Source organism: Pseudomonas sp. (genome assembly GCF_030684895.1).
GTDB lineage: Bacteria > Pseudomonadota > Gammaproteobacteria > Pseudomonadales > Pseudomonadaceae > Aquipseudomonas.
This window is the reverse complement of record NZ_JAUXXP010000013.1, coordinates 55,789-111,756: the sequence shown is the minus strand read 5'-3', so window position 1 is coordinate 111,756 and position 55,968 is coordinate 55,789. Positions and strand designations below refer to the sequence as shown.

The window sequence follows — 55,968 nt, the reverse complement described above, 5'->3', positions numbered from 1 at the left end:
AATCCAGATCGACACCGCCTGGTTGAGGCCGGCGATGGCCTTGTCATCCAGGCTGCAGTGCGGGCGATAGGCGCCTTCCACCAGAATCATCCAGCGGGTCAGGCCGGCGGCTGGGCAGCGGCTGTCGAGAAAGGCCAGCCAGGCGCGGCTGCTGAGGATATGGCTGTGGCTTTGCGGGTAACGCTCGCGGCACAGGCGTTTGAGGATGGCGTTGAGCTGCTGCAGCCAGGGGCCGGCGTCGACGCCGTCGTAGGGTTTGCTCAGGCGTTCGAGTTCGTTCAGCGCGGCTTGGCGCAGTGGGTCGAGGGTTGCTTCGGCCGACTGTCCGGCAGCTTTACGCGGCAGGCGTTTGAGCAGCTTGAAAGTGACCCACAAGAGCAGCGGCAGCAGCACCGCAAGCAGCCACCAGCCGGGTGCCGGCGGCCACCAGCTGATGGGCGCAGGGGCGATCAGTGGTTCGAGTTGCTCCAGCGGGTTCACAGGGCTTTCCTTGGCCGCTGGGCATTCAGGTGTTCGCGCAGCTGCTCGATCATTTCGCTTTGGGTGTTCAGGGCCAGCAACGGTACGCCGAGTTTCTGTGCCAGGCGCTGCCAGCGTGCCTGACGGGCATCGGCCAGGCTGCGGTAGGCCTGGCGCAGTTCGGCGTCCTGGGTATCCAGCTCCAGCTGCGCGCCGTGTTCGGTAAAACGCAGCAGGCCGGCATTTGGTAGGGCATGGTCGAGCGGGTCGGAGAGCGGCAGCAACAACAGGTCGGTATGCCGCGCCAACAGCAGCAACTGCTGTTCGCTGCTGTCGTTCAGCGTGCGCTCATCACACAGAATCACCACCAGGCTGCCAGGGCGCAGCACTTCGCGGGCGCGGCGCAGGGCCAGGCCGAAGCTGTCGCGGCTGCCCTGAGTGTCGTTGCTCAGGCCTTGGTTGGCTTTGGCTAGGCGGCTGAGCAATTGCAGCAGGCTCTGCTTGCTGCGCCGTGGTTTGATTTCGTGGTGTTCCAGGTCGCCGAATACCAGACCGCCGATACGGTCGTTATGGCCCAGGGCGGCCCAACCGATCAGGCTGGCGGCCTGTGCAGCGAGCACGGACTTGAACATCAGTCCGGAGCCGAAAAACAGCCGCTTGCTTTGCTCGACCATGATGTAGATCGGCCGCTCGCGTTCTTCATGGAACAGCTTGGTATGCGGTTCCTGAGTGCGCGCGGTGACGCGCCAGTCGATGGTGCGCACATCGTCGCCGGCCTGGTACACGCGCACCTGGTCGAAATCCACGCCGCGCCCGCGCAGTTTGGAGTGGTGCAGGCCAATCAGCGGGCTGCGCCGTGCCGGGGTGGAAAACAGCTGCACCTCACGCACACGGTGGCGCATCTCGATCAGTTCACCGAGGCTGACGCGAATGCCGGGTTGCGTGGGTTGCTCGTGCATGGTGGTTAGGCGACCGCCACGACGTCGAGAATGCGCTGTACCACGCGGTCTTGGTCGATGCCGGCGGCTTCTGCCTCGAACGACAGGATGATGCGGTGACGCAGCACGTCGAACAGCACCGCCTGGATATCTTCCGGGCTGACGAAATCGCGCCCGGCCAGCCAGGCGTGGGCGCGCGAGCAGCGGTCCAGGGCAATCGAGCCGCGCGGGCTGGCGCCGTAGGCAATCCACTCGGCCAGCTCCGGGTCGAACTTGGCCGGGGTGCGCGAGGCCATCACCAGCTGCACCAGGTATTCCTCCACCGCATCGGCCATATACAGCCCAAGGATTTCCTGGCGCGCAGCAAAGATCGCCTGTTGGCTGACCAACTGCTCGGGCTTGGTTTCACCGTTAAGCGCTTCACCACGGGCCTGGGCGAGGATCTTGCGCTCCACGCTGGCGTCGGGAAAACCGATCTTCACGTGCATCAGGAAGCGGTCGAGCTGGGCTTCGGGCAGCGGGTAGGTGCCTTCCTGCTCGATCGGGTTCTGTGTGGCCATCACCAGAAACAGCGGCGACAGGTGATAGGTGCTGCGGCCCACGCTGACCTGCCGCTCGGCCATGGCTTCGAGCAGCGCCGATTGCACCTTGGCCGGGGCGCGGTTGATTTCATCGGCCAGCACCAGGTTGTGGAAGATCGGCCCCTGCTGGAACACGAAGCTGCCGGTTTCCGGACGATAGATCTCGGTGCCGGTGATATCCGCCGGCAATAGGTCAGGGGTGAACTGAATGCGGTGGAACTCGGCTTCGATACCTTCGGCCAGCTCCTTGATCGCTTTGGTCTTGGCCAGGCCGGGAGCGCCTTCGACCAGCATGTGGCCGTCGGCGAGCAAGGCAATCAGCAGCCTTTCGATGAGTTTTTCCTGGCCGAGGATCTGACTTGAAAGAAAATGTCGCAGCGCGACAAGCGCTTCACGGTGTTCCATCGTTAAGCTCATCCGGCAAATGTGACCAGCGAGTCTTGAATCTCGCCAGAGTTAAGTGGCAGCCACTTTAATGCAATCGCTGCCTCCTAGACTAACGTTGAACAACAAGGTTGTGGCGAAGGTCATTACTCGCGACTGCCTTGACCGAGTCCCCTGACGAATAACAAGCCAAACGGAGCAAACCCATGGCGTTCTTTACGGCGGCCAGCAAAGCCGATTTTCAGCATCACCTGCAAACGGCGCTGGCGCAGCACGTCAGTGAACAGGCTCTGCCACAAGTAGCCCTGTTCGCCGAGCAATTCTTCGGCATCATCGCCCTCGAGGAGCTGACTCAGCGGCGCCTCTCTGATCTGGTCGGCTGCACCTTGTCGTCCTGGCGGGTGCTGGAGCGTTTTGAACCGGCCAAGCCCGAAGTGCGGGTATTCAACCCCGATTATGAAAAACATGGCTGGCAGTCCACCCACACTGCCGTAGAAATTCTGCACAGCGACATTCCATTCCTGGTCGACTCGGTGCGCATGGAACTGAACCGTCGCGGTTACAGCATCCACACCCTGCAGAACAGCGTGTTCAGCGTGCGCCGCAACAAGAGCGGTGAGCTGCAGGAAATCCTGCCCAAAGGTGCCCAGGGCAAGGATGTGCAGCAGGAAGCACTGATGTTCCTGGAGATTGACCGCTGCTCCAGCGTCGGTGAATTGAAGACCCTGGAAAAAGACCTGCACGACGTATTCAGTGATGTGCGCCTGAGCGTTGCCGACTTCCAGCCGATGAAAGCCAAGGCCAAGGAGCTGCTGGCCTGGCTGGACAAGGTCAAGCCAAGCCAGGCCGGACTCAAGGTCGAAGGCGCCGAGCTGGAAGAGATCAAGGTGTTTATGAGCTGGTTGCTCGACGATCACTTCACCTTCCTCGGCTATGAAGAATTCACCGTCGAGGACAGCGCCGGCGGCGGCAGCATGGTCTACGACGAGAAGTCCCTGCTGGGCATGTCCAAGCGCCTGCGCACGGGCCTCAAGAGCGATGATCTGCATATCGAACCAGAAGCGGTGGCCTACCTGCGCGAGCCGCAGCTGCTGTCCTTCGCCAAGGCCGCCGTACCGAGCCGCGTGCACCGTCCGGCCTACCCGGACCTGGTCTCGATCCGCGAGCTGGATGCCAAGGGCAAGGTGGTCAAGGAATGCCGCTTTATGGGCCTGTACACCTCCGCGGTGTATGCCGAGAGCGTGTGGAACATTCCGTTTATCCGCCGCAAGGTGGCGGTGATCAAGCAGCGTTCCGGTTTCGACAGCAGCGCACACCTGGGCAAAGAGCTGGCTCAAGTCCTGGAAGTGCTGCCGCGTGACGATCTGTTCCAGACCCCGGTGGATGAGCTGTTCAACACCACCATGGCCATCGTGCAGATTCAGGAGCGCAACAAGATCCGCGTGTTCCTGCGCCGCGATCCGTATGGCCGTTTCTGCTACTGCCTGGCCTATGTGCCGCGCGATGTGTACTCCACCGAAACCCGCATGAAGATCCAGCAGGTGCTGATGGAGCGTCTGCAGGCCACCGATTGCGAGTTCTGGACCTTCTTCTCCGAGTCGGTACTGGCGCGGGTGCAGTTCATCCTCAAGGTCGACCCGAAAAACCGCGTGCAGATCGACCCGCTGCGTCTGGAAAAAGAAGTCATTCAGGCCTGCCGTTCGTGGAAGGACGATTACACCAGCCTGATCGTCGAGAGCCTCGGCGAAGCCCAGGGCACCGAAGTGCTCAGCGAATTCCCCGGCGGCTTCCCGGCCGGTTACCGCGAGCGTTTCGCCCCGCACTCGGCGGTGGTGGACATGCAGCACCTGCTTAGCCTGAACAATGAACGTCAGCTGGTGATGAGCTTCTACCAGCCGCTGACCCAGGGCGAGCAACAGCTGCATTGCAAGCTGTACCATGCCGATACGCCGTTGCCGCTGTCGGACGTGCTGCCGATTCTGGAAAACCTCGGCCTGCGCGTACTGGGCGAGTTCCCTTACAAACTGCGCCGCGCCGATGGCCGCGAGTTCTGGATTCACGACTTTGCCTTCACCTATGCCGAAGGTCTGGATGTCGATATCCAGCAGCTTAACGACACCCTGCAGGGCGCCTTCGTCAATATCGTTGGCGGCGCAGCGGAGAACGACGGCTTCAACCGTCTGGTGCTGATGGCCGCCATGCCGTGGCGCGACGTGGCGCTGCTGCGTGCCTACGCCCGCTACCTCAAGCAGATTCGTCTGGGCTTCGACCTCAGCTATATCGCCAGCACCCTGGTCAACCACGCCGATATCGCCAAGGAGCTGGTGCGCCTGTTCAAAACGCGCTTCTACCTGGCGCGCAAGCTCACCGCCGATGACCTGGAAGACAAGCAGCAGAAGCTCGAGCAGGCGATTCTCGCCGCGCTGGACAACGTTGCGGTGCTCAACGAAGACCGCATCCTGCGCCGCTACCTGGACCTGATCAAAGCCACCCTGCGCACCAACTTCTACCAGACCGATGCCAGCGGTGCGCCGAAGAGCTACTTCAGCTTCAAACTCAACCCGCGGGCGATTCCGGATATTCCACGGCCGACGCCGAAGTTCGAAATCTTCGTTTACTCGCCGCGTGTTGAAGGCGTGCACCTGCGCTTTGGCGATGTAGCCCGTGGCGGCTTGCGTTGGTCGGATCGCGAAGAGGACTTCCGCACCGAGGTGCTGGGCCTGGTCAAGGCGCAGCAGGTGAAGAACGCGGTCATCGTGCCGATGGGCGCCAAGGGCGGCTTTATTCCACGGCGTATGCCGGTCGGCGGCAGCCGTGATGATGTGCTGGCCGAGGGCATTGCCTGCTACCGCATCTTTATTTCGGGCCTGTTGGACATCACCGACAACCTGAAAGACGGCGCCGTGGTGCCACCGCAGAACGTGGTGCGTCACGATGGCGACGATCCGTATCTGGTGGTGGCGGCCGACAAAGGCACCGCAACCTTCTCCGATATCGCCAACGGCATTGCTGCCGAATACGGCTTCTGGCTGGACGATGCCTTCGCCTCGGGCGGCTCGGCCGGTTACGACCACAAAGGCATGGGCATCACCGCCAAGGGCGGCTGGGTCTCGGTACAGCGCCACTTCCGTGAGCGCGGCATCGACGTGCAGAAGGACAACGTCACTGTTATCGGCATCGGCGATATGGCCGGCGACGTATTCGGTAACGGCCTGCTGCTGTCGGAAAGCCTGCAACTGGTCGCAGCCTTCAACCATATGCACATTTTTATCGACCCCAACCCGGATGCGGCCAAGAGCTTTGTTGAGCGTCAGCGCCTGTTCGATCTGCCGCGCTCCAGCTGGGCCGATTACGACGCCAAGCTGATCTCGGCCGGCGGCGGGATCTTCCTGCGCAGTGCCAAGAGCATCGCCATCAGCCCGCAGATGAAAGAGCGCTTCGACATCAGCGCCGACAAACTGGCACCCAATGAACTGCTCAATGCCTTGCTCAAGGCACCGGTGGATCTGCTGTGGAACGGCGGTATCGGCACCTACGTGAAATCCAGCAAGGAAAGCCACGCCGATGTCGGCGACAAGGCCAACGACCTGCTGCGCGTAGATGGCCGCGAACTGCGTGCCAAGGTGGTGGGTGAGGGCGGTAACCTCGGCATGACCCAGCTGGGCCGCGTCGAGTACGGTCTCAATGGTGGCAAGAGCAACACCGACTTTATCGACAACGCCGGTGGTGTGGACTGCTCCGACCACGAGGTAAACATCAAGATTCTGCTCGGCGAAATTGTCGGCGCGGGTGACATGACCGGCAAACAGCGTAACAAGCTGCTGGTGGAGATGACCGACGCGGTTGGCGGCCTGGTACTGGGCAACAACTACAAGCAGACCCAGGCGTTGTCGCTGGCCGAGCGCCGCGCCCGCGAGCGGGTCGGTGAGTACAAGCGTCTGATGAGTGCTCTGGAAGCGGCCGGCAAGCTGGACCGCGCCCTGGAGTTTCTGCCTACTGATGACGAGCTCAACGAGCGCGCCGCCAACGGCTTGGGTCTGACCCGTCCGGAGCTGTCGGTGCTGATCTCCTACAGCAAGATCGACCTCAAGGAATCGCTGCTCAAATCCCTGGTGCCGGATGACGAGTACCTGGCCCGCGAGATGGAAACCGCCTTCCCGCCGCTGCTGGCGAAGAAGTTCGGTGAGCCGATGCGTCGCCATCGCCTCAAACGCGAAATCGTCAGCACGCAAATTGCCAACGATCTGGTCAACCACATGGGCATCACCTTCGTGCAACGCCTGAAGGAGTCCACTGGCATGAGCGCGGCGAATGTCGCCGGCGCCTATGTGATCGTGCGTGACCTGTTCCGCCTGCCGCACTGGTGGAAACAGATCGAGGCGCTGGACTACCAAGTGCCTGCCGAGTTGCAACTGCAGTTGATGGACGAGCTGATGCGCTTGGGGCGCCGCGCTACCCGCTGGTTCCTGCGCAGCCGTCGTAACGAGCTGGACGCTGCCCGCGATGTGGCGCATTTCGCGCCGCGCATCGAAGCACTGGTTGGCCGGCTCGACGAACTGCTCGAAGGCCCTGCCCGTGAACAGTGGCTGGCGCGCTTCCAGGCGTATGTCGAAGCCGGTGTGCCGGAAGAGCTGGCGCGTGTTGTCGCCGGTACCAGCCATCTGTACACCCTGTTGCCGATCATCGAGGCGTCGGATGTGACCGGGCAGGAGCCGGATCGCGTAGCCGCCGCGTACTTTGCCATTGGCGGGTCGTTGGAGCTGTCCTGGTACCTGCAGCAGATCACCAGTCTGCCGGTGGAAAACAACTGGCAAGCGCTGGCCCGTGAAGCCTTCCGCGATGACCTGGATTGGCAGCAGCGCGCCATCACCGTGTCGGTACTGCAAATGGCCGAAGGCCCGGCAGATATCGAAGAGCGCGCCTCCGTATGGCTGGATCAGCACCGCCGTCTGGTGGACCGCTGGAAGGTCATGCTCGGCGAGCTGCGTGCGGCCACCAACACCGATTACGCCATGTACGCTGTGGCGAACCGCGAGTTGATGGACCTGGCGCAAAGCGCCTGATGTGACAGTGATGGCCCGGAGGTAATTCGGGCCATTGCCAACAGGTTGTCTGGCTGTAGGTTGGCGCTGAGCGCAGCGAAGCCCAACAGGTGATGGCATCACGTGTTGGGCTTCGTCGCTATGCGCCTCAACGGAACGCCGCCCGATCCAACCTACTCACTACGAAAAACGCCGCGATTCCCATTGGGATCGCGGCGTTTTTTATCTGCCCAGATTAACGGCATTTGGGTAGCCCGGATGCAATCCGGGAGCGGTTTCTATCATGACGAATCGTCCCGGATTACATCCGGGCTACTACTCAGTCGTCGAAATCCATCCAACCGCCCATCTCCTTCCAGCGATTGACGATGCCGCAGAACAGCTCGGCGGTCTTTTCGGTGTCGTAGCGGGCGGAGTGTGCTTCCTTGCCGTCGAAGTCGATGTCGGCGGCCTGGCAAGCTTTGGCCAATACGGTCTGGCCGTAAGCCAGGCCGGCCAAGGTGGCAGTGTCGAAGCTGGAGAACGGGTGGAACGGGTTGCGCTTGATGCCGGTACGGTTCACTGCGGCGTTGAGAAAGCCCAGGTCGAAACTGCTGTTGTGGCCGACCAGGATCGCCCGCTTGCAGCTATTGGCTTTTAGCGATTTGCGCAGGCCACGGAAAATTTCCGTCAGCGCGTGCTCTTCGGTGACGGCCATGCGCAGCGGGTGGTCGAGTTTGATACCGGTGAAGTCCAGCGCCGCCTGTTCGATATTCGCCCCCTCAAACGGCTCGATACGGAAGAACTGGGTGTGCTCGGGGTAAAGGAAGCCGCCTTCGTCCATGCCGATGGTGGTGGCGGCGATTTCCAGCAGGGCATCGGTGGCGCAGTTGAAGCCACCGGTTTCCACGTCCACGACTACCGGCAGGTAGCCACGAAAGCGCGCGGCCATCGGGTGGCGCGGGCCGGAATGGCTGTTGCTCTCGGCTTCGTCGTCGTACAGGTCTTCACTCACGCTTGGCGCTCCAGCAGACGCCAGCGCAGGGTTTCACCGGCGCGCAGCGGGATAACGGTTTGTTCGCCCAGCGGCAAGCTGGCCGGCGCGGTCCAGTCTTCACGCACCAGGGTGATGGTCTCGCTGTTGCGCGGCAGGCCGTAGAAGTCCGGGCCATTGAGGCTGGCAAAGGCTTCCAGCTTGTCCAGCGCATTACGCTGCTCGAAGGCCTCGGCATACAGTTCGATGGCTGCATAGGCGGTGTAGCAGCCGGCGCAGCCGCAGGCGGCTTCCTTGGCATGCTTGGCGTGCGGCGCCGAGTCGGTGCCGAGGAAGAACTTGGCGTTGCCACTGGTGGCTGCATCCAGCAGGGCATCCTGGTGGGTGTTGCGCTTGAGGATCGGCAGGCAATAGAAGTGCGGGCGAATACCGCCCACCAGCATGTGGTTGCGGTTGTACAGCAGGTGGTGGGCAGTGATGGTGGCGCCGACGTTGGCCGAAGCGCCTTGCACAAACTCCACCGCATCGCGAGTGGTGATGTGCTCGAACACCACTTTCAGGGTCGGGAAACGCTCGACCACACGACTCAGGTGCTCACCGATAAAGACCTTCTCGCGGTCGAATACATCGATTTCGCTGCGCGTCACTTCGCCGTGCACCAGCAGCGGCAGACCGACTTCGGCCATGGCTTCGAGCACGGGGAAAATCTTGTCGATGCTGGTCACACCAGAGTCGGAGTTGGTGGTCGCGCCGGCCGGGTAGAGCTTGGCTGCGTGCACAAACCCGGAGGCTTTGGCCGTACGCACATCTTCAGGCTGGGTCAGGTCGGTGAGGTACAGCACCATCAGCGGCTCGAAACGGCTACCGGCAGGGCGGGCACTGAGTATGCGCTGGCGATAGGCATCGGCTTCGCTGGCGTTGCGCACCGGCGGCACCAGGTTGGGCATGATGATGGCGCGGCCGAAGGTGCGGGCTACATCGGCGACGGTGTGGGGCAGAACGCCACCGTCGCGCAGGTGGATGTGCCAGTCGTCGGGACGCAGCAGGGTAAGGCGGTCAGTCATGGAAGCTTCCAGGCGGGCAAAACGTGGCGAGAATGCTACCGGAAAAGCCCCGTGGCAGCACGTTGAAAGCGGGCGCGGTGGGTAAAGCTGATTGAAGGCCGGGTTGTGCTGTGGCCCGACCTGTACAAGAGGCATAAAGGCTGCTCAAGTTTTTCGTTGTGGCACCGATAGACAGAGGGTAAGCCGTATTCCCTGGAGTCTGTCGTGCGACCCTATCCACTCGCGGTGCTTTGCCTGCTGGCAAGCCAGCCCGTCCTAGCCATCAGTTTCCAGACCCGTCTGGAGAAGATTGAGTGGCAGGTCGAAGGCGATCAGTTCGAGTGCCGTCTGTCGCAGCCCATCACCGACTTCGGTTCTGGGGTGTTTGTACGCCGTGCGGGCGAGCAGGTCACCTTCAGCCTGAAAGCCCGTGAGCGCTGGCTGAGTGCCGGCAATGCCACCTTGCTGGCGGCGGCGGCGCCCTGGCAGCCGGGGCGCGGTGATATCAACCTGGGCTCGGTCAACGTGGTGCCCGCCGAGGTGCTGTTCAACAGTTCCCAGGAGCAGGGCGCGCGCTTGCTCACCGGTCTGCTTGAGGGACGTAGCCCCTTGGTGCGGCACCGCACAGCCATGGGGGGGGAGAGCATCGAGGTGCGCTTGTTGCCGGCCAAGTTCCACAAGGCTTACAACCAATACCTGGATTGCACGGCCAAACTGCTGCCGGTGAATTTTGATCAGGTGCGCAAGAGCCAGGTCGGCTTTCCCGGTGGTGGTGTCGACCTCGAGCCGCTGGCCCAGGCCAAGCTGGATATCATCCTGAGCTTTCTCAAGGCCGACCCCAGCGTCAATCGCATCCAGCTCGATGGCCATGCCGACAATGGCGGCAATCGCCTGACCAACCGCGATCTGTCGCGCCGCCGTGCGTTGGCGGTGATGGAGTACCTCAAGGCCAACGGCATTCCTGCCGAGCAGATCACCATGCGCTTTCACGGCGAACGCTACCCGGTAGCGCCGAACAACAATGAAGCCAACCGGGCGAAGAATCGCCGGGTAACCATTCTCCTCGACCGGGTGCCGGAAGCGGCAGTGCCGCCTGCACCTGCTCCAGCGCCTGAAGCGACTGATCCTGCGGCCACCTCCTAGCGCCAGCTATTCGTCTGTTGTCCAACAATTATCCGTCGCTTGGTCGTCACAAGCTGTCGCGCCTCTGTAAATCAGGCGGCATGGGCAGTAGAATCGTCGGTTTTCCCGCACAACCCCGTGGAGTTGATGGCATGGCCGACGTAAACAAGGTAGTCCTGGCATATTCCGGTGGCCTGGACACTTCGGTGATTCTCAAGTGGCTGCAAGATACCTATAACTGCGAAGTGGTGACCTTCACCGCGGATCTCGGCCAGGGTGAGGAAGTCGAGCCGGCACGCGCCAAGGCGCAGGCCATGGGCGTCAAGGAAATCTATATCGACGATTTGCGCGAAGAGTTCGTGCGCGATTTCGTCTACCCGATGTTCCGCGCCAACACCGTCTACGAGGGTGAGTACCTGCTGGGTACTTCCATCGCCCGTCCGCTGATCGCCAAGCGCCTGATTGAAATCGCCAATGAAACCGGTGCTGACGCCATTTCCCATGGCGCTACCGGCAAGGGTAACGACCAGGTGCGTTTCGAGCTGGGTGCCTACGCGCTCAAACCTGGCGTAAAAGTCATTGCGCCGTGGCGTGAGTGGGACCTGCTGTCGCGCGAGAAGCTAATGGACTACGCCGAGAAGCACGCCATCCCGATCGAACGTCACGGCAAGAAGAAGTCACCGTACTCCATGGATGCCAACCTGCTGCACATCTCCTATGAAGGCGGCGTGCTGGAAGACACCTGGACCGAGCACGAAGAAGACATGTGGAAATGGACTGTCTCCCCCGAGGCAGCGCCAGACGCACCGACCTATATCGAGCTGACCTACCGCAAGGGCGACATCGTTGCCATCGACGGCAAGGACATGAGCCCGGCTACCGTGCTGGCCGAACTCAACCGCATCGGCGGCGAGAACGGCATCGGTCGTCTGGATATCGTCGAAAACCGTTTTGTCGGCATGAAGTCCCGTGGCTGCTACGAGACTCCCGGCGGCACCATCATGCTCAAGGGCCACCGCGCCATCGAGTCGATCACCCTGGACCGCGAAGTCGCTCACCTGAAAGACGAGCTGATGCCGAAATACGCCAGCCTGATCTACAACGGTTTCTGGTGGAGCCCTGAGCGTCTGATGCTGCAACAGATGATCGACGCCTCCCAGGCCAACGTGAATGGCGTGGTACGCATGAAGCTGTACAAAGGCAACGTGATTATCACCGGTCGTAAGTCTGATGATTCGCTGTTCGACGCCAATATCGCCACCTTCGAAGAAGATGGCGGCGCCTACAACCAGGCCGACGCTGGCGGCTTTATCAAGCTCAACGCTCTGCGCATGCGCATCGCGGCGGGAAAAGGGCGCAAGATGCTCTGATAGACTGGAGCACCTGAGCCACACCAAGCCCCGGCCATAAGCCGGGGTTTGCATTTATAAGCCCGCAAGATGGGCAACGATGAGGAGATACCTGATGAGACTGCTGCACACCATGCTGCGCGTCGGCGATATGGATAAATCCATCGCGTTCTACACCGAAGTCCTAGGCATGACCCTGCTACGCCGCAAAGACTACCCAGAAGGTCAATTCACCCTGGCCTTCGTCGGTTACGGCGATGAAGCGCATAACAGCGTGATCGAGCTGACCCATAACTGGGGCGTGGAAAGCTACGAGCTGGGCACCGGCTATGGCCATATCGCTCTGGAAGTGGCCGATGTGTACAAGGCCTGTGAAGACATTCGCACCCGCGGCGGCAAGATCACCCGCGAGCCAGGGCCGATGAAGCACGGCACCAGTATTCTGGCGTTTGTTGAAGACCCGGACGGCTACAAAATCGAGCTGTTATCGCCCTCGCGCGCCGACTGATAGCTGCTATCTTTGTAAGTAATGGCTTACAAGGCGAATGGCCAATCTACCCGGTCAGGCGAGGTGTTCCATGACCAGCGGAAACCATGCAAAGCGGCTGATTCGGGCCGTGCAGGAGTTGTCCATGGCAAGGGATATGGATGCTGTTGCCGAGGTGGTGCGCCACGCCGCACGTGAACTGGTGGGAGCCGATGGTGCCACCTTTGTTCTGCGTGATGGCGAGCAGTGTTTTTACCGTGATGAAGATGCCATCTGTCCGTTATGGAAAGGTCAGCGTTTTCCCCTGCAAGCCTGTATCAGCGGTTGGGCCATGCTCAACCGGCAGGCCACGGTGATCGAAGACATCTACCTGGATGATCGAATCCCCCACGCCGCCTATCGACCCACTTTCGTCAAAAGCCTGGTCATGGTGCCGATCCGCACCCTAGAGCCTATCGGCGCAATTGGCACCTACTGGGCCAGTCAGTACCGCGCCACGGCCGATCAGGTCGACATGCTGCAAGCCCTGGCCGATGCCACCTCTGTAGCCCTGGAGAATGTTCAGGTGTACGCCGAACTGGAGCAGCGGGTCGAGGAGCGTACGGCGCAACTGGCGCAGGCCAACCAGCTGCTGCAAGACGAGGTGGCCGAGCGCCTGCGCGCCGAGCAGTTGGTGCGGCAGATGTCGCTGACCGATGAACTGACCGGTTTGTACAACCGCCGCGGCTTCCTGCTGCTGGCTGAGCGCGAGCTGCAAGTTGCACGTAGGCGGCGGGGTCGCAGTCTGTTGCTGTATGTCGATTTGGACTACCTGAAGCTGGCCAACGACCGGTTCGGTCATGCAGCGGGTGATGGCATGCTGGTCGACGCAGCCGATTTGCTCAAATCGTTGTTTCGCACCACCGATGTGGTGGCGCGGATTGGCGGCGACGAATTTGTGGTGCTGGCCAGCCATTACAGCAGCAGTGAAGAAGTGCTGACACGGCTGGACAAGGCCTTGCGGACTTTCCATAAGCGCACCGGGCGACCGTTGTCGTTAAGCGTGGGTACGGCGGAGTCGTCATTGCAGGCCGATCAGAGCCTGGAGCAGTTGCTGACTCAGGCGGATGCTGCGATGTATGCCAACAAGTGTTCACGACGCAGCTTGCAGGCCGTTGGCTGAGCAACAAAAAAGCCCCGCATTGTTGCGGGGCTTTTATTGCTGGCGGCATTAGAGGTCGAAGTCGTATTCGGCCAATTGCTTGTGCAGGCGGCGCTCTTCGAGGAAGTTGTCGATGATGCGGCGCTTGGTCAGGTTGGTCTTGGCAACCTCCACCGGTGCTTCGGCTTCATCCGCTTCTTCGGCAACAAAATCTTCGTCGAGCTCAAGTTCTTCTTTATCAGTGCTCATAAATTCACTCCAGGCTACCAGGGCCATTCAGCTGCTGTGAAAACTACTGCGCTCGGCCATGCTGCGTTGGAAACAGGCTCACACTGCTCATTTACAGCTCGTAAACTCCGCGTGTTCGCCTGTTTCCGCCTTGCCTGACCTTCGCTCGCTACGTTTTCACGCAACCTGATTTGCGCACCTTATAGCGGCAAAACCTGGGCGGGTAAAAAAGATTTTTTCAATCAGCTTATTGAGCGGCTGAATAGCGGCTCAATCGTCGGAGGTTTTCTGTTTGTATTCGCACAGGTCTTCGATGCGGCAGCTGCCGCAGCGTGGCTTGCGCGCCTGGCACACATAGCGGCCGTGGAGGATCAGCCAGTGGTGTGAATCGAGAAGAAATTCCTTGGGCACGAACTTCATCAGCTTCTTTTCCACTTCCACGACATTCTTGCCCGGGGCGATACCGGTGCGGTTGCTGACGCGGAAGATATGCGTGTCCACCGCCATCGTGAGCTGGCGAAACGCGGTGTTGAGCACCACGTTAGCGGTCTTGCGCCCGACTCCTGGCAGCGCTTCGAGGTCTTCGCGGTTGTCCGGCACCTGGCTGCCATGCTTTTCGATAAGTATGCGGCAGGCCTCAATGACGTTTTTCGCCTTGCTGTTGTACAGGCCGATGGTCTTGATGTATTCGCTCAGCCCTTCGACGCCCAGGGCGTAGATCGCCTCGGGGGTATTGGCGACCGGGAACAGCTTGGCTGTGGCCTTGTTGACGCTGACGTCGGTGGCCTGGGCAGACAGGGTGACCGCGACTAAAAGCTCAAACGGCGTGCTGTAGGCCAGCTCGGTCTTCGGCTCGGGGTTGTCTTCATGCAAGCGGCGGAAGATTTCGTAGCGCTTGGCGGCGTTCACTCGATCACTCCGGTCACCCGCACGCGGCGGCTTTGCACCGGAACATCAACCTGCTGTGCTTTGGCTCGCTCGGCCAGCACCTCATCCACACGGTTTTTGCAGGCGATCAGCAGGCCCAGCACGATAAAGGCGCCGGGCGGCAGGATGGCCAGCAGGAAGCCCTTGTACTCGGGGATCAGCGTCAGCTGCCAGTTAGCGGCGATGGGGCCAAACAGCAGGTGCATATTGGCGAACACTGCACCGGTGCCGAGTAGCTCGCGCAAGGCGCCGATCATCACCAGTACCACGCCGAAGCCCAGGCCCATCATCAGGCCGTCGTAGGCGGCGCGGGCGGGGTCATTCTTCGCGGCAAAGCCATCGGCGCGGCCGAGGATCACGCAGTTGGTGGTGATCAGCGGAATAAAGATACCGAGAATCTGGTACAGCTCGTAGGTGAAGGCCTGCATCAGCAGTTCGATGCAGGTGGTCAGGGCGGCGATGATCATTACAAAGGCTGGCAGGCGCACAGCGGTGTTGACCACGCCGCGCACCAGCGACACGGCGGTATTGGAGCAGATCAGCACCACGGCGCTAGCCAGCGCCAAGCCGAGAGCGTTGACTGCCGAGTTGCTCACCCCCAGCAGCGGGCAGAGGCCGAGCAGTTGCACCAGGGCCGGGTTGTTTTTCCACAGGCCGTTAAGGGTGATTTCGCGGTAGCTGGGACTAGCCATTGGACTTCACCTGGGCTGCGAACAGCTGCTCTTGATTGGCATCGAAATACTGCAGGGCCTTGTGGACCGCCTTGACCACCGCGCGCGGGGTGATGGTGGCGCCGGCAAACTGGTCGAATTCGCCACGATCCTTCTTCACCGCCCAGCCAGTATCGCTTGGGTTGCTCAGTGACTTGCCGTTGAAACTGCGAATCCAGGCACTCTTGGCCAGTTCGATCTTGTCGCCCAGGCCCGGGGTTTCCCGGTGGCCAAGCACGCGCACACCGGCCAGGCGACCATCGGCCTGGATGCCGATCAGCAAATGGATCGCACCGCTGTAACCGTCCGGCGCGGTGGCACGCAGGATCACGGCGCTGGGTTTGCCGTCTTTCAGGGCGATATAGGCGGTCTGTGGCGATTTACTGCCAAGCAGCGGGTCGTGCAGCTGGAGACTGTTGTCCAGCAGGTGGTTGTCGTAGCTGCCCTGCGGCAGGATTTCGCTCAGCGCGCGTACTTGGGCTTCGCGCTCGGCATTGGCAATGCGCCCGGCCGTGGCTTGGTGCAGCACGGCAACCAGGCCTACGGTGGCAATGGCGAATAGCCCGAGTACCAGGCTGTTTTTCAGCATCGAGCGGCTAATTTCAGGCAGGGCCACGGTCACTCTCCCAACTTGAAGCCGCGCGTCGGCTTGCGGTGGCCGTAGGTGCGCGGCCGCGTGTAGTAGTCGATGGTCGGGGCGGCCAGGTTCATCAGCAGCACGGCGAACGCGACGCCGTCCGGGTAGCCGCCCCAGGCGCGAATCACGTAGACCAGCACGCCAACGCCGATGCCGAAAATCAGCCGGCCGAGGTTGCTGGTGGCGCCGCTGACCGGGTCAGTGACGATAAAGAAGGCACCGAGCATGGTCGCGCCGGTGAGCAGATGAAACAGCGGCGAGCCGTGAGAGTCCGAGCCTGAGCCATTCCAGAACAGCAGGCTCATCACCGCTAGGGCGGCGAGCATGCCGACCGGGGCATGCCAGGTGAACAGGCGCTTGTGCAGCAGGTATAAACCGCCGGCGAGAAAGGCCAGGTTGACCGCCTCGGTGGCGGCGCCGCCGAGGTAGCCGAATGCCGGGTTCTGCGCCCACAGCTCGTCGATGGTCAGGCTTTTATTGACCTTGAGCGCATCCAGCGCGGTGGCCTGGGCCCAGCCGTCGGGCAGGTTCGCGATGCCAAAAATCTGCTGCAGCCCTTCAAGCAGGCCGACCGTATGCGGGGCTGGCCAACTGGTCATCTCCACGGGGAAGGAAATCAGCACCACCACATAACCGAGCATGGCCGGGTTGAAGGGGTTCTGCCCGAGGCCGCCATATAGCTGCTTGCCGAACACCACGGCAAAGCCGGTGGCCACCAGGGTCAGCCACCAGGGCGAATAGGGCGGCAGCGCCAGGGCCAGCAGTACAGCGGTCACCAGTACGCTGTAGTCCTTGAGGAAGAACAGCACCGGGCGTTTGCGCAGGGCCAGGATAGCCGCTTCAAAACCCAGTGCGCAGGCGCTGGCCCACAGCAGGTTGATCAACGTGCCTGCGCCGAACAGCCAGGTCAGGGCGAGAATCCCCGGCACCGTAGCCAGCAGCACCTGCAGCATCACTTGCTGGGTGCGATTGCTGCCCTTGGCGTGGGGCGATGTGATACGGGGCAGGGCCATTGGCACTCCGGTTGTTGAGTTGGCTACGCAGGGCTGTTATCAGCTGCCAGCGTGCTCCTGTAATTGGCGTTCGGCATTGGCCAGGCGTTGACGTGCAGCCGTCAGGGCGTCTGCTGGGCTGTTGGCGTCACGTTCAAGCTTGCGCAGATCCGCACGGGCAAAGGCTACTTCAGTCTTTAGCGCACGGGTGGTTTCGTCGATTGGCTTCTTGTCGGTGCGAACCAACTCAGGTGCCGGCTTGCCGGATGCGTCCTCGGCCTGGTGCAGCGCCTGCTCGGCGGCTGCCAATGCCTCGCGCAGGCTGATAAGCGTTGCTTCATCGCTGCCGGCTTTTTCGGCCTTTTTCAATTCGGCGCGCTTCATCGCCAGTTCGATCTTGGCTTTTTTCAGCGGATCGGAGGCTTCTGCATCGGGCGCTTTTACGGGCGCGGCCGGTGCCTGGGCTTCCAGGCTGGTCAGCAGTTTTTCGGCGGTGTCCAGCTGGCCACGCATTTGTTGCAGTTCGCCTTGCTGCTCGTCGCTTGGGGTTTCGAGTTTTTCCAGCTTGCGCACCTGAGCGCGGAGCATGGCGGCGTCGATCTTGGCTTTTTTCAATGCGCCGTCGTCGGCAGCCGGTTTGGCGATTGGTGCTGGCGCCTGAGCTTCCAGGCTGGCCAGCAGTTTTTCTGCGGCGTCCAGTTGGCTGCGCAGTTGCTGCAGTTCGCTTTGTTGCTCGTCGCTTGGCGATTCGAGTTTTTCCAGCTTGCGCACCTGAGCGCGGAGCATGGCAGCGTCGATCTTGGCCTTTTTCAATACGCCATCGTCGGCAGTCGGTTTGACGGTTGGTGCTGGCGCCTGGGCTTCCAGGCTGGCCAGCAGTTTTTCGGCGGCTTCCAGCTGGCTGCGCAGTTGTTGCAGTTCGCTTTGCTGCTCATCGCTGGGTGCTTCAAGCTTCTCCAGTTTGCGAACTTGGGCGCGGAGCATGGCGGCGTCGATCTTGGCTTTTTTCAGTGCACCATCGTCGGCAACTGGGGTGGCCGCCGCCATGGCAGGCGGGTTGGCGGCCATGGCCATGTCGAGCGCTTGCTGGGCGATGGCTGCAGCGCTGCGCAGCTCGTCGACCTGGGCCTGCAACTCGGGGCTGGCGTGGGTGGCCAGCTGCTTTTCGGCTTTTTTCAGGGCGACCTGGGCCATGCTGGCTTCGATTTTGAGTTTCTTCTGCTCGTCACTCAGACCGGCCGGTTTGGCCGCTGCTGCATCGCTGCTGGCTGCAGCGGGTGCGGCTTGGGCCTGAGCGGCCTTGGCTTGCGCCGCTTTGGCGGCGCGGGCCTGGCGTTCGGCTTCTTTCTGTTCTTCGGCGCGGCGCAGGCGTTCCTGGCGCAGTTCGAAGCGCTGTTTCGACTGTTCGGCCTTGAGCTGCCTCTGCTCCAGCTCGCGAATCTCGCCTTTGGCTGCGCGGTAGTACTGCACCAGCGGAATGCTCGACGGGCAGACATAGGCGCAGGCGCCGCACTCGATGCAGTCGAACAGGTTGTGCGCCTTGAGCTGCTCATGCTCCTGGCCGATGGCGAAGAAGTGCAGTTGCTGCGGCAACAGGCTGGCCGGGCAGGCTTCGGCACACTCACCGCAACGAATGCACGGCATGGCTGGCGGTGGTGGCGGCAGCTCGGCGGTGGTCGAGGCCAGCAGGCAGTTGGTGGTCTTGATCACGGGTACGGCGAAGTCGGGCAGGGTAAAGCCCATCATCGGGCCGCCCATGATCAGGCGGTTCAACTTGCTGCGGTTCAGGCCAGCAAACTCCAGCAATTCACCTACCGGGGTGCCGAGCAGTACCTCGACGTTCATCGGTCGGGCCAGGGCCTCACCGGTCAGGGTGGTAATGCGTGAGATTAGCGGTTTGCCGTGCATCACCGCGTCATGGATGGCTACGCAGGTGCCAACGTTCTGGCAGAGCATACCGATATCCGCCGGCAGGCCACCGCTGGGCACTTCCACACCTGTGAGAATCTGGATCAGCTGTTTTTCGCCACCGGAGGGGTATTTGGTGGGGAATACCTTGAGCTGATAGCTGCGCTCGCTTAGCGCGCTGCGCACGGCAGCGATGGCTTCGGGTTTATTGTCTTCGATGCCGATCAGCACCTGATCCGGCTGGATCAGCTGCACCAGAATGTCGATGCCGCTGATCATCTCGTTGGCGCGTTCGCGCATCAGCAGGTCGTCGGCGCTGATATAGGGCTCGCACTCGGTGCCGTTGATGATCAGCGTGTGGATCTTCTGCGTTGGGCGCGCATTGAGTTTCACCGCCGTGGGGAAGCCCGCGCCGCCCAGACCGCTGATGCCTGCCTGGCGAATCAGCTCCAACAGGGCGCTGTTTTCCAGATGGCGATAGTCAGGCTGTGGCGTCAGCTCGATCCATTTATCCAGCCCATCGCTGTCGATGACGATGGCCGGGGCGAGCATGCCGGATACGTGCGGGTAAGGCTGCGGGCCGATAAAACTTACGGTGCCAGAGGTCGGCGCATGCACGGGCACGCTGACAAAACCATTGGCAGCGGCGATCAGCTGGCCCTTCAGCACGCGCTCACCCACGGCGACCACAGGTTCTGCGGGCGCGCCGATATGCTGGTTGAGTGGCAGCGTCAGGTGCTTGGGCAGCGGCGCCGGCTGGATCGGCGTGCGGTTGGACAGCTCCTTGCGCTCGGCTGGATGAATGCCGCCGGGGATATCCCAGATACGTTCCTGCGCACTCATGCCGCTTGCTCCCGGTCACTGGCAATCAATTGGCCGGGGGCCAAGGGTTTTTCCCATTTCCAGCTTTGCACGGTGCTGCCCACTTCGATCATGTCGATGCAGTCCACTGGACAGGGTTCGACACACAGGTCGCAGCCGGTGCACTCGCTGACGATCACCGTATGCATTTGCTTGGCCGCGCCGACGATGGCGTCCACCGGGCAGGCCTGGATGCACTTGGTGCAGCCAATGCACTCGGCTTCGCGGATGTAGGCAACCATCTGCGGTTTTTCGCCTTCTACGGCGTCCAGCGGCTCGGCTTCAACGTCGAGCAGGTCAGCTAGAGCCTGAATAGTGGCTTCGCCGCCGGGCGGACATTTGTTGATCTTGTCGCCGCCAGCAATTGCCTCGGCGTAGGGTTTGCAGCCGGGGTAGCCGCATTGGCCGCACTGGGTTTGCGGCAACAGGGCATTGATCTGCTCGGCAATCGGGTTGCCTTCGACTTTAAAGCGCACCGCTGCGAAACCAAGAATCGCACCGGCCACCAGGCACAGGGCGAGCAGTGCGAGCACCGCAATCAGCACCAGACTCATAGCTTGATCAGCCCGGTAAAGCCCATAAACGCCAGGGACATCAGTCCGGCGGTGATCATGCCGATGGCTGCGCCCTGGAAGGATTTCGGCACGTCGGCGATGGCGATGCGCTCACGCATGGCGGCGAACAATACCAGCACCAGGGAGAAACCGAGGCCGGCGGCAAAGCCGTTGGCGGTAGCGGTGATAAAGGTGAATTCGGCCTTGTTGGCGTTGAGCAGGGCCACGCCCAGAACGATGCAGTTGGTGGTGATCAGCGGCAGGAAGATGCCCAGCACGCGGTACAGCAGCGGGCTGGTCTTGTTCACCACCATTTCGGTGAACTGCACCACCACGGCAATCACCAGAATAAAGCTGATGGTGCGCAGGTATTCGATATCCAGCGGCTTCAACACGTACTGCTGCACCAGGTAGCTGCACATGGCGGCCAGGGTCAGCACGAAGGTGGTGGCCAGTGACAGGCCAATGGCCGTCTCGATCTTCTTCGAGACGCCCATAAAGGGACACAGGCCAAGGAACTGGACCAACACGAAGTTGTTGACCAGGATGGCGCTGACCATGATCAAGGCGAGTTCGGTCATTGCAGGTTCCGTGAATGGACGGGCAAAGGCCGCAGGAAAGGGGTGGCTATTATCGGTAAGCCGATCCTGCCATACAAGCCGGATCAGCCTTCCTGAGGTGCTGCCATAAGGCTAGCGCAGCCTGATAAGAGTGGCTGCGCTATTGGGTCGCAGGTTTACTTGACCCGCTGGCCTGGTTTGGCACCGCTGTCCGGACTGAGCAGGTAGATTTCCTCGCCGCCAGGGCCGGCCGCCAGGACCATGCCTTCGCTGATGCCGAACTTCATCTTACGCGCGGCCAGGTTGGCCACGTACAGGGTCAGGCGGCCTTCCAGTTTGCTCGGGTCCGGGTAGGCGCTCTTGATGCCGCTGAACACGTTGCGCTTGGCGTCACCGATATCCAGGGTCAGGCGCAGCAGCTTGTCGGCACCTTCAACGAACTCGCACTTCTCGATCAGGGCGATGCGCAAGTCGACCGCAGCAAAGGCGTCGAAGGCGATTTCGGCGGCCAATGGGTCTTTCGTCAGCTCGCCATTGCCAGTGAGTGCTGGAGCGGCTTCGCTGGCGGCTAGGTCTTCTTTGGAGGCTTCGATCATGGCGTCGATTTTCGCAGGCTCGATACGGGTCAGCAGAGCGGTAAACGGGTTCAGTTGGTGGTCGGCCAGCAGCGTCTGGTGATCGTCCCAGGTCAACGGCGCGACATTGAGGAAGGCCTCGGCGTCGCTGGCCAACTGCGGTAGGACTGGTTTCAGGAAGATCACCAACTGGCGGAACAGGTTTACGCCCAAGGCGCAGATGGCCTGCACTTCGTCCTGCTTGCCGTCCTGTTTGGCCAGGGACCAGGGTGCTTTGTCGGCGATCCAGGCGTTGGCGCGGTCGGCCAGGGCCATGATCTCGCGCATGGCGCGGGCGAAATCGCGGGCCTCGTAGGCTTCGGCGATGCTCGGTGCGGCAGCCTGGAAGGCTTCAGTTAGCTCGGGTGCGGCATTGCCAGCCACCAGCAGACCGTTGTTGCCTTTGTGGATAAAACCGGCGCAACGGCTGGCGATATTCACAACCTTGCCGACCAGGTCCGAGTTGACCTTCTGTACGAAGTCTTCCAGGTTCAGATCGAGGTCATCCACGCCACGGCCGAGCTTGGCCGCGTAGTAGTAGCGCAGGTATTCCGGGTTCAGGTGATCCAGGTAGGTGCGCGCCTTGATAAAGGTGCCGCGTGACTTGGACATCTTCTGCCCGTTTACCGTCAGGTAGCCGTGCACAGCTACTGCGGTCGGCTTGCGCAGGCCCGCACCTTCAAGCATGGCCGGCCAGAACAGGGCGTGGAAGTTAACGATATCCTTGCCGATAAAGTGGTACAGCTCGGCGGTCGAATCTTTGTTCCAGAACGCGTCGAAGTCCAACTCCGGGCGCTTGGCGCAAAGGTTCTTGAAGCTGGCCATATAGCCAATCGGCGCGTCCAGCCAGACGTAGAAGTACTTGCCTGGCTCGTCGGGGATTTCAAAGCCGAAGTAGGGCGCATCGCGGCTGATGTCCCATTCCTGCAGGCCGGAATCCAGCCATTCGGCGATCTTGTTGGCTACTGCGTCCTGCAATGCACCGCTGCGGGTCCAGCTTTTCAGCATGGCCTCGAAATCCGGCAGCTTGAAGAAGAAGTGCTTGGAGTCGCGCAGCTCGGGTACGGCGCCGGAGATGGCCGAGCGCGGGTTCTTCAGCTCGGTCGGCTCGTAGGTGGCACCGCATTTTTCGCAGTTGTCGCCGTACTGGTCTTCCGCCGCGCACTTGGGGCAGGTGCCTTTGATAAAACGGTCGGCGAGGAACATGCCCTTTTCGGGGTCGAAATACTGGGTTACCGAACGGGTGGCGATATGCCCGGCGTCGCGCAGCTTCAGGTAGATGGCTGCAGACAGCTCGCGGTTTTCGTCCGAGTGGGTCGAATGATAGTTGTCGAAATTGACCCCGAAGTCGGCGAAGTCGGCGGTGTGTTCGGCCTGCACATTGGCAATCAACTGTTCGGGGGTAATGCCTTCCTTCTCGGCGCGCAGCATGATCGCCGAGCCATGCGCGTCATCGGCGCAGACGTAGATGGCCTGGTTGCCGCGCAGCTTCTGGAAACGCACCCACATGTCGGTCTGGATGTACTCGAGCATATGGCCAAGGTGAATCGAACCGTTGGCGTAGGGCAGGGCGCTGGTAACGAGAATCTTACGGGCTTGGCTCATGGGATCGGCTGCACTGGTAACTCAGGGGAGCCGGCAACTATATAGGGGCGGCGGATATTTTTCATCCTTGCACAGGCCAATGCCTGCCGGTGCGCGCCTGTGGAGTTAGCCTGGGGTAAGATGCCTGCCTGCTTTACTCAGCCTTTCGGAGCCTTCCATGAGTGTCGTTACCCGCGCAGCGGTCGAAGCCGCCTTGTCCCAATACACCGACCCGCACCTGAATCAGGACCCGGTCAGCGCCGGTTGCCTGCGTGAAGTGGATATTCAGGGTGGGCAGGTCAGGGTGCGTCTGCAGTTGGGCTACGCGGCAGGGCTGTTCAAGAGTGGCTGGGCGCAAATGCTACAAATGGCCCTGGAAAACCTCGACGGTGTTGAGCGTGCACAGGTGCAGGTCGACTGCGTGATCGAAGCGCACAAGGCGCAGGATCAGGTGCCGGCGCTGGCCAATGTAAAGAACGTGATTGCCGTGGCATCCGGCAAGGGTGGGGTGGGCAAGTCCACCACGGCAGCCAATCTGGCGTTGGCGCTGGCGCGTGAAGGGGCCAAGGTCGGCATTCTCGATGCGGATATCTATGGGCCGAGCCAGGGCATCATGTTTGGTATACCGGAAGGTACAAGGCCGCAGGTGAAGGATCAGAAGTGGTTTGTGCCGCTCAAGGCCCATGGCGTTGAAGTGATGTCCATGGCCTTCCTCACCGATGAGAACACTCCGGTGGTGTGGCGCGGGCCGATGGTGTCCGGCGCGCTGCTGCAATTGATCACCCAGACCGCCTGGGATGACCTGGATTATCTGGTGGTCGATATGCCGCCGGGCACCGGCGACATCCAGCTGACCCTGGCGCAAAAGGTGCCGGTGGCTGGGGCGGTGATCGTCACCACGCCGCAGGATCTGGCGCTGCTGGATGCCAAGAAGGGTGTGGAGATGTTCCGCAAGGTGAACATTCCGGTGCTCGGTGTGGTGGAAAACATGGCCGTGCATATCTGTTCAAACTGCGGGCATGCCGAGCATCTGTTCGGTGAGGGCGGCGGTGAGAAGCTGGCGGCGCAGTTTGGCGTCGATTTGCTGGCCTCGCTGCCGCTGTCGATGGCTATCCGCATGCAGTCCGATGGCGGTAAGCCCACTACCATCGCCGATCCGGAAAGCCAGATCGCGATGATCTACCAGGAAACTGCACGCAACGTGGGTGCGCGTATCGCTCAGGGCGCAGCGCAGCAGGCGATGCCGAGCATTGTGATCAGCGAAGACTAAGTACTGATTGCCACGTGCGCTGTGCGTGGCATTTTCCACTTAGGAAAAATCAGCGCCCATAAAAAAGCCCCGCACTAGGCGGGGCTTTTTATCAAGCGAGGTTAGTGCAGGTTATACAACCTGAACTTCCTCAGCTTGCATGCCTTTCTGACCACGGGTAGCAACGAAAGTCACTGCCTGGCCTTCTTTCAGGCTTTTGAAGCCATCGCTCTGGATAGCTTTGAAGTGTACGAAGAGGTCGTCACCGGACTGTGGGGTGATGAAGCCGTAGCCTTTTTCATCGTTGAACCACTTGACGGTGCCATTCTGACGATTCGACATGTTATGTCTCCTAACAAATTTATTAACAGCCCTGGAAAAGCCCAGGCCGGGACTGAGTGCAACGAGTACTAGGAGTCGGACGATGTTTGGATCGAAATCTTAGGCATCAAGTAGCGATTCGCGGTGACACATGCAGCACAGTGGGGCAACCATACTCGCTTTTAACGCTAAGCGCGAATGCTCTGTGCATCTTTCTGTTATTTGGCGACAGACAGGCGGTTTAGCGTTTTGCGCCCTGCGCGGGCTTAAGAGCCTTTGAACCCTGCCGCCGGCCCCGGTAAGATGCGTGCACTTTTCACCCTTCGCTATAGCAGGACAGCCGCCATGAGCATCAAATCGGATAAGTGGATTCGCCGCATGGCTCAAGAGCACGGCATGATTGAGCCCTTTGTCGAGCGCCAGGTACGTGCCGAGGGCGCCCAGCCACTGATTTCCTATGGCGTTTCCAGCTACGGCTACGATGTGCGCTGCGCCGATGAGTTCAAGGTGTTCACCAACATCAATTCGGCGACCGTCGACCCGAAGAACTTCGATGAGAAGAGCTTTGTCGATGTGAAAAGCGATGTGTGCATCATCCCGCCGAACTCCTTCGCCCTGGCGCGCACCGTGGAGTTCTTCCGCATTCCTCGCGACGTGCTGACCATCTGCCTGGGTAAGAGCACCTACGCGCGTTGCGGCATTATCGTCAACGTCACCCCGCTGGAACCGGAGTGGGAAGGCCATGTGACCCTGGAATTCTCCAATACCACCACCTTGCCGGCGAAGATTTACGCCAACGAGGGTGTGGCGCAGATGCTGTTTTTGCAGTCCGATGAGGCCTGTGAGGTTTCCTACAAGGACCGCGGCGGCAAGTATCAGGGTCAGCTGGGTGTGACGCTGCCCAGGGCTTGATCGGTCGCTGTAATGAAAAAGCCGGGCATTGCCCGGCTTTTTCATGGGGTTTAGAAACTCAAGGGACCAGTGGCAGTTCGCGCTTGTGGCGAGTGGCGTCATAGGTGCGCACGATGATGGCGTAGGCCTCCTGGCGCACGGGTTGGCCGTGCAGGAATGCATCAATCTCTGCATAGCTGATGCCGTGGGCTTCTTCGTCCGGTTTGCCAGGGCGCAGCTCTTCGAGGTCGGCGGTGGGCACCTTGAACACCAGGTTTTCTGGTGCGCCGAGGTGTTTGGCGATGGCCCGCACCTGACCCTTGACCAAGCCGGACAGCGGGGTGAGGTCGCAGGCACCGTCGCCGAACTTGGTGAAAAAGCCCATCACCGCTTCGGCAGCGTGGTCAGTGCCGATTACCAGGCCGTTGTTGGCGTTGGCGATGGCGAACTGGGCGACCATGCGGATGCGCGCTTTGATATTGCCGGTGACGAAGTCGCGACGGGCGTCGCTGAGCTTTTGCAGATGAGTCACCTGCTCGCCGAGCCCCGTCACGCTGCCAGCAATATTCACCGTGTCTTCTTCATCGGCGCGAATAAATTTCAGCGAATCCTGCGCGTCCTGCTCATCGTGCTGAGCGCCGTGTGGCAGGCGTACGGCGATAAAGCGATAGGCCGTATCGCCTGTCTCTGCACGCAACTCTTCCACGGAAAGCTGGGCCAGGCGGCCGGCGGTCAGCGAATCGACTCCGCCACTGATACCCAGTACCAGCACCTTGAGGCCGGAGTTCTTCAGGCACTGTTTGATAAAGGTCTTGCGCTGGTCGATCTGCGCGACCAGCGCGGCGGTATCGGTGAAAGGTGGTACCACGTCGAGGGCGGCGGCGATTTCGGCTTGGCGATTGCTCATTTCAAAGTCCTCACTGGGCGTCGCGGACGCGAAAAACATGTTTCAAGTAGCTGACGAAGTTGTCGTCGCGGCATTGGGTCTTGCCCGGCGTATCGGAGATCTTGGCGACCGGCTGGCCATTGCAAGCAGTCATCTTGATCACGATGTTCATCGGTTCAACACCAGGAATGTCGCAAGTCAGGTTGGTGCCGATGCCGAAGCTTACGTTGATCCGCCCGCAAAGTGCACGGTAGAGCTGTAGCGATTTCTCCAGGGTGAGGCCATCGGAGAACACCAGGGTTTTGCTCTTAGGGTCGATGCCGAGCTTCTCGTAGTGGGCGATGGCTTTCTCTGCCCACTGCAGCGGGTCGCCGGAGTCGTGGCGCAGGCCGTCAAACAGCTTGGCGAAGTACAGGTCGAAGTCGGCCAGGAAAGCATCCATGGTGATGCAGTCGGTCAAGACGATACCGAGCAGGCCTCGGTATTCGCGCACCCAGCAGTCCAGCGCGGCGCTCTGGCTGTCGATCAGGCGCGGACCGAGTTGCTGGTGGGCCATCAACCATTCGTGGGCCATGGTACCGATTGGCTTGAGGTCGAACTCGCGGGCCAGGTGCACGTTGCTGGTGCCGACGAAGCGCCCAGGAAAGTCGCGCTGGAGGATGTGCACCACTTGCTCCTGCACCCGGTAGGAGAAGCGCCGGCGAGTACCGAAGTCAGCGATCTGGAAGCCTTCCAGCTCGGAGGCCGAAGCCTCGCCCTTGAGCCAGTCGAGTTTCTGGTACAGGCGTTCGCTGGCTTGCTCCAGCACCACCTCGCGGTAGCGGTAGCGGTTGCGCACCTCACTAACGATGGCCAGCAGCGGGATCTCGTAGAGGATCACGTGCAGCCAGGGGCCGCGCAGGCGAATGCATAGCTGGCCGTCCTCGATACTGGTATGCACGTAGCGCAGGTTGAAGCGGAACAGGCTGAGAAAGCGGATGAAGTCCGGCTTGATGAACGGGATGCGTTCGAGGAAAGCCAGTTGGTCGGCACTCATGCTCAGGTCGGCCAGGCGCTCAATCTGGTAGCGGATCTCTGCCAGGTAAGGCGTCAGGTCCTCGGCATTGCGGCAGCGGAATTCCCACTCCACCTCGGCGTTGGGGTAGTTGTGCAGCACCGCCTGCATCATGGTCAGTTTGTAGAAGTCGGTATCCAGCAGGTTCTGCACGATACGCTCGGCAAATACGCTTTCACCCATGATCAGATCCTCTTGTCCGTGTTGAGGGCCGCGTCCAGCTCATCCAGGCTGGCGTACAGCTCGATGCCCGCCGCGCGCATCTCGCTGCAGGCGTTTTGCGCGGTTGCTTCGGCAATGGCGCGGCAGGCCGGCAGGTATACGCCGACACTGAAGCCCGCGTGGCGCAGTTGTAGGGCAGTGGTCTTCACGCAGTAGTCGAGGGCCAGGCCGCCGACCAGTACGCGCTGCACGCCATTGTGCCGGAGAAATTCGATGGCGCCCGTGCTGCGTTTCTCGGCCAGGTCGTGGTAACAGGCGCCGTAGGGGTGCAGGTCCGGCTCCACGCCTTTCCACACGAAGTAGTCGTAGTCCAGCGGCTGTGGCAATTCATCCAGCAGCTCGAACCCGGGTGTGCCCGGCACGCAGTGGCTGACCCAGCTGAGATCGGCGTTGGCCAGGGGCAGCGGCTTGAGCATCTCTGCATGGCTCGGCGCAATCCAGGCTGCTTGTGGGCTGTGCGCATCCTTGCTGCCCAGGCGCAGGTGGACGCGGCTGGCCAGCTCATTCAGGGCTGGCGCGATCTGCTCGCCACCGGCCACCGGCAGCTCATTCGGACACAGCGGGGTGAAACCCTTCTGTGCATCGACGTCGAAGCTGGCGATCTTCATCCTGACACTCCTTTTCGCTGGGTTGCGTGGCTACATATTCCATCTGATGTAATATGTGGTCAAGCGCTTTTCTGCGAAACAAGTGAAATTCGCCTAGTTATTGGTCAAGATGAAATAAGTCGAAGGAACTGGAGGGGTGATGGGTTCTGCAGAAGTGCTGGCCAGCGTAGACATCGTCGCGCTGCGCTTGAGCGAGGCGGGCGAGCTGGAGCTGCTGTTGATTCGCCGTGCGCAGGCGCCGTTTGCCGGGCAGTGGGCGTTGCCCGGTGTGCTGGTCAATGGCCGCTGTGCCGACCTCAACCTGGATGCCGCAGCAACCCGTGCGTTGCAGGAAAAAGCGCGGGTGCAGCCGCAGCACCTGGAGCAGGTGGCAACGGTGGGCAATGCGCTGCGTGACCCGCGTGGTTGGTCACTGAGCACCTTTTATCTGGCCCTGTTGCCTGCCGGTGTCGAGTTACCGGGCGAGGACCTGTGTTTTACCAGTCTGGCGCAAGTGCTCGACGAGCGCTTTCCACTGTCATTCGACCATGTGCAGTTGGTGGCGCAAGCGCTGGAGCGGCTAGCCGGCAAATCGGTGTACACCTCACTGCCGCTCTATCTGTTGGCTCCGCACTTCACCGTGACCGAGGCGTTGGCAGCGTTCCAGGCTTGTCTGGGTCAGGCGGTACAGCACACCACCTTGCGCGGACGCCTGGAAAAGATGAAGCAGCAGGGCTGGATCAGTGATACCGGCGAGAAGAACTATCCGAAGATGGGGCGGCCACAATATTTATTGGCACACCAGCCCCAGGCGCCTGGAATCTTCACCTTTGATCGCAGTTTGTTGAGTTAAATCGCAGGCAAAGAAATGCCTAGAGCAGTTTTTAGCGTCGTGAAACGATGGCCAGGAGGGTGGCTGCCATGGATGGCAGGCATAAAAGAAAGGGCGCTAAAAAGCGCCCTAAAACGATGATGATCTATGGAGTAAGTCCATTTACTCAGAGCGGTCGCCGTTGAATTGGTTCAGTGGCGGCCGACGAACGGTCGTTCAGTCGTGGCTCCGCTTCAGTTCGCCGGCATCAGCAGCAGGCGCTTGGTGCCATACACCTTGTCGAGGTTCTGCGATTGGAAGGGGAAGCTCATATAGCTGCCCTTGAGCCAGGCATCGATGCCGTCGGCATAGTGTTTGCTGGCAGGGTTGCCGGACTGCCCGGAACTGTTGAGGCCGATCAACGGTTCTTCGCGGCCGAAGTCGACGACGATGCGCATTGCTGGAATCAGCCAGGTGTCGAAGTTTTCGCCCCAGTTGTAAGCCGCCACATTCAGCGTGCTGTGATCGCCGCCCGCCGGGTAGGGGCCGCGATCCAGATAGCCCTTGATGGCGTTGATGCTGGTGCGTTGGCTGGCGCTCATGTATTGCGCCAGCTGGCTGGTTTCGGTGGTCCAGTTATAGGTGTGCAGCTTGCCCCACTGCCAGGCGCTACGCTCGGGGCCCAGTTTGTTTTCCAGTAGGGTGACGGCGCCTGCAAGGCTGCGCGCGAGGATGGTGGGTTTATCTTCACGCTGCGCCGTGCGGGTGTCGTTCCAGAACGGGCTGTCGTCACGGCCCAGCAAATGGTCGGCCTGGGCGGAGTAGGAGCTGTTGGCGGTTTCCACCAGCGCTTTCCAGGCAGGGGTGCTGTCCGGGCCGAGTTCGTCGAGGAAGGTTTCACGCGCGCTCTGGTAGAGGAAGGCGCTGTACAGCGCAGCGTCCGCCGAGCTGGCGGCCATTTTGCCGTCGAACTTCATCAGCCGGCTGTGCGCTTCGCGGGCCTTGCTGCGTTCTGCTGCCGGCAGGGCGTCGATGGCAGTTTGCAGGCCTTCAGCCATGCCCGGTGCGCTGAACATGTTCTGCAGCTTGGCGACAAAAGCTGAAGTCTGGTCGTACTGCATGGCGATCATACTCTGGGTGTCATGCCTGCCCGTTGCTGCCAGTGCGGCGATGCGTTCGGCGCGCTCGGGGTAGAACCAGGAGTTGGACAGCTGCATGCCGTAGCCACGCGGTACGGTGCGGTGGTTGGCGGTGCCGAGCCAGCCTTCTGGCGGGTCTTGGTCATAGGGATGCAGCATCGGGTCGGCGAAACCGTCCCAGTCGTACTGGCTGTCCCAGCCGGGGGAGGGCATCAGGCCCAGTCCCGCGCGGCGGTTGGGGAAGCGTCCGGTGACTTGCCAGCCAATATGCTGCGCATCAGCAAACACGATGTTCAGCGGCATGGCGCGCACTTCGCGGGTGGCCTCAAAGGCCTGCTCGACCGACTGGGCACGTGACAGGTCGAAGAAGGCATCCAGGGTCTTGTCTGCTTCGAATTGGGTGGTTTTCAGCGCCAGACCATAGCCGCTGCTCAGTTGCATGGGTTGCAGCATGTGTTTGCGCTCGCCCAGTACTGAGTTCAATAGCGGGCCGTGGCGGGTTTCAAAAATGGTTTCGCGGATGGGACGCTGACCCTTGATAAAGAAGGTTTCCTGGCGCTCCAGTGTGGGCAGCCATTTGCCGTCGGCCAGGTAGTGCAGGCGGCCGCCTTGGCGTCTGACCTGCTCGAGGAACAGATCCTGGTTGTCACCCATGACCATGGTCATACCCCAGCCCAGTTTGCCGTTGAAACCGGCCACCACCGCCGGGACGCCGGCAATCGACACGCCAGCGGCCTGGTATTTGGGTGAGCGGATCTGCACGAAATTCCACACCGATGGCATCGACAGCGGCAGGTGGGTGTCGTTGGCCAGCAGGCTTTTGCCACTGCGCGTGCGCTGTGGGGCAAAGGCCCAATTGTTGGAGGCGGCAACGCCGAGCATATGCGCATCAGCAAACTGGCTGACGGCTGCGCTGACGTTGCTCAGGCCAGCCAGCTGGCCCTTGAGGTCGAGGCCTTTGAGTTTGGCAGCTTCTTCAACAGGCAAGGGTTCGTCGGGGTAGGTTGGCAGTAGCCAGGCCAGCTGCTCGCTGCCGACTTTTTGTGCGAGCACCAGAGAGGCGATTTCTTCCTGCAGATTGACCGCCAGGCCGAAGTTCAGCAGGCAGAACACCAGCACCGAGTCTTCGGCCTTCCAGTACGCCGGGCGATAGCCTGACTCGGCCAGGTCCATCGGCAGCTTGTCGCGGTAGCGGAACAGGTAGGCGTTGACCCCGCGGGCATACACCTCGAAGAAGCGTTTGATCCGTGGCGAGGCGTTGCTGTAGAGCACCTCGGCGCTTTTCTTCAGATTGACCGCACGCATAAAGCGGTCCATTTCCAGCACGCCGGGGCCGGCCATTTCGGCCAGTCGGCCCTCGGCCATCAGGCGCAGGCCGACCATCTGGCTGAGGCGGTCGCTGGCATGTACATAGCCCAGGGCGAACAGCGCGTCATGGAAGGTGGTGGTTTCGATCAGCGGCATGCCCAGGGGGTTGCGACGGATCACCACGCTTTGTGCCAGGCCCTTGACCCGGACAATGCCCTGGTCCTGGGGCACGCTGTCGCTGTAACGGTTGTTGAGAAACGACTGGCAGCCCGTGAGCGCGACGACGGCCGTAAGAACGGCGGCGAGGCTGAGGTGGGCCATGGGGCGTAACGCGCGCGCTAGCATGCAGCAGGCTCCTTGCGGGTGGAAAACGGGCGGTTGGGTGTGCGCTTTCCGCCTGGAGCGTAGGTGCGCAGCTACGGACGTACTACGTTAGCCAGCCGCCACGCGCCTGACAAGGCGCTGTGCGAGCGAGTCAGGCGCTTTGGCGCAGGGGCGGCAGAGCTTCATCGAGTAGCCAGCGGGCAGCGGCGCGAGCGGCTGCCTTGTGCTGCAGCTCGAGCTCGCTGAAGTGCTGCTCATGCTGGCGGCGCACGCTTCTCTCCAGGGCCTTCCACTCGGCGTGGGTTGGCACCTGGGCGGTTGCCGCGAATAGCAGGTGAAACACCTCACAGCGCCGATCCTGGCTGAGGCTGCTGTCGTAGTTATCCAGCAGCACCTTGATCCGAATGGCGCCCTCGATCAATGGCAGCTGACCCTCGAGCAAACTGCTGGCGAGGATATGCAGATCGCCACCAATGCGTTTGCGCTGTGTGTTGAGCGCCTCGGCTTGGGCTTTTTCCTGGGTCCAGACGCGTCGCCACAGCTGCAGGGCGTACAGCGCCAGTGCGGCAATCAATACGGCGCTGCCGATCAGGACGAGCAGAGTGAGGTTGTTCATTACAGGCTTACGCGCCGTGGCATTTTTTGAATTTTTTCTCGCTGCCGCACGGGCACGGGTCGTTGCGGCCAACGTCTTTTAGGGCGTTGCGCGCAGGTTCCTGGTGGCCGTGGTTGCAGTTTGGACCATGCACGTGGCCGTGATCATGGCTGTGGTCGTGGTCATGATTGCAATCAGGGCCGTGGACGTGTTCTTGCTGGGTCATGCGAGTTACTCCGGGATGTAATCGCCGGGAATTATCTCGCCATTGCGCGACATGTGCACGCTCTGTCCGAACAACCAGCCGGTTTTCACCGCACCTTGCAGGCGATAGGGGATGGGTTGGTCGGGTTTTTCCAGGGCTTTGACGATCTGGCGTAAATGTCGCCAGAGGTTGGTGCGCACCGGTATGGAGAAATTATGGTGGCCGTGCGCCGGTACAGAAAACGAAACATTGGATTCGCCTTCAGCCAGCTTGACCTGGTTCAGGTACACCAAGTAATCCATCCCGCGCACCGGCAGGCTGAAGTTATTGGGGTTATCAATGCGAAAGCGCAGCGTGAAATGCTGTTCCAGCAATTTGGCTTTAACCACGTCGACTTTAACGAGACGCACTTCGGGCGATTTAAGATCGCCTGAAGAGGAGCAACCGCCAAGGCCCGACAGGAGGCCAAAAAACATCAATAGGCTGAGAATTCTTATCGTTTGCGCCTGATAAAACATTGCATACTCCGAATGACGCATCAGTGTAACAAGCAAGTGCTTGGCTGCCACCTGTTGTGACGGTAAAAAAACCTGCGCCATACTGAGCAACGAATAGGACAGGAGTATGACCATGGCTCGCTACGAAATTGCCTTCAGCGCGCAACTGGTTCCGGGTGCGCAGCTGGAGTTGGTAAAAGCCAATCTGGGCAAGTTGTTCCAGGCGGATGAGCAGCGTCTTGCGTTGCTGTTCTCGGGGCGGCGCATTGTCATCAAAAGCAACCTGGATGCAGCGGGTGCGGAAAAATACCGCTCAACTCTGGAGCGCGCTGGGGCTGTGGCTGAAGTGGCCTGCCTGGACGATGAGATCGAAGAAATCGAGTTGGCCGCGCCGCCAGCTGTGACCACCGCGCCCCTTGCGGCCTCGGCAGCGACACCTGTTTCGGTGGCTGCCAGTAGCCAGCCGACGGGGCGTCTGGAAATAGCACCGCGTGATGAATATATGGCGGCGTTTGCGGAAGTCGATGCGCCAGATTTTGGCATTGCGCCATTGGGCGACGATGTACAGGATGGCAAACCGCAGGTACAGGCCCCAGTCCTTGACTTGTCACAGTTCAGCCTGGCGCCACCCGGCAGCGACATGGGCGAGGCGAAAAAAGCCCCGGCCGGGCCGCCACCGGATATCTCCCATTTGAAATTGCAGGATTAGCCTGCAGCGCGCAGAAAGCACGTTGCCGGTGCTTTCTGCGCGTTCAATCCGCCTCAGCAATCAGCAATCAGCAATAGCTGGCACAGCACTTCTTGAACTTCAGCCCGCTGGCGCAAGGGCAGGGGTCATTGCGACCAAGTTTCAACTCGACAGTCGGGTCAATGAAATACCAGCTGTCGTTATTTCGTACGAATGCCGAGCGTTCGCGGTGGCTGTGTGTGCCGCCTTCATCACGCCAATGTGCGGTGAAGGTGACGTAGGCGTGTTGCGGTTCGCCCTCGATCAGCTGTGCCTGCTCGACCTCAAGCCCAAGCCAGGTGCTGCCCAGGCTCCAGGTTTGAATGGCCTCCTGGGCGAGGCCGGCTTGTTGGGCCGGTAGTGTGCTGTGCACCAGGTAATCAATCAGTCCCAAGGCGTAGGCGCTGTAGCGTGAGCGCATCAAGCTTTCGGCGCTGGGTGCCGGAGTACCTGCGTGATAACGGCCGCAGCAGAGTGTCAGCAGTTGCCCGCTGCCGCAGGGGCAGGTTGTGCTGCTCATGGGCTTACCACCAGTACTTCCCAAAATTCTCCGGGTTGGCCCAGAACTTGGCGTTCAGCCAGTCAGGTACTTGCTTGTAGTCGAGCAAGTCGTAAGTGAACAGGTTGAGTGTCTGTTCATCGCGCTGGAAGCATTCGCTGGCCTGCAGGGCCAGGGCAAAGAAGTCGGTTTCTTTCCAGTCACAGGCCTGCAGATCGACCAGCACAGCCATACGGCTGGCATTCAGGTTGCGAATGCCGCCGAGCAGCTCTAGTCCCGTGCGTTTTGGCAGGTGCTCAAGGCAATCGACGATCAACGCCAGATCAAAACGTTGCGCGGCCACTTCGCAGGGAAGTGCGCCTGCATCCGCGTGAACCAAGTGGCAGCTTGGATGGGCCTGGATAAAAGCATCAATCGCAGGTAGTTTTCGGCTACCGACGAGCAACAGGCGTTCTGGGGTGTAGCGTGCCAATAGGGCGGCAAGGGCTTGCTGGGGTGTGCGGGTGGATGGGGTTGCAGACATAACGGCTCCTCGCTCAAGTGCGCAAAGACTAACGTGCAGCAGCAGTGCGGCCTAGTGCGGATCGTGCTAGTAATGCGTTTGCATATTCTCTGGCTTATTTTGCGACTGGCGTCTTTACTTCGTCAGTATCGGTTTTTGCCGATTTACCAATAGGAGACGTATATATGAGCATCACCAGGAAAGCATTACCCCTGATTGTCGCGAGTACCTTTTTGACCGGTTGTGCCGGGCTGCAGAAAACGGATTGGCCAACCTGTGCCGCGATCGGCGGTGTGGGCGGTGCTGCTCTGGGCGCTATTGAAAGCTCTACATGGGCCGGTGGCGGTGCAGTAGTTGGCGCAGGTATGGCCGCAGCGTATTGCTGGGTGCATGGTGCCAGCGATGAGCAGGTTGTTGTGGTTGAAGACGTGGTAGTTGAAGAAGTTGTGGTGTCTGAACCAGCCGAAGCTGTACGCGTAGAGCTGGACGTCAAGTTCGACTTCGACAAGGCTCAGGTCAAACCAGAAAGCTACGGCGATATCAAAAACTTGGCTGACTTCCTGACTCAATACCCACAAACCACCACCGTAGTTGAAGGTCATACCGACTCCGTGGGTAGCGACGCTTACAACCAGACCCTGTCCGAGCGCCGTGCTAAAGCGGTACGTGATGTACTGGTTAACCAGTACGGCGTAGGCAGTAATCGCGTTAACGCTGTGGGCTATGGCGAATCTCGTCCGGTTGCGGACAACGCCAGTGCTGACGGCCGTGCCGTCAACCGCCGCGTAGAAGCAGAAGTAGAAGCTCGTCCTTGATCGTCTGATCCCAGACTTTCTGAAGAAAACAAGCCAGACCCTCCGGGGTCTGGCTTGTGCAGCTTGAAGGGTAGGTCTTTACTCCTTAGTTACCGGCAGTAGCCGGCATTACAGGAGATTTCTACCATGAGAGTTAGATCCATGATGGGGGTAGCCCCCATTCTCTTGGTCAGCAGTGTTCTTTCAGGTTGCGTCACAACTTCCAGTACGGGAGATGCGCCGCTCAACCAAGGGAACTGGCCCCTGTGCAGTGCAATTGGCGGTCTGACCGGTGCTGGTCTGGGCGCAATCGAAAGTTCTACGTGGGCAGCAGGTGGAGCCGTGGCCGGTGCGGTCATTGGTACGCTGATTTGCTACGCCCAGGATGGTGATGAAGACGGTGACGGTGTTTTTGATCGTCGTGACCGTTGCCCTGGAACCCCTCCTAATACGCCGGTGCACCACAACGGCTGTCCAATAAAAGAATATGCCAGCACGCCTGCCCAAGCAGAGCCTGACTCCGTCGACGTTGCGGATTCGGTGCGGGTAGAGCTGGATGTGAAGTTTGATTTCAATAAATCCGATGTTAAAGCTGACAGCCAGGCGGATATCAAGAGCCTCGCCGACTTTATGAAGCAGTACCCACAAACCACTACGACCGTTGAAGGGCATACCGATGCCATAGGCAGTGATGCCTATAACCAGGGGCTGTCTGAACGGCGTGCCAATGCGGTGCGTGATGTGCTGGTCAATCAGCATGGCATCGACAGCGGCAGGGTCTCCTCTGTCGGATATGGCGAGTCGCGTCCGGTCGCCGATAATGACAGCGAATCTGGGCGGGCAATCAACCGCCGGGTGGAGGCAGAGGTCGAAGCGCGACCCTAACTGATGTGATGCGCTGGCAGGCCGTTGCGAACCCACCTGCCGGGTTCGCAACGGCCTGCCAGCGAGAGAGTCGTTTCAACCCAGTAAAAGCTTTGAAGGCACTCAGCCTCCATGGTTTTTACTGGTCTTCTGGCAGCACACTCCCAAAGCAGATAAGGTGCAGCGAAATAAAAAACTGCCGGGGGCGGATATGAAGACATTTCTGACGTTGGGTAAGGTGCTGACAGCATTGTTCTGGGGCGTCGTACTGGCCAATCTGCTGCAACCCTTTGCACAACCCTTCGCGCTGCTGTTGAACGGCGCCGGGGTTTTTATTCTGCTGATTCATGGGCTTGAACTGTGGTTTTTTGACAAGCGTATCGCCGCTTGCCCCAAGCCGGCGCAAGAGCGTATGCAAGTCATGTTATTTGGGGTTTTTCAGTTGTTTGGGTTGCCAACTGAGCAAGCTGCTGCGGCCGCCGAAGCCGAGCCTGAGCAGGCGCTGCCGATGGAGGCCGAAAATGCGTAAGCTGCTCGCTCTTGCTGCGCTGTTCAGCCCGCTGGCATTGGCCCAGGCGGTGATTGAAGTCGATTCCCATGCGGTTATGCGTCTGCCGAGCAATACCAGCGTGTTGTTGTTGGACCGTCTAGAGATTGCTGATCACGGCACCTTGTTGATTCCCCCAGGCTTGACCGAAATTCGCGTGGCGCAGCTAACCCTGGGTCGCGACGCACGTCTGGCGATTGCCCCCAGTGATCAGGTGCTGCGTCTTGAAGTGGAAACCGCCGAGATTGCCAGTGGCGCACAGATCAGTGCGCGTGGCGCTCAGGGCCGTGCTGAAAAACCGGCATTGCCAGGGCGTAACCTGAGCCTGCGCTTGCAAGCCGTGTCCCTGGAAAATCTGGTGCTGGATGCCCGTGGCGGTACCGGTGCGCCTGGTTATGCCGGCCTTGCCGGTGCCGATGGCAAGCCAGGTGGCTGCACCTGGGGTGAAGCCAGTCGCGGTCATGATGGTTTGAATGGTGGTGACGGCCAGCCGGGTGCTGCTGGCTCGCAGGTGCGCCTGGAAGTCCCGCAAGGTTTCCCGGTTGAGCAGTTACAGGTGCGTCTGGATGGTGGCAACGGCGGTCAGCCGGGCGCGCCTGGTGCCGGCGGCCAAGGCGGTGTGAGCAAGGGGTGCTGGTTGTACAGCACCGATGGTGCTCGCGACGGCAAGCCAGGGCAGGCAGGGCGCGCCGGTGAGCCAGGCCCAGCAGGCGCGCTGAATATCGTGCAGTTCTAATGCCGTTGTGTGGTGCTAACCGCTGCCCTTAGGCCGCGGTTGCTTGACCGCGCTTAGAACGAGGGGCGGATGCCGGCGATTGCCACCACCAGTAACCCCAGCAATAAGTTGATGCCGACCAGCCGGCGAATACGCCCAAGCACGGCGCCGCCAGTCGGCCAATCCTCTGCCGCCACGGCACGGCGCAGTTCAGGCAGTTGCAGTGCCTGAATCCGCAGAAACAGCGCCAGCATGGCGATATACAGCCCCATCATGATGTGCACGTAGCGTGGCGCGGTATCGAAGCCGCTAAAGCGCAGGTGCAGCATGCCCACGCCGGTGAGCGGCAGCACAATCACCGCCGCCCATACCCAGTAGAAAAAACGTGGGAAGACTTCCAGCCAGAGTTTCAGGCGGGACGGGGCTTCCAATGCGGCGACGGCTGCCGGGCGCAGGATCATCCACGCGAAGAACATACCGCCCACCCAGATCAGGGCGGCGAGCAGGTGCAGGCTGTAGACGAAGGCGTATGGGGTCATGCGGGCACTCCTGTTGGTTAAGAGTCTATTTACGATCTGCTGCGCGTCGGCCCTGCGGCGTTAGAAACAGGCTCTAGCTCGCGAGATCGTAAACAGGTTCTAAGCGGTTCAGCGCTGGATCAATTAGCGCGCTATGATAGCCGCCGATTACAAACACTGAAAATTTATCCAGCCTTTTCGCGCCAAGATCCCATGCTCAGTACCGAACTCAAGTCCCAGATCCAGGGCGCCTATTCCCGTTTTCTCGAAGCCAAGTCGCTCAAGCCGCGTTATGGCCAGCGCCTGATGATTGCTGAAATCGCCAAGGTGCTGGGTGCGATCAAGACTGACGACGAAGGCAGGCGCCTGGGTGATCCTGCAGTGGTCGCGGTTGAAGCCGGCACCGGTACGGGCAAGACCGTGGCCTACAGCCTGGCGGCGATTCCCACTGCCAAGGCGGCGGGTAAACGTCTGGTGATCGCCACGGCCACCGTAGCCCTGCAAGAGCAGATCGTGCACAAGGATCTGCCGGACCTGATGCGCAATAGCGGGCTGAACTTTAGCTTCGCCCTGGCCAAGGGGCGGGGGCGTTATCTGTGCCTGTCCAAGCTCGATATTCTGCTGCAGGAAGGCCAGGCGCAGAGCGCCACCGCCCAGTTGTTCGAGGAAGAAGGCTTCAAGATCGATGTGGATGAGCAGAGCCAGAAGCTGTTCACCACGATGATCGAAAAACTCGCCGGCAATAAATGGGACGGCGACCGCGACAGCTGGCCGGAAGAGCTGGAAGACACGCGCTGGTCGCAGCTGACCACCGATCACAGCCAGTGCACCAACCGCCATTGTCCGAACTTTCAGCAGTGCGCCTTCTACAAGGCGCGCGAGGGCATGGGCAAGGTCGACGTTATCGTCACCAACCATGACATGGTCCTGGCCGACCTGGCGCTGGGCGGCGGCGCGGTGCTGCCGGACCCGCGCGACACCCTTTACGTGTTCGACGAAGGCCACCATTTGCCGGACAAGGCCATCGGCCATTTCGCCCACTTTACCCGCTTGCGTTCGACTGCCGATTGGCTGACCCAGATCGACAAGAACCTGACCAAGCTGCTGGCGCAGAACCCACTGCCAGGGGATCTAGGCCGGCTGATCGAGCAGGTGCCGGAACTGGCACGGGAGCTCAAAACTCAGCAGCAATTTATGTTTGCCGCCTGCGAGCAGGTCGCCGATTTCAAACCGGGCGAGGATATGCAAGGCCGTGAGCGGCCGCGCCATCGTTTCGTCGGCGGCGTGGTGCCGGAGCACCTGACTGAACTGGGCCTGGAGCTGAAAAAGGGCTTTTCCAAGCTCAATGATCTGTTTACTGGCGTGACTGAACAGCTCAAGGAGGCCATGGATGGTGAGGGCGCTGTTGGTATTGCCAGTCATCAGGCCGAGGAATGGTACCCGCTGTTCGGCAGCCTGCTGGCGCGCGCCAAGGGCAACTGGGAACTGTGGCTGGCCTTTACCGCTGAAGACCCGGAGGAAAGCCCGCCGATGGCGCGCTGGCTGACCCTGGCCGACAGCGGTGCGCTGTTTGATATCGAGGTCAATGCCAGCCCGATTCTGGCGGCGGAAACCCTGCGGCGTAACCTGTGGAATGTCGCCTATGGCGCCCTGGTGACCTCGGCGACCCTGACGGCGCTGGGCACCTTTGATCGCTACCGCATGCGCGCCGGCTTGCCGAAAGTGGCGGTCACTACCGTGGTGCCGAGCCCGTTCCATCACGCCGACGCCGGTGTGCTGCGGGTGCCCAACCTGAACGCCGATCCGCGTGATGCGGTGGCGCATACGGCCGCGATTATTCGCGACTTACCTGGTCTGGTTGAGGGCTCGCGCGGCACCCTGGTGCTGTTTTCCTCGCGCAAGCAGATGCAGGAGGTCTTCGACGGCCTAGAGCGCGACTGGCGCAAGCGGGTGTTTATCCAGGGCAACCTGTCCAAGCAGGAAACCCTGAACAAACACAAGGCGCGGGTCGATAGCGGTGAGGAAAGCGTGCTGTTTGGCCTGGCCAGCTTTGCTGAGGGTGTCGATCTGCCCGGCGCCTACTGCGAGCATGTGGTGATCGCCAAGATTCCCTTCGCCGTGCCGGACGATCCGGTGGAAGCGGCCCTGGCCGAATGGATCGAAGCGCGTGGCGGCAACCCCTTTATGGAAATTGCCGTGCCGGATGCTTCGTTGCGTCTGGTGCAGGCCTGCGGCCGACTGCTGCGCACCGAAGCGGATCGCGGCATTATCACCTTGCTCGACCGGCGCGTGGTCACTCAGCGTTATGGCAAGTCGATTCTCAATGCCTTGCCGCCGTTTCGTCGGGAAATCAGTTAGCCGCGCACCTGGTAAGCAACTCGTTGAGTCTTATCGGCTCCAATGGCGCGTGAACAATGCCTTGGTTGTCACCAGGGCCTAAATTTTGTCTCGGGCAGTACTGCCCGGGGCGGTTGAAACAATGCGGGAGTGGGTTCGTGAAGGTTAAGCGCAGGTTGCAAACGGCTGTTCTGCTTTCAGCGCTCGTGGGTTTTAGCGGTGCAGCCATGGCGACAGAGCCGCAGGAACTGTTCAACTTTGTTCGGCCAATGGATGCCGTACAGATCACCACGCAGGATGCCGATCTGCCCAACCGCATTGGCGAGCCGACCCCGCAAGGCGAGGTGCTGCGCCGGGTAACCTTCCATCCTGGCGAGCAGCCGAGCCTAAAGCTGACCCCGCAAAATGCTAGCTGGGACTGGTCGCAGCAGAAGCAGGTTAGCCTGCGCGTACAGAACGCCATGGACTGGGCGCTGACCCTGGATGTACTGATCGAGAGCACTGACGGCCAGCGCCTGAGTGCGCGTGTCGCCCTGCCTGCCGGCCCTGCGCAAACCCTTTTGATTCCCTTGCAAGCAACTTCGCCTCGCGATCAGGGTATGCGTGCCGGCGTGCCGATGCCCTGGACGCATAGGGGCCAACGGCTGCTGCTGGCAGATTCCGTTAGCGGTGCGCTGGACCTGAGCAAGGTCAGTGCGGTCACTCTGTCCTTACCACAGCCGAAAGCGGCGCAGGATATTCTGATCAGCCAATTTGGCGTAACGGGCGAGCAGCTTTCGGCTGCAGCCTATGCCGCTATCGTCGACCGTTATGGCCAGTACGCACGGGCCGACTGGCCGGGCAAGGTCAAGAATGATGAGCAATTGCAGCAAGCGGTTGCCCAAGAGCAGAAACAATTGCATGCCTGGCTGGCCGAGCGCCCAGCGCAGGACAAATTTGCCGGTTGGACTGGCGGGCAGCCGTTTGCGGCGAGTGGTTTCTTCCGTACCGAGAAACGCGATGGCCGCTGGTATCTGGTAACGCCAGAGGGCCATCCGTTCTACTCGCTGGGCGTCAATGCGGTCACCGCGCAGCAGAGCGCTACCTACGTTGAGGGGCGTGAGGCGATGTTTGCCGGCTTGCCGCAACCGGCTGAGGCGCTGGCGGCCTATTTCGGTACATCGGACAGCCGTAGTGACACCGGTGCCAACCAAGGCCGGGCGTTTGCCAGCGGGCGCTGGTTTGATTTTTACAAGGCTAACCTGCAGCGCAGCTATGGCCAGGTTGACCCAGCGGCCTGGCGCGCGCTGAGCCAGGACCGCTTGCAGGCCTGGGGCTTCAATACCCTGGGTAACTGGAGTGAGCCGGCCTTTGGCGGTGATAGCCGCATGCCGTTCAGCATTCCGCTGTCGATTCGTGGTGACTACGCCACGATCAGCACCGGCGTCGACTGGTGGGGGGCGATGCCTGATCCGTTTGACCCGCGCTTTGCCATGGCCACCGAGCGCGCCGTGGCGATTGCCTCGCGCGATTACCGTGACAATCCCTGGCTGCTCGGTTATTTCGCCGACAACGAATTGGCCTGGTCTGGCCCGGCGGATGATCCTCACGGCCGTTACGCCTTGGCTTATGCCACGCTGCGCCTGAGCACCGATGTGCCGGCCAAGCGTGCTTTTCTCAAGCAACTGCGCGACAAGTACCGTAACCACAATGGCCTGTCCCGCGCCTGGGGCATCGAACTGCCGGCCTGGGAGCTGATGGAAGATCCAGGCTTCCAGGCGCCGCTACCAACTGCCGAATTCCCGGCCATCGAAAAGGACATGCAGGCATTCTTGCGTCTGTATGCCGAGACCTACTTCAAGACCATTGCCGACTCGCTTGATTGGCACGCGCCCAATCACCTGCTACTGGGTGGCCGTTTCGCCAGCAGCATCCCCGAGGCGGTAAATGCCTGCGCCGAGTTCTGCGATGTACTGAGCTTCAACTTCTACAGCCGCGAGCCGCAGCACGGTTATGACTTTGCCGCACTGCGCGAGTTGGACAAGCCGTTGATGGTCACCGAGTTCCACTTCGGCTCGCGCGACCGTGGGCCGTTCTGGGGCGGGGTTGCCGAGGTTTACAAGGAAGAGGAGCGCGGCCCGGCCTATGCGCATTTCCTGGCCAAGGCCCTGGAAGAGCCGCAGATCGTCGGTTTGCACTGGTTTCAGTACCTCGATCAGCCGGTCACCGGGCGTTTGCTGGATGGCGAAAACGGTCATCTGGGCCTGGTCGGCATCACCGATCGGCCGTGGGATGGCTTTGTCAAAGCCGTGCGCAAAGCCAACCTGGATGTGCCGAAGACGCTGCTCAAGCCTATGGCAGCGCCAGTTTCCGCAGCACCGTAAAGGGCTATTCGCCGCGCTGATAGTAGGGTTGCCAGCCGTGTGCAGGGTTCTGCGCAGGCGTTAGAGCTGAAACAATCTGCCAGAACATCTGGTCGAGTATGAGAAGGGGGAGCAGGGTGGTGCAGATACAGGGTTATTTCGACCTCAAGTTCGAGGCGCTGAGAGACGCTTTTGCCGCGTTGTTCGATGAGCCGCAGGAACGCGGCATGGCGCTCTGCGTGCAAGTCGGCGGCGAAACCGTGGTGGATCTGTGGGCCGGGGTTGCCGACAAGGAGGGTCAGCAGGCCTGGCACAGCGACACCATCCTCAACCTGTTCTCCTGCACCAAAACCTTCACCGCGGTCACTGCCTTGCAACTGGTGGGCGAGGGCAAGCTTGAGCTGGATGCACCGGTCGCGCGTTACTGGCCGGAGTTCGCAGCAGCCGGCAAGGACAAGATCACCCTGCGTCACTTACTCAGCCATCAGGCCGGGCTGCCAGCCTTGCGCCAGATGCTGCCGGCCGAAGCCTTATACGACTGGCAGGCCATGACTACGGCACTGGCCGCCGAACAACCCTGGTGGGTATTGGGTGAGGGCCATGGTTATGCGCCGATCACCTATGGCTGGCTGGTGGGTGAGGTGTTGCGCCGGGTCGAGGGGCGCGGCCCTGGCGAATCCATCGTCGCGCGCACGGCCAAACCCTTGGGGCTGGATTTCCATGTCGGCCTGGCCGATGAAGAGTTCGACCGGGTGGCGATCATCTCCCGCGGCAAGGGCAACTTCGGCGACGCGGCAGCCCAGCGCCTGCTCAAGACCATGATGAGCGAGCCTGCGGCCATGAGCACACGGGCCTTCACCAATCCGCCGTCGATCATGACCAGCACCAACAAGCCTGAATGGCGGCGCATGCAGCAGCCGGCGGCGAACGGTCATGGCAATGCCCGCAGTCTGGCGGGTTTCTACAGCGGCCTGCTGGATGGCCAACTGCTGGAAAGCGAGTTGCTGGCTGAACTGACCCGTGAACACGCAGTGGGCGAGGACAAGACCCTGCTGACCCGAACCCGCTTCGGTCTGGGCTGCATGCTTGACCAGCCAGAGGTCGCCAACGCCACTTACGGCATGGGCCCGCGCGCCTTCGGTCACCCGGGAGCTGGCGGTTCCATTGGCTTTGCCGACCCGGAGCGGGATGTCGCCTTCGGTTTTGTCACCAACAACCTAGGACCGTTCGTCTTGATGGACCCCCGTGCGCAGAAACTTGCGCGTCTATTGGCTGATTGTTTATAGCCAGCTCAGCTAAACTGCTGCGCAACATGGCATGGCCTGCCGCCTGAGCGGGCCACTGACCGGCTTCTTTTTGCTTATCACGTGTGGATACCCGATGCTCGCCAACAAAACTCTCGCCATCGCTCTGTGTGTACTGATCAGCGGTTGCAGCCTTTTCGAAAAATCCGAAAAGCCAGCACCGAAAGTAGCGGTAATGCCGCCACCGGCAGTAACCCAGGCCTGGCTGGATGTGTACGAGCCGAAGGTGCGTGAAGCGATCAAGGGCACCCATTTCGAGTTCGAGCGTCGGGAAAACCTGCTGGTGGTCACTGCGCCGGTGCAGGGTTCGTTCAACCCGGACCGTCCGCATATGATGTTGCCGACCACCCTCGGCCCGCTGAGCCGCATGGCCAAGCTGCTGGAAAGTGATGAAACCATCGGCGTGCTGATCCTTGGTCATGCCGACAGCAGCGGTGAAGTAAATGCCAACCGTGAACTGAGCCACCAGCGTGCTCGGGCGTTTACCTCGATCTTCCGCCTCAGCGGCCTCAAGCAGAACCGCCTGATGGTCAAGGGGCTGGGCTCGGACATGCCACGCGCTGCCAACGACAGCGTCGAGGGGCGTGCGCTGAACCGTCGGGTGGAAATCCTCTTGACCTCCAAAGACACCCTCAACGCGCTGATTGCCAAGTACAGCCAGCCTGAGCCGGCACCCGCCACTGCCGTAGCGGCGGCCAAGTCCGCCACTGACAAGAACGCGAAAACCGTAGCCAAGGCTGATAAACCAGCCAGCAGTCAGTAAAGCGCTACGCGGCGGCGTGTTGCCGCAGATCAAGCCAGATAGAGCACTCGCGGGTAAGCTAGGCAAGACTTGATCGAGAGGATTTGCCGATGACTCAAACCCTGGCTGATATGCGCCGTGACTACACCCGCGATGGCTTGAGCGAGGCGCAAGCGCCGCTGGAGCCTTTTGCGTTGTTCGAGCAATGGTTTGCCGATGCGGTAAAGACCGAGCAGCTGCCCGTCGAGCCGAATGCCATGACCCTGGCGACCGTCGATGGCGAAGGGCGTCCGCACTGCCGGGTGCTGCTGCTCAAGGGCCTGGATGCACGCGGCTTTACCTTCTTCAGCAACTACGACAGCGCCAAAGGCCAGCACCTGGCCGCCAACCCCTTTGCCGCCATGACCTTCTTCTGGCCCAGCCTGGAGCGGCAGGTGCGGATTGAGGGGCGTGTTGAGCGGGTTAGCGCCGAAGAGTGCGATGCCTACTTCCAAGTGCGGCCGCTGGGCAGCCGTCTGGGCGCCTGGGCCTCGCCGCAGAGCAGGGTGATTGCCGATCGCGCTGAGCTGGAAGGCCTACTGGCCGAGACCGAGCAGCGTTTTCTCGACCGCGCGCCGCATTGCCCGCCGCACTGGGGTGGCTATCGCCTGCTGCCGGAGCGCATCGAGTTCTGGCAGGGTCGATCCAGCCGCCTGCATGACCGTCTGAATTTTCGTTTGCAGGACGCCGCCTGGCTGCGTGAGCGCCTGGCGCCCTGAGCGCGTTTCAGTCGCCGGGGTACTGCGCGGCGGCTTGCTCCAGCCAAGCGGGCAGGGCGCTGCGCTTGATGCCGGCGGCCTGTGCCTCAGCCAGGCGAGCGAGCATATAGCTGCGCTTGGCCGCTGATTCGCCAGCCAGTGACAGCGCCAGGTCGCGGTCCATCCAGCGCTTGATTCGTACATACAGCCACCAGTGGAAGTACAGCCCGGCAACAGTAGTGATGGCGACGATAAAGTAATCCATAAATCCCCTATGCCAAGCTCTAGCTTAGGCTGATTGGATGCTGAGATTGCACGTGGCGAAGTGTCGCGCCGGGGCCTTGCGCGGCAGGTCGGGTAAAGTTTTGCCGCATAATGGCGGGTGACAGCGAAGCTGCGCAGGCGTTTTAATGGGGCCTGCCTAACTGGAGAAACAATCATGCGTAAACCTTTTCTGTTGGCTGCCTCGTTTGCCGCGCTGGCCCTGTTGGGCGGCTGCGCCTCCAGCCTGACTGGCGACACCTACTCGCGCGATGAAGCACGTACTGTGCAGACCGTACGCATGGGCACCATCGAAGCGTTGCGTCCAGTGAAGATCGAAGGCACGAAAACTCCCATCGGCGCAGGTGCCGGTGCGGTTATCGGCGGCGTGGCCGGTAGCGGCGTCGGTGGTGGACGTGGCAGCGCAGTGGCCGCAGTGATCGGCGCAGTAGCCGGTGGCCTGTTGGGGGCGATGACCGAGGAAGGTCTGACCCGTACCCAGGGTGTGGAAATCACCGTGCGCGAAGATGACGGCAGCATGCGCGCCTATGTGCAGGCCGTTGAAGAGAATCAGATTTTTCGGGTCGGTGAGCGTGTGCGTATCTTGACTGTGAATGGCACCAGCCGCGTTTCTCAGTGACTCCTGAAAAAACCGGATCAGTTCTGACTGATCCGGTTTTTTATTGCCTTTTTTCTAGATAAACCAGATGTTTATCGGCGTTTCTCAGGTTTTTCAGGCAAGCTCGCGGAAAACACAGTGTTTAGTAATAATTCTATCCATGACGGCTGGCCGATAGTTATGGATAATCGCGCACGCTTTTGGCGTCGACGGGCTTTAGTCGCCGCACGGTGCAATACTTTTGTGCGGGTTGCAGCTCAGGTGAACCCTGCGACTGCGGCCAATAAGCAGGTTAGGGAGTCAGCCGGGTACGGGTACGTGCCGGGTTCGTATTAAGGGGTTTTTCTATGACGCTTGCGCTGATCATCGCCTTGCCATTTCTCGGCATTTTTCTGCCTCTGCTGGCCGAGCGCCTGGGCCGTTCCGCCTGCGCCGCGGCGGCAGCAGTGGCACCGCTGACGGCTCTGGTGCTGTTGTTCTCGCAACAGTCTGCGGTGTTTGCTGGCGAGCTGCTCAAGGTCAAGCTGGAGTGGTTGCCGGCCCTGGGCCTGAACCTCAGCCTGCGCCTGGATGGCCTGGGCTTTCTGTTTGCCCTGCTGATTCTCGGCATCGGCCTGCTGGTTATTCTCTACGCGCGCTACTACCTGGCGAAGAAGGAGCCGATGGGGCGTTTCTTCGCCTTCCTCCTGCTGTTTATGGGCGCCATGCTCGGCGTGGTGCTGTCGGAAAACCTGCTGCTGATGCTGATGTTCTGGGAGCTGACCAGCCTGTCGTCGTTCCTCTTGATCGGCTTCTGGGGCGCCCGTTCGGATGCACGCAAAGGCGCACGCATGGCCTTGGCCGTGACGGGCGGTGGTGGCCTGGCGCTGTTTGCCGGGATTCTGCTGATCGGCCATATCGCCGGCAGTTTCGAGTTGTCTCAGGTGCTCGCAGCCGGTTACGCCATTCGCGCCCACGAGCTGTACCCGCTGGCGCTGATTTTGGTGCTGCTGGGGGTGTTCACCAAGTCGGCGCAGTTCCCGTTCCATTTCTGGCTGCCACACGCCATGGCCGCGCCGACGCCGGTGTCTGCTTATCTGCACTCGGCGACCATGGTCAAGGCTGGGGTGTTTCTGCTGGCGCGTCTGTACCCAGCCTTGGCGGGGTCTGAGTGGTGGTTCTACCTGGTCAGCATCACCGGCCTGGTGACCTTGCTGGTCGGTGCCGGGATGGCGTTGTTTCAGCATGACCTCAAGGGCCTGCTGGCCTATTCGACCATCAGCCACCTGGGCTTGATCACCTTGCTGTTCGGCCTGGACACCCGCCTGGCCGCCGTGGCGGCGGTGTTCCACATCATCAACCACGCCACCTTCAAGGCCTCGCTGTTTATGGCCGCGGGGATCATCGATCACGAAACCGGCAGCCGCGACATGCGGCGCATCAACGGTATGTGGAAGTACATGCCGCATACGGCCGTGCTGGCCATGGTGGCGGCCTCGGCAATGGCCGGGGTGCCGCTGCTCAACGGCTTCCTCAGCAAGGAAATGTTCTTTAGCGAAACCCTCAACCAACACCTGCTGGGCAGTTTCAACTGGGTGATTCCAGCGGCGGCTACCCTGGCTGGGGTGTTCTCGGTGGCCTATTCGCTGCGCTTTATCCACGATGTGTTCTTCAACGGCGAGCCGGTCGACCTGCCGCATTACCCGCCGCATGAGCCGCCGCGCTATATGAAGGTGCCAGTGGAAATTCTGGTGTTCCTCTGCCTGCTGGTGGGTATCGTGCCGGCCTATACCGTGGCGCCGCTGTTGGCTGCTGCCGCCGCCGCTACCCTGGGCGGCGAGGTGCCGAGTTACAGCCTGGCAATCTGGCATGGCTTCAACCTGCCATTGCTGATGAGTTTTATCGCTCTATTTGGCGGGATTCTGGTGTATGTGTTCCGTCAGCCGCTGTTTCGCTGGTATGCCGGTCTGCCGAGTGTGGATGCCAAGCTGTTGTTCGAGCGCGGCGTGCTGATCCTGGTCAAGGTGTCTAGCGCGATCACCCACTGGCTGGAGAATGCGTCGCTGCAGCGCTACCTGGCGCTGCTGCTGGCGACCGCCTTGCTGGTGGTGACTCAGGGGCTGAGTTCGTTGCCGCAGATCAGCGGTCCAGTGGCCATGGCCGAGATCGACGGCATCACCGCCTTGGGCCTGGGCATCATGGCCCTGGCCGCATTGGTGACGGTGGTCTTCCATCGCCAGCGCCTGGTTTCGTTGCTGATGCTCAGCGTGGTTGGATTAATGGTGGCCCTGGCCTTCGCCCGTTATTCGGCACCGGATTTGGCCCTGACCCAGCTGTCAGTAGAGGTGGTGACCATCATCCTGCTGATGCTCGCGCTGTTCTTCCTACCGGCGCAGACCCGTATCGAGTCGAGCAGTCTGCGCGGCCTGCGCGATTTCACCCTGGCGGTTGGCACTGGCGTGATGGTGGCGATGCTGGTGTTCGCCGTGCTGACGCGGCCGTACGACAGCATTTCCGCATTCTTCCTGGAGAACAGTGTGCCGGGCGGTGGCGGCACCAACGTGGTCAATGTGATTCTGGTGGACTTCCGTGGCTTCGATACCCTCGGCGAGGTCACCGTGCTGGCGATTGCCGCAGTGGGCATCTTCGCACTGCTCGATGGCCTGCGCCTGATTCAGCCGAAGGTCGATGCGCAGGGCCGCAGTTGGGCACGTGATCGTCATCCGCTGATCCTCGCCACCCTGTCGCGGGTGCTGTTGCCGATGGCGCTGCTGGTCTCGGTGTTTATCTTCCTGCGCGGGCATAACCTGCCGGGTGGCGGCTTTATCGCCGGCCTGGTGACAGCGGTGGCGTTGATCTTGCAATACGTCGCCAGCGGCGTGCAGTGGACGCAGTCGCGCCTGCCGCTGAATTACCAGGGCATGGCCGGCCTTGGCGTGTTGATTGCCGGGCTGACCGGCCTGGGCAGCTGGCTGTTTGATCGGCCGTTCCTGACCTCGGCCTTCGGTCATTTCCATATCCCGCTGGTCGGTGAAATCGAGTTGGCCACCGCCATGCTGTTCGATCTGGGCGTGTACCTGACGGTTGTCGGCGCGACCCTGCTGATTCTCGCCAACCTGGGCAAGTTGACCCAGGAAAAAGCTGTACAAGAGGTGCTTTGAGATGGAAGCCATATTTGCCGCAACCCTGGGCATCCTCACCGCCAGCGGTGTGTACCTGCTGCTGCGCGCGCGGACCTTCCCGGTAGTGCTGGGGCTGACGCTGATTTCCTATGCGGTCAACCTGTTCCTGTTTGCCATGGGCCGCCTGCAGAGCGGCGTGGTCACGGTGATCGGCAAGAGCAGCGAATACGCTGACCCGCTGCCGCAAGCGCTGGTGCTGACCGCCATCGTGATCGGCTTTGCCATGACCGCCTTCGTCGTAGTGCTGGCGCTGCGCAGCGTGGGCGAAACCCAGACCGACCATGTTGACGGCCAGGAGCCTGCGCAATGAACCACGGCTTGATCCTGCCCATTCTGCTGCCGATGTTTGCCGGCAGCCTGTTGCTGCTGGGCGCGGGCCTGAGCCTGCGAGTCAAACGCAGCCTGTCACTGCTGGCCACCTTGATGCTGCTGCCATTGAGCGGCTATCTGCTCTGGCTGGCTGATCAGGACGTGCTGCAGGTGTATGCCGCCGGTAACTGGGCAGCGCCGTTCGGCATCATCCTGCTGCTTGATCGCCTGAGCGCCTTGCTGCTGGTGGTCACGGCGGTGCTCGGCAGCTTTGCCTTGCTGTATGCAGTGCGGGGTGATGATCAGCGCGGGCAGAGTTTCCATGCGTTGTTCCAGTTCCAGTTGATGGGCATCAACGGCGCCTTTCTCACCGGCGATCTGTTCAACCTGTTCGTATTCTTCGAAATCCTGCTGATCGCCTCCTACGCGCTGTTGGTGCATGGCGGCGGAGTAGAGCGGGTGCGTGCGGGGCTGCATTACGTGGTGCTGAACCTGGTGGGGTCGGCGTTCTTCCTGCTTGCGGTGGGCGTGCTGTATGGCATCACCGGTACCCTGAATATGGCCGATATGGCCAGTCGCGTTGCCGCTGCCGGGCCGGATGATGCAGCGCTGCTCGGCGCTGCCGGTTTGTTACTGCTGGTGGTATTCGGCCTCAAGGCGGCGTTTCTGCCGCTGTATTTCTGGCTGCCCAAGGCCTATGCCTCGGCCACTGCGCCGGTCGCTGCGCTGTTTGCGATCATGACCAAGGTCGGCCTGTATTCGATCATCCGCGTGTACACGCTGATCTTCGGTGACGATGCTGGCAGCCTGGCCAATATGGCCAACGACTGGCTCTGGCCAATTGCCCTGCTGACCCTGGCGCTGGGCGTGATCGGCGCGCTGGCGGCGGTAAGCCTGCAGGGCCTCTTGGCCTATCTAGTGGTGGTGTCGGTCGGCACCTTGCTCGCTGGTATTGCCATCGGCACCGAGCAAGCCCTGGCCGCTGCCCTGTATTACCTGGTGCACAGCACCTGGGTGGCCGGTGGGCTGTTCCTGCTGGCTGACTTGATTGCCCGTCAGCGTGGTGAAAAACAGGCGCTGCTGGTGCAGGGCCCGGCCCTGCAGAACCCGCATTTGCTCGGTGGTTTGTTCTTTTTCGGCGCGATTGCTGTGGCCGGTTTGCCGCCGCTCTCCGGGTTTATCGGCAAGCTGCTGTTGCTGCGCTCGCTGGAACCTGGCCTGCAGGCGCTGCTGCTCTGGCCGATTGTGCTGGGTGGCGGCCTGCTGACCCTGATTGCCCTGAGCCGCGCCGGCAGCATGCTGTTCTGGCGCGTCGGCCTGAGCCAGTTGGACAGCGCAGAACTGGATTACGGTCGGCTGCTGGCCTGCGCCGGCTTGCTGCTGCTCAGCTTGCTGCTGATGGTTGGTGCCGCGCCGCTGCTCAGTTATGTCGAGGCCACGGCCAGTCAGCTGCATGACCTGGCGTTGTACCGGCACATCATCGAATCGGGAGCTGCACGATGAAAGCACGTCGCTGGTTACCTCATCCGCTGCTGAGCCTGTGCCTGCTGCTGGTCTGGCTGTTGTTGATGAATGACCTGAGCCTGGGTCACTGGCTGCTCGGTATGCTGCTCGGCTGGGCGATTCCGCTATTGACCCAGGTGTTCTGGATCAACCCGCCACGGGTCTACAAGCCCTTCAAGCTGTGCCTGTTTCTGCTACGCATCCTCGGCGATATCGTCATGGCCAACCTGCAGGTGGCCAAACTGATCCTCGGTCCGCCCGCCAAACTGCGCCCGGCGTTCGTGGAAATCCCCCTGCTGCTGGAAGATGAACTGGCCCTGACCATGCTCACCAGCATCATCTCGCTGACCCCGGGCACGGTGTCTGCCGACCTCAGCGATGACCGCAAGCTGTTGCTGGTGCACGGCCTGGATGTGCCGGACGCCGAAGCCTTGGTGGCGGAAATCAAACAGCGCTACGAAGCACCCTTGCTGGAGGTATTCACATGCTCGCCTACGTGATTCCGCTGTGCCTGGTGATCATCGGCCTGGCCCTGGTACTGACCATGGCGCGCCTGATCATCGGCCCGGATTTGCCCGACCGCATCCTGGCCCTGGATACCCTGTATATCAACGCGATTGCCATGCTGGTGCTGTTTGGCATCTGGCTGGGCAGCGATCTGTATTTTGAAGCGGCCCTGCTGATTGCGGTCATGGGCTTTATCGGCACGGTGGCTGTGGCCAAGTACCTGCTGCGCGGCGACATCATCGAATGAGGAGCATCTGATGGCTTTCTGGATCGAAGCGCTGGTGGCGCTGTTTCTGCTGATCGGCAGCCTGTTCGCCTTGATCGGTGCAATCGGTCTGTACCGCCTGCCGGACTTCTTTATGCGCCTGCACGGCCCGACTAAGGCCAGCACCCTGGGCGTGGGCGGCATGGTGATCGCCTCGCTGATCTACTTCAGCTTTCGGGGTGAAGGCGTCAGCCTGCATGAGCTGCTGATCGCCCTGTTTCTGTTTATCACCGCACCGGTCAGCGCCCATATGCTGGCCAAAGCCGCGCTGCAGCAGAAGCTGCGGATCAGTGAGCAGACTCGCGGTAAGCCCTGGGAGCAATAAGGTGTCGAGCAGCCCGTAGCCCGGGTGAAATCCGGGATGTGCTTTCCCCATCCCAGCAACCAGCCACACAGTTCGCGCGCCTGACTGTATCTGTTATCCCTGCTTGGGCCTGCCTACACTGCCGTTTTGCGTGGGGCATGTATGAGTGGGCGAGGCAGAAGTGTGGCGGTGATCTGCCTGGTGATCGCCATGGCGCTGTGGGGCAGTTCCTTTATTGCGCTGAAACTGGCCTTTGCCGAGTTACCGCCGCTGTGGGTGATCTTCGCTCGCATGGCTTTGGGCAGTCTGGTGTTTTTACTGGCCTGGCGCTGGCGTGGGCAAATGCACTACCGCGCTGGTGACTGGAAGTACCTGCTAGGTCTGGCGGCTTGCGAACCCTGTCTGTATTTCCTCTTCGAAGCCCTGGCGCTGCAGCATACCAGCGCCGCACAGGCGGGCATGGTTACCGCCTTGCTGCCGCTGCTGGTGGCAGTCGGCGCGTTTATTTTCCTGCGTGAGCGGATCAGCCGCATCACTCTGGCGGGGTTTCTCCTGGCGCTGATCGGCGCCGTCTGGCTGAGCCTGGCCGGCAGCGCCGATGAACACGCCAGCAACCCGATTCTCGGCAACTTCTACGAGCTGCTCGCGATGCTTTGCGCCATGGGTTACACCCTGCTGCTCAAACACCTGTCATCACGCTATTCGCCCTTTCTGCTGACCGCCATGGTGGCTTTTGTTGGCACCATTTTCTTTCTGCCCTTGGCCTGGTTCAGCGCGCCGCTGCCAACCAGCGTCAGCCCCATGGGCCTGGGCGCGGTGGCGTACCTGGGCATTCTGGTCACAGTGGGCGCTTACGGGCTGTACAACTTCGGCGTCAGTCGCTTGCCGGCCAGCCAGGCGTCGGGCTTTACCAACCTGATCCCGGTGTTCACCCTGCTGTTCGCCATACTGCTATTGGGCGAAAGCCTGAATGCCGTGCAGATGCTGGCGGCGGCATTGGTGTTTGCCGGCGTGTTACTGAGTCAGTGGCAAGGCGCGACGCCCATGCCTGCTGGTGTTCTGGATTGAGGGCAGAGTGATGAGTGATAGACGAACCTGGGCGCGTGAAGCGATCCGCATCATCGAGGCGGATTTTCAGCGCAGCGCCGATACCCATCTGATTCCCCTGGCGCTGCCGGGGTTGCCGGGCGTCGAGTTGTATTTCAAGGACGAGTCCAGCCATCCCACCGGCAGCCTCAAGCATCGCCTGGCGCGCTCGTTGTTTCTCTATGCGCTATGCAACGGCTGGCTCAAGCCCGGTGCGCCGGTGATCGAGGCGTCCAGCGGTTCCACGGCAATCTCCGAGGCCTACTTCGCCCGTTTGCTGGGGCTGCCGTTTATCGCGGTGATGCCGGCCAGCACCTCGAAGGAGAAGATTGCGCAAATCGCCTTCTACGGCGGGCAGAGCCATCTGGTGCAGGACCCGACGCAGATTTATGCCGAGTCCGAGCGCCTGGCGCGTGAGAGCGGTGGGCATTTTATGGATCAGTTCACCTACGCCGAGCGCGCCACCGACTGGCGCGCCAACAACAATATTGCCGAGTCGATCTTCCAGCAACTGCGCAGCGAGCGCTTTCCCGAACCGAGCTGGCTGGTGTCCAGCCCCGGCACCGGCGGTACCTTGGCCACTTTGGGCCGCTATGTCCGCTATCGCCGCCACAACACCCAGGTGCTGTGCGCCGATGCCGAGCGTTCGGTGTTCTTCGATTACTACCGCACCGGTGATGCCAGCCTGTGCCTGAACCACGGTTCGCGTATCGAAGGTATTGGCCGGCCACGGGTCGAGGCGTCCTTTTTACCGACGGTGATCGACGCCATGTGCAAGGTGCCGGATGCGCTTTCCTTGGCCGCCATGCATTACCTCGCGCAGCGCCTGGGCCGCAAAGTGGGTGGCTCCAGCGGTACCAATCTGATCGGCGCGTTGCTGGTGGCGCAGCGCATGGTTGCGGCTGGCGAGTCCGGCTCGGTGGTGGCGATTCTCTGCGATGGCGGCGAGCGCTATGCCGACACTTACTACAACCCGGACTGGCTTAGTGCTCAGGGTTTCGACCTGACTGAGCTAATCGCCGCGGTGGCCGATTGCGCCGAGCGCGGCGTCGCGCTACCCGGTGACTTGCCCACGGCGGGGCTGTAACGCAGATAGGTTGCGCTGTTTCGTGGGCGGCGCTTTAACCGCGAGCGGTTGCTAGTCCTTTCTCGGCTAAAGCCCCTCCTACAAAGCTCGAGTGGCTGACTCGCCGTAGCCCGGATGCAATCCGGGAAATCCCCGCGCCTGCCAAACCTGCCCCGGATTACATCCGGGCTACGTACTGTTGCTGGCTTAGGTTGGCTCGGCAATCCCCAGCATGTCGCGAATCAGTGCTTCGGCCACACGAATGCCGTCCACCCCGGCGGAGAGAATGCCGCCGGCGTAACCCGCGCCTTCGCCAGCGGGGTACAGGCCGCGTACGTTCAGGCTCTGCATATCCGCGCCACGGGTGATGCGCAGCGGTGAGGAGGTGCGGGTTTCGATGCCGGTGAGCACCGCATCATGCAGGTCGAAACCTTTGATCTGCTTGCCGAAAGCCGGGAGGGCTTCGCGGATGGCTTCGATGGCAAAGTCCGGTAGGGCCAAAGCCAGGTCACCGAGCTTGATCCCCGGTTTGTAGGATGGTTCGACGCTGCCCAGCTCTGTAGAAGGTTTGCCGGCGATAAAGTCGCCAACCAGCTGCCCTGGCGCTTCGTAGGTGCTGCCGCCGAGCAGGTAGGCCTGCGACTCCAGCTGCTCTTGCAGCTCAACCCCAGCCAGCGGGCCACCCGGATAATCCTGCTCTGGGGTGATACCGACGACGATGCCAGCGTTGGCGTTGCGCTCGTTGCGCGAGTATTGGCTCATGCCGTTGGTCACAACCCGGTTTGGCTCCGAGGTGGCCGCCACCACGGTGCCGCCTGGGCACATGCAGAAGCTGTAGACCGAGCGGCCATTTTTGGCGTGGTGCACCAGCTTGTAGTCCGCCGCCCCAAGTTTGGGATGGCCGGCGTATTTGCCCAGTCGCGCACGGTCAATCAGGCCTTGCGGGTGCTCGATACGAAAACCCACCGAGAACGGCTTGGCTTCCATAAACACCTCGCGCTTATGCAGCATGCGGAAGGTGTCACGCGAGCTGTGGCCCAGGGCCAGGATCACCTGGCGGCTGAGAATCTGCTCGC

53 protein-coding genes and 1 pseudogene (2 of these 54 cut by a window edge) are annotated in these 55,968 nt (G+C 61.1%); 27 read left to right on the top strand and 27 right to left on the bottom strand.

Annotation, left to right across the window (positions count from 1 at the left end; all coding sequences use genetic code 11):
• The 3 genes in view from Q8M42_RS02510 to Q8M42_RS02500 are tightly spaced (at most 5 nt apart) and all read right to left on the bottom strand, a layout consistent with a single transcriptional unit that may run on beyond the window.
• Nucleotides 1-480 carry the 5' portion of a DUF4381 domain-containing protein gene (locus Q8M42_RS02510; RefSeq protein ID WP_304864160.1) on the bottom strand. 15 nt of this gene lie to the left of the window's left edge, so the window shows 480 of its 495 coding nt (coding positions 1-480); it begins with the start codon at nt 478-480; its stop codon lies off the left edge, out of view.
• A complete protein-coding gene (locus Q8M42_RS02505) occupies nt 477-1,418 on the bottom strand; it encodes a DUF58 domain-containing protein (RefSeq protein WP_304864158.1) in 942 nt (313 codons plus the stop codon). The genes Q8M42_RS02510 and Q8M42_RS02505 overlap by 4 nt, the downstream gene beginning before the upstream one ends.
• Nucleotides 1,419-1,423: 5 nt before the next feature.
• A complete protein-coding gene (locus tag Q8M42_RS02500; RefSeq protein WP_136662503.1) occupies nt 1,424-2,383 on the bottom strand; it encodes a MoxR family ATPase in 960 nt (319 codons plus the stop codon).
• A gap of 185 nt (nt 2,384-2,568) precedes the next feature.
• Here Q8M42_RS02500 and Q8M42_RS02495 point away from each other — a divergent pair, with 185 nt between their 5' ends.
• A complete protein-coding gene (locus tag Q8M42_RS02495; RefSeq protein ID WP_304868878.1) occupies nt 2,569-7,425 on the top strand; it encodes an NAD-glutamate dehydrogenase in 4,857 nt (1,618 codons plus the stop codon).
• Nucleotides 7,426-7,723: 298 nt separating this feature from the next.
• Here Q8M42_RS02495 and rnt read toward each other — a convergent pair whose 3' ends face one another.
• Nucleotides 7,724-8,398, bottom strand: coding sequence for a ribonuclease T (gene rnt / locus Q8M42_RS02490; RefSeq protein WP_304868876.1), 675 nt, complete (start codon nt 8,396-8,398; stop codon nt 7,724-7,726).
• The gene (pyrC, locus tag Q8M42_RS02485) at nt 8,395-9,441 is read right to left on the bottom strand and encodes a dihydroorotase (protein WP_304868874.1); all 1,047 of its coding nucleotides are present in this window, start codon (nt 9,439-9,441) and stop codon (nt 8,395-8,397) included. Before pyrC ends, rnt begins: the two co-directional genes overlap by 4 nt.
• Nucleotides 9,442-9,645: 204 nt before the next feature.
• Between pyrC and Q8M42_RS02480 the strand changes: the two genes are divergently transcribed.
• From Q8M42_RS02480 to Q8M42_RS02465, 4 genes are all read left to right on the top strand, one after another.
• Nucleotides 9,646-10,563, top strand: coding sequence for an OmpA family protein (locus tag Q8M42_RS02480; RefSeq protein ID WP_304868872.1), 918 nt, complete (start codon nt 9,646-9,648; stop codon nt 10,561-10,563).
• Nucleotides 10,564-10,694: 131 nt separating this feature from the next.
• Nucleotides 10,695-11,912: an argininosuccinate synthase gene (locus tag Q8M42_RS02475; RefSeq protein WP_304868870.1), complete on the top strand. Its 1,218-nt coding sequence runs from the start codon at nt 10,695-10,697 to the stop codon at nt 11,910-11,912.
• A 94-nt stretch (nt 11,913-12,006) separates the two neighbouring features.
• Nucleotides 12,007-12,399 carry a lactoylglutathione lyase gene (gene gloA / locus Q8M42_RS02470; protein ID WP_090252363.1) on the top strand — a complete coding sequence of 131 codons (393 nt, stop codon included), beginning with the start codon at nt 12,007-12,009 and terminating at the stop codon, nt 12,397-12,399.
• A gap of 124 nt (nt 12,400-12,523) precedes the next feature.
• The gene (locus Q8M42_RS02465) at nt 12,524-13,540 is read left to right on the top strand and encodes a GGDEF domain-containing protein (protein ID WP_304868867.1); all 1,017 of its coding nucleotides are present in this window, start codon (nt 12,524-12,526) and stop codon (nt 13,538-13,540) included.
• 48 nt (nt 13,541-13,588) lie between these two features.
• On the opposite strand, the gene Q8M42_RS02460 is transcribed toward Q8M42_RS02465, so the two are convergent.
• From Q8M42_RS02460 to metG, 9 genes are all read right to left on the bottom strand, one after another.
• Nucleotides 13,589-13,768 carry a PA3496 family putative envelope integrity protein gene (locus Q8M42_RS02460; RefSeq protein WP_275963158.1) on the bottom strand — a complete coding sequence of 60 codons (180 nt, stop codon included), beginning with the start codon at nt 13,766-13,768 and terminating at the stop codon, nt 13,589-13,591.
• Between the two features lie 249 nt (nt 13,769-14,017).
• A complete protein-coding gene (gene nth, locus Q8M42_RS02455) occupies nt 14,018-14,656 on the bottom strand; it encodes an endonuclease III (protein WP_304868864.1) in 639 nt (212 codons plus the stop codon).
• The gene (locus Q8M42_RS02450) at nt 14,653-15,366 is read right to left on the bottom strand and encodes an electron transport complex subunit E (RefSeq protein ID WP_304868862.1); all 714 of its coding nucleotides are present in this window, start codon (nt 15,364-15,366) and stop codon (nt 14,653-14,655) included. The genes nth and Q8M42_RS02450 overlap by 4 nt, the downstream gene beginning before the upstream one ends.
• Nucleotides 15,359-15,973: an electron transport complex subunit RsxG gene (rsxG, locus tag Q8M42_RS02445; protein WP_304869129.1), complete on the bottom strand. Its 615-nt coding sequence runs from the start codon at nt 15,971-15,973 to the stop codon at nt 15,359-15,361. The genes Q8M42_RS02450 and rsxG overlap by 8 nt, the downstream gene beginning before the upstream one ends.
• Before the next feature lie 29 nt (nt 15,974-16,002).
• Nucleotides 16,003-17,034 (bottom strand): RnfABCDGE type electron transport complex subunit D, encoded by a 1,032-nt coding sequence (locus Q8M42_RS02440; RefSeq protein WP_304868860.1) that lies wholly within the window; start codon nt 17,032-17,034, stop codon nt 16,003-16,005.
• Between the two features lie 39 nt (nt 17,035-17,073).
• Nucleotides 17,074-19,764 (bottom strand): electron transport complex subunit RsxC, encoded by a 2,691-nt coding sequence (gene rsxC / locus Q8M42_RS02435; RefSeq protein WP_304868858.1) that lies wholly within the window; start codon nt 19,762-19,764, stop codon nt 17,074-17,076.
• Nucleotides 19,761-20,336: an electron transport complex subunit RsxB gene (gene rsxB / locus Q8M42_RS02430; RefSeq protein ID WP_090252379.1), complete on the bottom strand. Its 576-nt coding sequence runs from the start codon at nt 20,334-20,336 to the stop codon at nt 19,761-19,763. The genes rsxC and rsxB overlap by 4 nt, the downstream gene beginning before the upstream one ends.
• Nucleotides 20,333-20,917 (bottom strand): electron transport complex subunit RsxA, encoded by a 585-nt coding sequence (gene rsxA, locus Q8M42_RS02425; RefSeq protein WP_090252381.1) that lies wholly within the window; start codon nt 20,915-20,917, stop codon nt 20,333-20,335. Before rsxA ends, rsxB begins: the two co-directional genes overlap by 4 nt.
• A gap of 155 nt (nt 20,918-21,072) precedes the next feature.
• Nucleotides 21,073-23,115, bottom strand: a complete 2,043-nt coding sequence (metG, locus tag Q8M42_RS02420) for a methionine--tRNA ligase (RefSeq protein ID WP_304868854.1) — start codon at nt 23,113-23,115, stop codon at nt 21,073-21,075.
• A 157-nt stretch (nt 23,116-23,272) separates the two neighbouring features.
• Between metG and apbC the strand changes: the two genes are divergently transcribed.
• Nucleotides 23,273-24,364, top strand: a complete 1,092-nt coding sequence (apbC, locus tag Q8M42_RS02415) for an iron-sulfur cluster carrier protein ApbC (RefSeq protein WP_304868853.1) — start codon at nt 23,273-23,275, stop codon at nt 24,362-24,364.
• A gap of 111 nt (nt 24,365-24,475) precedes the next feature.
• On the opposite strand, the gene Q8M42_RS02410 is transcribed toward apbC, so the two are convergent.
• Nucleotides 24,476-24,685, bottom strand: coding sequence for a cold-shock protein (locus tag Q8M42_RS02410; protein ID WP_090242762.1), 210 nt, complete (start codon nt 24,683-24,685; stop codon nt 24,476-24,478).
• 324 nt (nt 24,686-25,009) lie between these two features.
• Between Q8M42_RS02410 and dcd the strand changes: the two genes are divergently transcribed.
• Nucleotides 25,010-25,576, top strand: a complete 567-nt coding sequence (gene dcd / locus Q8M42_RS02405; protein WP_090384763.1) for a dCTP deaminase — start codon at nt 25,010-25,012, stop codon at nt 25,574-25,576.
• Nucleotides 25,577-25,634: 58 nt separating this feature from the next.
• Here the strand turns inward: dcd and nadE are convergent, their stop codons facing one another.
• From nadE to Q8M42_RS02390, 3 genes are read right to left on the bottom strand one after another with little or no spacing between them, the layout of a single operon-like run.
• Nucleotides 25,635-26,462 (bottom strand): ammonia-dependent NAD(+) synthetase, encoded by an 828-nt coding sequence (gene nadE, locus Q8M42_RS02400; RefSeq protein ID WP_304868847.1) that lies wholly within the window; start codon nt 26,460-26,462, stop codon nt 25,635-25,637.
• Between the two features lie 10 nt (nt 26,463-26,472).
• Nucleotides 26,473-27,678: a nicotinate phosphoribosyltransferase gene (pncB, locus tag Q8M42_RS02395; protein ID WP_304868846.1), complete on the bottom strand. Its 1,206-nt coding sequence runs from the start codon at nt 27,676-27,678 to the stop codon at nt 26,473-26,475.
• Nucleotides 27,679-27,680: 2 nt separating this feature from the next.
• On the bottom strand, nt 27,681-28,325 hold the full coding sequence (locus Q8M42_RS02390) for a nicotinamidase (protein WP_304868844.1): 645 nt from the start codon (nt 28,323-28,325) through the stop codon (nt 27,681-27,683).
• 139 nt (nt 28,326-28,464) lie between these two features.
• Here Q8M42_RS02390 and Q8M42_RS02385 point away from each other — a divergent pair, with 139 nt between their 5' ends.
• Complete coding sequence (locus tag Q8M42_RS02385; RefSeq protein ID WP_304868842.1) at nt 28,465-29,157, top strand: NUDIX domain-containing protein; 693 nt, start codon at nt 28,465-28,467, stop codon at nt 29,155-29,157.
• A 212-nt stretch (nt 29,158-29,369) separates the two neighbouring features.
• On the opposite strand, the gene Q8M42_RS02380 is transcribed toward Q8M42_RS02385, so the two are convergent.
• The 4 genes from Q8M42_RS02380 to Q8M42_RS02365 form a co-directional block, all read right to left on the bottom strand.
• Nucleotides 29,370-31,883 (bottom strand): penicillin acylase family protein, encoded by a 2,514-nt coding sequence (locus Q8M42_RS02380; RefSeq protein WP_370692740.1) that lies wholly within the window; start codon nt 31,881-31,883, stop codon nt 29,370-29,372.
• A gap of 154 nt (nt 31,884-32,037) precedes the next feature.
• Nucleotides 32,038-32,502: a DUF2489 domain-containing protein gene (locus tag Q8M42_RS02375; RefSeq protein ID WP_304868838.1), complete on the bottom strand. Its 465-nt coding sequence runs from the start codon at nt 32,500-32,502 to the stop codon at nt 32,038-32,040.
• A gap of 7 nt (nt 32,503-32,509) precedes the next feature.
• Nucleotides 32,510-32,707, bottom strand: a complete 198-nt coding sequence (locus Q8M42_RS02370) for an SEC-C metal-binding domain-containing protein (protein WP_304868836.1) — start codon at nt 32,705-32,707, stop codon at nt 32,510-32,512.
• Between the two features lie 5 nt (nt 32,708-32,712).
• A complete protein-coding gene (locus Q8M42_RS02365; RefSeq protein WP_304869127.1) occupies nt 32,713-33,204 on the bottom strand; it encodes an LEA type 2 family protein in 492 nt (163 codons plus the stop codon).
• Nucleotides 33,205-33,316: 112 nt separating this feature from the next.
• Between Q8M42_RS02365 and Q8M42_RS02360 the strand changes: the two genes are divergently transcribed.
• Nucleotides 33,317-33,892 carry a hypothetical protein gene (locus Q8M42_RS02360; RefSeq protein WP_304868834.1) on the top strand — a complete coding sequence of 192 codons (576 nt, stop codon included), beginning with the start codon at nt 33,317-33,319 and terminating at the stop codon, nt 33,890-33,892.
• Between the two features lie 67 nt (nt 33,893-33,959).
• Here the strand turns inward: Q8M42_RS02360 and Q8M42_RS02355 are convergent, their stop codons facing one another.
• Nucleotides 33,960-34,430 carry a YchJ family protein gene (locus Q8M42_RS02355; protein WP_304868833.1) on the bottom strand — a complete coding sequence of 157 codons (471 nt, stop codon included), beginning with the start codon at nt 34,428-34,430 and terminating at the stop codon, nt 33,960-33,962.
• Between the two features lie 4 nt (nt 34,431-34,434).
• Entirely contained in the window at nt 34,435-34,932 is a 498-nt protein-coding gene (locus Q8M42_RS02350) for a DUF6231 family protein (RefSeq protein ID WP_304868831.1), read from the bottom strand.
• 440 nt (nt 34,933-35,372) lie between these two features.
• On the opposite strand from Q8M42_RS02350, the pseudogene Q8M42_RS02345 reads away from it, so the two are divergent.
• The 4 genes and pseudogenes from Q8M42_RS02345 to Q8M42_RS02330 all read left to right on the top strand — a co-directional run.
• A pseudogene (locus tag Q8M42_RS02345) lies at nt 35,373-35,726 on the top strand (OmpA family protein); the annotation flags it as partial.
• A 141-nt stretch (nt 35,727-35,867) separates the two neighbouring features.
• Nucleotides 35,868-36,590, top strand: coding sequence for an OmpA family protein (locus tag Q8M42_RS02340; RefSeq protein ID WP_304868829.1), 723 nt, complete (start codon nt 35,868-35,870; stop codon nt 36,588-36,590).
• A gap of 157 nt (nt 36,591-36,747) precedes the next feature.
• The gene (locus Q8M42_RS02335) at nt 36,748-37,098 is read left to right on the top strand and encodes a DUF1145 domain-containing protein (RefSeq protein WP_305283190.1); all 351 of its coding nucleotides are present in this window, start codon (nt 36,748-36,750) and stop codon (nt 37,096-37,098) included.
• Entirely contained in the window at nt 37,091-37,852 is a 762-nt protein-coding gene (locus Q8M42_RS02330) for a collagen-like protein (RefSeq protein ID WP_304868825.1), read from the top strand. Before Q8M42_RS02335 ends, Q8M42_RS02330 begins: the two co-directional genes overlap by 8 nt.
• A gap of 53 nt (nt 37,853-37,905) precedes the next feature.
• Here the strand turns inward: Q8M42_RS02330 and Q8M42_RS02325 are convergent, their stop codons facing one another.
• Nucleotides 37,906-38,370 (bottom strand): CopD family protein, encoded by a 465-nt coding sequence (locus Q8M42_RS02325; protein ID WP_304868823.1) that lies wholly within the window; start codon nt 38,368-38,370, stop codon nt 37,906-37,908.
• Between the two features lie 192 nt (nt 38,371-38,562).
• On the opposite strand from Q8M42_RS02325, the gene dinG reads away from it, so the two are divergent.
• The 5 genes from dinG (at nt 38,563) to pdxH (ending at nt 45,832) form a co-directional block, all read left to right on the top strand.
• Nucleotides 38,563-40,707 (top strand): ATP-dependent DNA helicase DinG, encoded by a 2,145-nt coding sequence (gene dinG, locus Q8M42_RS02320; protein ID WP_304868821.1) that lies wholly within the window; start codon nt 38,563-38,565, stop codon nt 40,705-40,707.
• Between the two features lie 206 nt (nt 40,708-40,913).
• A complete protein-coding gene (locus Q8M42_RS02315; protein ID WP_304868819.1) occupies nt 40,914-43,049 on the top strand; it encodes a beta-agarase in 2,136 nt (711 codons plus the stop codon).
• 119 nt (nt 43,050-43,168) lie between these two features.
• The gene (locus Q8M42_RS02310; RefSeq protein WP_304868817.1) at nt 43,169-44,314 is read left to right on the top strand and encodes a serine hydrolase domain-containing protein; all 1,146 of its coding nucleotides are present in this window, start codon (nt 43,169-43,171) and stop codon (nt 44,312-44,314) included.
• A gap of 94 nt (nt 44,315-44,408) precedes the next feature.
• Entirely contained in the window at nt 44,409-45,095 is a 687-nt protein-coding gene (locus tag Q8M42_RS02305; RefSeq protein ID WP_304868815.1) for an OmpA family protein, read from the top strand.
• Between the two features lie 89 nt (nt 45,096-45,184).
• Nucleotides 45,185-45,832: a pyridoxamine 5'-phosphate oxidase gene (gene pdxH / locus Q8M42_RS02300; protein ID WP_304868813.1), complete on the top strand. Its 648-nt coding sequence runs from the start codon at nt 45,185-45,187 to the stop codon at nt 45,830-45,832.
• 7 nt (nt 45,833-45,839) lie between these two features.
• Here the strand turns inward: pdxH and Q8M42_RS02295 are convergent, their stop codons facing one another.
• Nucleotides 45,840-46,076, bottom strand: coding sequence for a hypothetical protein (locus Q8M42_RS02295; protein WP_304868812.1), 237 nt, complete (start codon nt 46,074-46,076; stop codon nt 45,840-45,842).
• Between the two features lie 174 nt (nt 46,077-46,250).
• Between Q8M42_RS02295 and Q8M42_RS02290 the strand changes: the two genes are divergently transcribed.
• From Q8M42_RS02290 to Q8M42_RS02250, 9 genes are all read left to right on the top strand, one after another.
• Complete coding sequence (locus Q8M42_RS02290) at nt 46,251-46,712, top strand: glycine zipper domain-containing protein (RefSeq protein WP_304868810.1); 462 nt, start codon at nt 46,251-46,253, stop codon at nt 46,710-46,712.
• Nucleotides 46,713-47,038: 326 nt separating this feature from the next.
• Nucleotides 47,039-49,831 carry a monovalent cation/H+ antiporter subunit A gene (locus Q8M42_RS02285; RefSeq protein ID WP_304868808.1) on the top strand — a complete coding sequence of 931 codons (2,793 nt, stop codon included), beginning with the start codon at nt 47,039-47,041 and terminating at the stop codon, nt 49,829-49,831.
• Nucleotide 49,832: 1 nt separating this feature from the next.
• Entirely contained in the window at nt 49,833-50,162 is a 330-nt protein-coding gene (locus Q8M42_RS02280) for a Na+/H+ antiporter subunit C (protein WP_233686045.1), read from the top strand.
• Nucleotides 50,159-51,664 (top strand): monovalent cation/H+ antiporter subunit D, encoded by a 1,506-nt coding sequence (locus Q8M42_RS02275; protein WP_304868805.1) that lies wholly within the window; start codon nt 50,159-50,161, stop codon nt 51,662-51,664. The genes Q8M42_RS02280 and Q8M42_RS02275 overlap by 4 nt, the downstream gene beginning before the upstream one ends.
• Nucleotides 51,661-52,164 (top strand): Na+/H+ antiporter subunit E, encoded by a 504-nt coding sequence (locus Q8M42_RS02270; protein WP_304868803.1) that lies wholly within the window; start codon nt 51,661-51,663, stop codon nt 52,162-52,164. Before Q8M42_RS02275 ends, Q8M42_RS02270 begins: the two co-directional genes overlap by 4 nt.
• Nucleotides 52,149-52,418 (top strand): K+/H+ antiporter subunit F, encoded by a 270-nt coding sequence (locus Q8M42_RS02265; protein WP_160015225.1) that lies wholly within the window; start codon nt 52,149-52,151, stop codon nt 52,416-52,418. Before Q8M42_RS02270 ends, Q8M42_RS02265 begins: the two co-directional genes overlap by 16 nt.
• A gap of 10 nt (nt 52,419-52,428) precedes the next feature.
• Nucleotides 52,429-52,761 (top strand): Na+/H+ antiporter subunit G, encoded by a 333-nt coding sequence (locus Q8M42_RS02260; protein WP_304868800.1) that lies wholly within the window; start codon nt 52,429-52,431, stop codon nt 52,759-52,761.
• A gap of 141 nt (nt 52,762-52,902) precedes the next feature.
• On the top strand, nt 52,903-53,808 hold the full coding sequence (locus Q8M42_RS02255) for a DMT family transporter (RefSeq protein WP_304868798.1): 906 nt from the start codon (nt 52,903-52,905) through the stop codon (nt 53,806-53,808).
• A gap of 10 nt (nt 53,809-53,818) precedes the next feature.
• Nucleotides 53,819-54,913, top strand: coding sequence for a PLP-dependent cysteine synthase family protein (locus Q8M42_RS02250; protein WP_304868797.1), 1,095 nt, complete (start codon nt 53,819-53,821; stop codon nt 54,911-54,913).
• Nucleotides 54,914-55,099: 186 nt separating this feature from the next.
• Here the strand turns inward: Q8M42_RS02250 and Q8M42_RS02245 are convergent, their stop codons facing one another.
• Nucleotides 55,100-55,968 carry the 3' portion of an NAD(P)/FAD-dependent oxidoreductase gene (locus tag Q8M42_RS02245; protein ID WP_304868795.1) on the bottom strand. 763 nt of this gene lie beyond the right edge of the window, so only the last 869 of its 1,632 coding nucleotides appear in the window; its start codon lies off the right edge, out of view — the gene reads right to left on this strand; the stop codon is at nt 55,100-55,102.

Bases quoted from the DNA above. Each gene is read 5' to 3' on its own strand.
- Q8M42_RS02505 (WP_304864158.1), bottom strand. From the start codon at position 1,418: ATGCACGAGCAACCCACGCAACCCGGCATTCGCGTCAGCCTCGGTGAA.
- Q8M42_RS02500 (WP_136662503.1), bottom strand. From the start codon at position 2,383: ATGGAACACCGTGAAGCGCTTGTCGCGCTGCGACATTTTCTTTCAAGT.
- Q8M42_RS02495 (WP_304868878.1), top strand. From the start codon at position 2,569: ATGGCGTTCTTTACGGCGGCCAGCAAAGCCGATTTTCAGCATCACCTG.
- pyrC (WP_304868874.1), bottom strand. From the start codon at position 9,441: ATGACTGACCGCCTTACCCTGCTGCGTCCCGACGACTGGCACATCCAC.
- Q8M42_RS02475 (WP_304868870.1), top strand. From the start codon at position 10,695: ATGGCCGACGTAAACAAGGTAGTCCTGGCATATTCCGGTGGCCTGGAC.
- gloA (WP_090252363.1), top strand. From the start codon at position 12,007: ATGAGACTGCTGCACACCATGCTGCGCGTCGGCGATATGGATAAATCC.
- Q8M42_RS02465 (WP_304868867.1), top strand. From the start codon at position 12,524: ATGGCAAGGGATATGGATGCTGTTGCCGAGGTGGTGCGCCACGCCGCA.
- Q8M42_RS02460 (WP_275963158.1), bottom strand. From the start codon at position 13,768: ATGAGCACTGATAAAGAAGAACTTGAGCTCGACGAAGATTTTGTTGCC.
- Q8M42_RS02450 (WP_304868862.1), bottom strand. From the start codon at position 15,366: ATGGCTAGTCCCAGCTACCGCGAAATCACCCTTAACGGCCTGTGGAAA.
- rsxG (WP_304869129.1), bottom strand. From the start codon at position 15,973: ATGCTGAAAAACAGCCTGGTACTCGGGCTATTCGCCATTGCCACCGTA.
- Q8M42_RS02440 (WP_304868860.1), bottom strand. From the start codon at position 17,034: ATGGCCCTGCCCCGTATCACATCGCCCCACGCCAAGGGCAGCAATCGC.
- rsxC (WP_304868858.1), bottom strand. From the start codon at position 19,764: ATGAGTGCGCAGGAACGTATCTGGGATATCCCCGGCGGCATTCATCCA.
- rsxB (WP_090252379.1), bottom strand. From the start codon at position 20,336: ATGAGTCTGGTGCTGATTGCGGTGCTCGCACTGCTCGCCCTGTGCCTG.
- rsxA (WP_090252381.1), bottom strand. From the start codon at position 20,917: ATGACCGAACTCGCCTTGATCATGGTCAGCGCCATCCTGGTCAACAAC.
- metG (WP_304868854.1), bottom strand. From the start codon at position 23,115: ATGAGCCAAGCCCGTAAGATTCTCGTTACCAGCGCCCTGCCCTACGCC.
- apbC (WP_304868853.1), top strand. From the start codon at position 23,273: ATGAGTGTCGTTACCCGCGCAGCGGTCGAAGCCGCCTTGTCCCAATAC.
- Q8M42_RS02410 (WP_090242762.1), bottom strand. From the start codon at position 24,685: ATGTCGAATCGTCAGAATGGCACCGTCAAGTGGTTCAACGATGAAAAA.
- dcd (WP_090384763.1), top strand. From the start codon at position 25,010: ATGAGCATCAAATCGGATAAGTGGATTCGCCGCATGGCTCAAGAGCAC.
- nadE (WP_304868847.1), bottom strand. From the start codon at position 26,462: ATGAGCAATCGCCAAGCCGAAATCGCCGCCGCCCTCGACGTGGTACCA.
- pncB (WP_304868846.1), bottom strand. From the start codon at position 27,678: ATGGGTGAAAGCGTATTTGCCGAGCGTATCGTGCAGAACCTGCTGGAT.
- Q8M42_RS02390 (WP_304868844.1), bottom strand. From the start codon at position 28,325: ATGAAGATCGCCAGCTTCGACGTCGATGCACAGAAGGGTTTCACCCCG.
- Q8M42_RS02385 (WP_304868842.1), top strand. From the start codon at position 28,465: ATGGGTTCTGCAGAAGTGCTGGCCAGCGTAGACATCGTCGCGCTGCGC.
- Q8M42_RS02380 (WP_370692740.1), bottom strand. From the start codon at position 31,883: ATGGCCCACCTCAGCCTCGCCGCCGTTCTTACGGCCGTCGTCGCGCTC.
- Q8M42_RS02375 (WP_304868838.1), bottom strand. From the start codon at position 32,502: ATGAACAACCTCACTCTGCTCGTCCTGATCGGCAGCGCCGTATTGATT.
- Q8M42_RS02370 (WP_304868836.1), bottom strand. From the start codon at position 32,707: ATGACCCAGCAAGAACACGTCCACGGCCCTGATTGCAATCATGACCAC.
- Q8M42_RS02365 (WP_304869127.1), bottom strand. From the start codon at position 33,204: ATGTTTTATCAGGCGCAAACGATAAGAATTCTCAGCCTATTGATGTTT.
- Q8M42_RS02360 (WP_304868834.1), top strand. From the start codon at position 33,317: ATGGCTCGCTACGAAATTGCCTTCAGCGCGCAACTGGTTCCGGGTGCG.
- Q8M42_RS02355 (WP_304868833.1), bottom strand. From the start codon at position 34,430: ATGAGCAGCACAACCTGCCCCTGCGGCAGCGGGCAACTGCTGACACTC.
- Q8M42_RS02350 (WP_304868831.1), bottom strand. From the start codon at position 34,932: ATGTCTGCAACCCCATCCACCCGCACACCCCAGCAAGCCCTTGCCGCC.
- Q8M42_RS02340 (WP_304868829.1), top strand. From the start codon at position 35,868: ATGATGGGGGTAGCCCCCATTCTCTTGGTCAGCAGTGTTCTTTCAGGT.
- Q8M42_RS02330 (WP_304868825.1), top strand. From the start codon at position 37,091: ATGCGTAAGCTGCTCGCTCTTGCTGCGCTGTTCAGCCCGCTGGCATTG.
- Q8M42_RS02325 (WP_304868823.1), bottom strand. From the start codon at position 38,370: ATGACCCCATACGCCTTCGTCTACAGCCTGCACCTGCTCGCCGCCCTG.
- dinG (WP_304868821.1), top strand. From the start codon at position 38,563: ATGCTCAGTACCGAACTCAAGTCCCAGATCCAGGGCGCCTATTCCCGT.
- Q8M42_RS02315 (WP_304868819.1), top strand. From the start codon at position 40,914: ATGGCGACAGAGCCGCAGGAACTGTTCAACTTTGTTCGGCCAATGGAT.
- Q8M42_RS02305 (WP_304868815.1), top strand. From the start codon at position 44,409: ATGCTCGCCAACAAAACTCTCGCCATCGCTCTGTGTGTACTGATCAGC.
- pdxH (WP_304868813.1), top strand. From the start codon at position 45,185: ATGACTCAAACCCTGGCTGATATGCGCCGTGACTACACCCGCGATGGC.
- Q8M42_RS02295 (WP_304868812.1), bottom strand. From the start codon at position 46,076: ATGGATTACTTTATCGTCGCCATCACTACTGTTGCCGGGCTGTACTTC.
- Q8M42_RS02290 (WP_304868810.1), top strand. From the start codon at position 46,251: ATGCGTAAACCTTTTCTGTTGGCTGCCTCGTTTGCCGCGCTGGCCCTG.
- Q8M42_RS02285 (WP_304868808.1), top strand. From the start codon at position 47,039: ATGACGCTTGCGCTGATCATCGCCTTGCCATTTCTCGGCATTTTTCTG.
- Q8M42_RS02280 (WP_233686045.1), top strand. From the start codon at position 49,833: ATGGAAGCCATATTTGCCGCAACCCTGGGCATCCTCACCGCCAGCGGT.
- Q8M42_RS02275 (WP_304868805.1), top strand. From the start codon at position 50,159: ATGAACCACGGCTTGATCCTGCCCATTCTGCTGCCGATGTTTGCCGGC.
- Q8M42_RS02270 (WP_304868803.1), top strand. From the start codon at position 51,661: ATGAAAGCACGTCGCTGGTTACCTCATCCGCTGCTGAGCCTGTGCCTG.
- Q8M42_RS02265 (WP_160015225.1), top strand. From the start codon at position 52,149: ATGCTCGCCTACGTGATTCCGCTGTGCCTGGTGATCATCGGCCTGGCC.
- Q8M42_RS02260 (WP_304868800.1), top strand. From the start codon at position 52,429: ATGGCTTTCTGGATCGAAGCGCTGGTGGCGCTGTTTCTGCTGATCGGC.
- Q8M42_RS02255 (WP_304868798.1), top strand. From the start codon at position 52,903: ATGAGTGGGCGAGGCAGAAGTGTGGCGGTGATCTGCCTGGTGATCGCC.
- Q8M42_RS02250 (WP_304868797.1), top strand. From the start codon at position 53,819: ATGAGTGATAGACGAACCTGGGCGCGTGAAGCGATCCGCATCATCGAG.